Below are 57,671 nucleotides of genomic sequence, written 5' to 3' on the forward strand. Positions count from 1 at the left end.
GTATTAGACGTTGCAGGTCAATCCTTTTGAATTTCTATAAACATGGTATTAGACGTTGCAGGTCAATCCTTTTGAATTTCTATAAAACATGGTATTAGACGTTGCAGGTCAATCCTTTTGAATTTCTATAAACATGGTATTAGACGTTGCAGGTCAATCCTTTTGAATTTCTATAAAACATGGTATTAGACGTTGCAGGTCAATCCTTTTGATTTCTATAAACATGGTATTAGACGTTGCAGGTCAATCCTTTTGAATTTCTATAAACATGGTATTAGACGTTGCAGGCAACGTCTCTACATAAGACCTGCTTCGTTTTCTACTAAAAATTTTGCTAAAACAGAATCTTGCAAAGGTACATGCACTTCACAAAGTCCAAATAGATACGAACTGTCTTGTTTATTCATAATTACCGCATCAATATTGTGTTCATCAACCAAAAAGGCTTTTGCTAATTGTGCTTTAATTGGACTTGTCGATTCATATATTTTTTTCCAGTCATTCATAAATTCAGAAGTTTAAACTTTATCTACGTCCGACACTCTATTCATCCAAAACCATCGTAATAATAAAATGGTCACGACTAATGAACCCAACGCCATACTCAAAGGTACGGATTTTGTGTCTTCAATATCCATATCAACCATTTTCATATCGCTCAGATAAGCCATGATAAGCGTAAAACCATTATTTACGATGTGGGCAAACATCGGAATCCAAAGGCTTTTTGTCCAGAAATATAAATAGCCAAATAAAGCACCCAGCAACATTCTTGGTACAAATCCAAAAAATTGAAAGTGAATAAAGCTAAAAGTAAACGCTGAAAACCAAATGGCAACATGAGGATTTTTTGTGGCTTTCAACACAATATTTTGTAACACACCTCTAAATAAAAGTTCTTCACTCACACCCGCTAAAACAGCTACCACCACCAAAGCAACAATCAATTGTGATATTGAATGGAAATTTGTCAGAAATTTTGTTAATTCAGCGGTTGCATTTTCACTGTCTTTCATCGCTTTCTCAACATTCTTCCATGTATCAGGTAGTTTCATATTCTGATTCATCTCAATAATCAGTGCATCAAAACCCATAAAACCAATCACTAAAAGTGCTACCAAGACAAAATCAAGCGGTTTTGCTTCCTGGAAACTTAAAGTATGAATGGTTTGTTTTTCGATATAATACCAATAAAACAATGACGCAGCAATGAACGGAATAGGCGTTGAAAACGTCTGAAGTGCCATTACCCCATCGTACATATTTTGATATTCATTGAGATGTTTTGAGAATTCTGCCACTTGTTCAAAAGGCATTCCCGTCATCGACGAAAATAAAAAAATAGCGATTAATGAGCCAATGGTCATGAAAACAAGCGTAAAACCTACCAAAATAAGGATTTTAGCAAGAAGTGGTTGTTCTCTTTGTGGTTTTAAATTATCGGATTGTGTCATAATGGTTGTAAATTTACATAACAGTTAGCAGTTATCAGTAAACAGTTACCATTTATGGAAGCTAATTATTGACAAAACCTTTAATTATTAGTCAATTATAATCAAGATTTTACTGATAACTGTTTATTGATAACTGAAAAGCAATGGTTAAAATAAAAGATATAGAATTAGGCGAATTTCCTTTGTTGTTAGCACCAATGGAGGATGTTTCTGACCCGCCTTTCCGTGCTGTTTGTAAAGCAAACGGAGCAGATTTAATGTACACCGAATTTATTTCTTCGGAAGGACTAATTCGTGATGCCGCAAAATCGGTTCAGAAATTAGATATTTTTGAATATGAACGCCCTATCGGAATTCAATTATTTGGTTCAGACGTTGAAACGATGCGTGTTTGTGGTGAAATTGCCACCAAAGCAGGGCCAGATTTGATTGATATAAATTATGGTTGTCCCGTAAAACAAGTGGCTTGTCGTGGAGCAGGAGCGGCATTATTGCAAGATATTCCCAAAATGGTGGACATGACAAAAGCCGTTGTTCAATCAACGCACTTGCCTGTTACGGTAAAAACCCGTTTGGGCTGGGACGATACCACCAAAAATATTGAAGAAGTAGCTGAACGTTTGCAAGATATTGGCATCGAGGCACTTACCATTCATGGACGTACAAGAGCTCAATTATATAAAGGCGATGCCGATTGGCGTTTGATTGCTAAAGTAAGGGAAAATCCAAGAATTAGAATTCCGATTTTTGGCAATGGAGACATTGATTCGCCTGAAAAAGCGTTGGAATATCGCAATCGTTATGGCGTTGATGGCATCATGATTGGGCGTGCTTCCATTGGTTATCCTTGGATTTTTAATGAAATAAAGCACTTTTTCAAAACGGGGGAGAAATTAGCCCCACCAACTATCGACGACCGCATTGATGTTTGTCGAAAACACTTAGATTTTAGCATTCGTTGGAAAGGAAACCATGTTGGAATTGTAGAAATGCGTCGTCATTATTCTAATTACTTCAAAGGTATTTCTCATTTTAAAGACTTTAGAATGAGATTGGTTACTTCTATGAGTTATGAAGAAATCATTGGTATTTTAGACGAAGTGTCTGTTTTCTATCAAAATGAAGAAATATCTGTTATCAATTAATCGTTAATTTCTCATTATTACTTACCGTTTCATTACATCAAACCACCGATATTTATTGTGAATATTGGTGGTTTTTTCTATATTCGGTGATGTTTCGATTAAAATTTACCCTCATAATTCACCTGCTTGGTTGGCTACTATTTTGGGCTTTACCATTCTTTTATATGTCGCAAGGGACAAGTACCGATTTCGACATTTTAGTTTCTCGTAATTATTTGCTTTTTATTGGAGTTTATCTAACAGTTTTTTATCTGAATACGCTTTTCTTAATTCCCAAACTATATTTTCAAAAACACTATCTGCTTTATTTTGGCATATTTGCCATAATGCTTATAGTGGTTTCATGGCTAAAGCCTTATGATAATTTAATTTTTCAGAAGTTTAATCATTTTTCAGAACAGCGTATTTTATCACCTTCAGAATTTCATGGTCAATATCGCCCCGAACCTCCGCATGAAGTTCAACGCCGTCCACCATTTGTGGATATTGTTAGTATTTTCCTATTCTTTACTATTTGGATGTTGGGCATGGCAATTACGGTAGCTCTGAAATGGCAACTGACCGAGAAGAAAGCAGTCCAAGCTGAAGCCGATAAAGTGACAGCAGAATTATCATTTCTGAAAGCTCAAATTAACCCACATTTTCTATTTAATACGCTGAATAATATTTACACTTTGGCAACGATGAATCATGAGAATACTGCTCCAAGTATTATGAAATTATCACACATAATGCGTTATGTTACCGATGAAATAACAGAAGATTTTGTGCCACTATCCAGTGAAATAGCGTGTATTAGTGATTATATCGACTTACAAAAACTACGACTTACGCCAAAGACGAGCGTGTGTTTTGAAGTAAATGGGGAGGTTGGATATAGAGAAATTGCTCCGCTAATCTTAATGACTTTTGTGGAAAATGCCTTTAAACACGCTGTGAGCAATCGGGAAGAATCTGCAATTATGATTAAAATTTTAGGAGAAAATAATACGATAAAATTTAGTTGCCAGAATACTCTTTTTACGCAAGCCAGAAAAGTTGAACGTACAGGTATTGGGATTCAGAATACAAAAAAGAGATTAGAATATTCGTATCCTGAGAGACATTCTTTGACTATTTCTCAAGAAAATGGACTTTATATGGTTGAATTATTTCTGCAAAACTAAACTATGAAACTACGGTGTGTTGCCATTGATGACGAGCCATTGGCGTTGTCTTTGATTACCCAATATGTGGCTCAATTCTCGAAATTAGAGCTTCTACAAACTTTCAATGATGCCATTGAAGGAGCTGAGTTTTTGGCTAATAATTCTGTTGATTTACTGTTTATCGACATCAATATGCCTGATATTACGGGGCTTGAATTAGTAGAAAATTTGTCAATAAAACCCATGATAATTTTCACGACGGCTCATAAAAAATTTGCCTTAGATGGTTTTGAATTAGAGGCAATGGATTATCTTTTGAAACCTATTCCTTTCGACCGTTTTAGTCGTGCAGTCATTAAAGCAATTGACTATTTTGATTTGAAAAATAATGTCAAAACAGAATCTCCTCAATATCTTTTTGTTCGGTCGGAATACAAAATGGTTAAAATAGCCGTAGCAGATATTGATTATATTGAGGGTTTGGTAGATTATGTCAAAATACATTTATTAAACTCAACCAGACCAATTCTTTCTTTGATGACGATGAAGGCAGTTTTAGAAAAATTACCTTCGGAGCAATTCAGTCGTATTCATCGTAGTTTTATCGTTCCGAATATGAATGTAAAAGCTATCCTCAATAAAAAAGCTGAACTTATTTCAGGCAAATCCATTCCAATCAGCAGTAGTAATCAAGACTTTATTGATGAATGGATGAAACAATCATTCACTAACCGATAAAAGGCTGATTTTCACCGACAAACGAATACTCGGAAGCAATGAATAACGTTTACCCTCTGTATTCATTATTGAGTATTGGGAAGTATGTACTTGTTCATCACAAATACTTAAACAGCTTCTAAAATCCTAAAACTTACTCAATCAAGAAGCATATTCTTTAAGCTAACCGATAGAAATACACATTTTACCGATAAATAACCTTGCACAGGCATTGTTGTTTTCAAAATGACGTATTCTTCAAAAACGATTATTATTAAAAACATGAAAAGAGAAGAATTTTTGAAAAAAGGTTTTAATAGCCTTATCGGATTTGCCGCAGTATTACCCATTTTGGATGCTTGCAAATCATCAAGTGTAGAGCCAACAACCACTACTGGTACCACTACTGGAACAGGGTCAACGAATGGGAGTTCGGCAAGTAATTGTACCGTTACCAATAGCGAAACGGCAGGGCCTTTTCCTACAAAAGTCCCTGAAAGTTTAGTATTAAAAGATATACGTTCTGATAGAACTGGTGTTCCTTTTGCTTTTACAATTACCATTAAAAATGCCAATTCGAGTTGTGCTGTTTTGGCTGGAGCATTAGTTGATGTTTGGCATTGCGACAAAGACGGTTATTATTCTGAGTATGGTGGAACTTCTATGCAACAACAAAATTTTACAAGTGTACACTTTTTGAGAGGTCGTCAGGTAACTGATACAAACGGACAAGTTTCATTTCAATCAATTTTCCCAGGTTGGTATCAAGGACGTGCTACTCATATCCACGTACATATTTATAACTCAGCAGGTAAATCATTATTGGTAACACAAATTGGATTTCCAGAAGCAAGTGATAGTGCAGTTGTAGCTGTAAATGCCTCATCTGCCAATGGTTACACCAAAGGAATGTCGGGTTATACTTACAATGCTTCGGATAATGTATTTGCTGATTCTATTGCTACCGAAATAGGTACAATTACTGGAAGTGTAGCCGCAGGATATAATCTTACTCATACAATCGTCGTAAGTGCATAAAATAATAATGGATTTAGAAACTCAAGCTCAAATATATTTAGCCGACCAGCGGGGAATCTCGCAGGTTGGCTTTTTTCGTAGTTTTCATACCTTCAATTTCGGGCATTATTTTCATGAAAGCAGAACGCCCTTTGTCAATTTGCAGGTTTTCAATGATGATACTTTGAAGGCAGGACATCGCTTGAAATTGAAATTGGAAAAAAACTCAGAAGTGATAATTATACCGATTGTGGGCGGACTTGAATTTCATAATTCATTAGAAACAGGTTTTTTAGAGGTGGGACAAGTCCAGATTTTTTCGGCTTTGGCAGCCACTGAATATGAAATTATTAATCCTTATGAAACTGAAGAAATTAATTTTTTGCAAATTTGGCTGAATAATGATTCAGTAGATTTTACCTCGAAAATAGAAGTAAATGCTTTTGATTTTGAAGATAAAAATACAATGTTGCCCATTTTTTCAAAAAATAGTCAAAGAGGATTTATTGGTAAATACGACGGGAGAAAGAAAGAAGAATTTACCTTTGAAAAATCTGAAAATGATATTTTCTTTTTTGTACTTAGTGGAGCTTTTGAAGTCCAAGACCGACTTCTTCACACCAGAGATGGCTTATCCCTTTCAAATTTCAAAATGATTGATTTTGAAGCACTCTCAAACGATGCCATTATTTTAATGTTTGAATTGGTACTTCAGCCTCAATAAATACCCAAACCTAAAGATTCCAATACACCGATTGTTGCATTTTGATGTTTAATTTGGACAATGAAAATTTCCAATTCGTTCAATTTGAAGCGTTTAGCTTGAACGTTAGCTGAAAAATACTAAATTGTTATATTTTGGAAATAAAATGAAAATACTTGACAACCATTTCTAATCTTCCTATATTTGTTCAGTATTTTAAGTATTAAGGATTGACCCGCCAGTTTAGAGAAATTCAGTTCCAATCATGGAATATCCGCTCACGAATTTTCTTTAATTATCCATTAAATACTTATTTTACCCTGAACTATTCAAAAATAAATGCCTTAAATTTTCCTTGCGTTTAAGAATTGTTTTGAATCTTTCAATCACAAAATCCTTACTTGTACACAAAAGACTATTTTTCCTTTCGTAAAATCATAGTATTTTATCTGTACGGGTGCATTATTCCGTATTTATCAACACTCCATTTAATCTTATTTTCCGCCAGAAAAGCACTAAGTCAGTTGTAGAAAACTATCTATTCTATTCTTGTTTTTGAGCAGGATGGAATAAAAAACGATATTTTTAACCAAAACAGTTTCTTTGGCAATCAATTTGTAGTAGTAGCTAAATAACAAAGATAGTCTTATCAAAAATAGGGCTGTCTGAACGCTTGTATATTACCCATAAAAGTTTCTTAAAGCAATATCCTTACTCATCATGAAAAAATTATTCAAATTAAGCTTCCTAATCATTCCAATTTTCTTGAGTGTCACGGCATTCGGTCAAGGTATCAAAGGAAAAGTTATTGATGCCGACATTAAAGAAGGTATCGTAGGTGCGACAGTTACCATCGAAAATACACCTTATACCACTTCTACCGATTTACAAGGTAATTTCTCAATCAAACTTCCTAAAGGCGATTATAAAATGAGTGTCAGCTTTTCAGGTTATGAAAAGAAGATAATCTCAGTCATTGTGCCTGCTACCACTATCATAACCTTGCCAGATGTTTCTTTAGAAGAAGCCATTGCTACTGCACAAGACGAAGTTTTGGTGGTTGTGGGTAGCCGTGCCACAGAAGGGCGTGGCAAAAATGAGACAACTGCCCCAATTGATGTTGTTACTTCGGAACAATTACAGGCTTTTGGACAAATGGATTTGAACCAAATTCTTCACTTTTTAGTACCAGCATTTAATTCAAATCGTCAGTCAGGTTCAGATATTTCAGACCATGTTGACCCAACTTCATTGAGAGGTTTAGGCCCAGACCAAACATTGGTGCTTATCAATGGAAAACGTTTTCACCAGAGTGCATTGATTGGTACATTTGGTTCTCGTGGAAAAGGAAATACAGGTACTGATTTGAATACAATTCCAGTGGCAGCCATTGACCATATCGAGATTTTGCGTGATGGGGCGGCTGCACAGTATGGTTCTGATGCCATTGCAGGTGTTATTAACTTGGTTTTGAAATCAACGACGAAAGAACTTACGGGTAGTCTGAACGCTGGAGTTTATGCAGCAGGTGATGGTATTATTTTTAATCCAAATTTGAATTATGGTTTGAAAATCGGAGAAAATGGATTCTTGAATATCACCGCAGAAGTATTATCAAAAGAGAAAACATTTCGTAAGGCTGATGCTCAATATCTTGACTACAAAGGTCAGAATGGTAGAACCTTATTTGGAGATGCTTCTTATATTAACAGTAGTTTTTATCTTAATTCAGTAGTTGCTCTTTCTGAAAAAACCAAGTTTTATTCGTCGGGAGGAATTAATTTTCGTTCAACCGATGCTCAAGGATTTACTGTTGATACTCTAAATCCAAGAAATGTAAAATCTGTTTTCCCGAATGGTTATGAACCAAGAATTGGGTCGGATATTTTTGACGGAAGTTTGACGATTGGTTTAAAAACAAAAACTAATAATGGTTGGGAAATAGATTTATACAATACTTACGGAAAAAATAGCTTAAAATTATCTACGCTTAATACCGTAAACCCTTCGCAAGTATTAAGTACAAATATTAAGAATCAAATCAATTTCGATGCAGGAGGATATAATTTATCACAAAATACAACGGGATTAACTTTCACGAAGAGTTTAGAAAATGTGTTGTCAGGTGTAAATATTTCATTAGGTTCTGAATTTAGAACTGACGCTTATGGAGTAGTAGCGGGCGAAGAAGCTTCTTGGAAACGTTACGGGAATGATATTGAGGTTGCTGGTGGGGCTCAAAATTTCCCAGGTATTCGTCCAGATAATGCTTTGACTGCTTCACGAACCAACTTTGGCGTTTATGGTGATGCTGAGGTAAATGTTACCAATTCATGGTTGATTGCAACGGCACTCCGTTACGAAAATTACAGTGATTTCGGCGGAACACTTAATGGTAAAATTGCTTCTCGTATTAAAGTGGCAGATGCACTTTCATTTAGAGGGTCATTTAGTTCAGGTTTTAGAGCTCCATCTTTAGCTCAGGTTTATTTTGGAACAGTTATCAATGACGTTGTTGTTGACGAAATCACCAAAAAACCTACTTATGTTGAACGCTTAATTGCCAATAATCAAAGCTCAATTACAAAGGCTTTGGGGGTACCATCGTTGAAACAAGAAACTTCATTAAATGCCAGTTTAGGATTTGTTATTCAGCCAAGTAAAGATTTTTCAGTATCGGTTGATGGTTATGCCGTTAATGTGAAAAACCGTATCGTTTTGACAGGAGAATTTTCTGCTTCTGACCAAGGTTTAGAGGGAATTTTCAATAATTTGGGTGTAGTTGCTGCACAATTTTTTGCCAATGCTATTGATACTAAAACCTATGGCGTTGATGTTGTGACTAATTATACCACAACAATCGGATTAGGTACTTTGACTTCTTCATTGGCATTTAACTACAATCATCTTGATATTGATAAAGTTGTCACCACTGGTGCATTGGCTGGTAGAGAAGAGCAATTCTTGGATAGACGTGAACGTTCATTAATTACTTATGCTGCTCCTAAATATAAATTCCATGCTTTATTAGACTATAAATTAAATCGTTTTTCATCATCGGTTAGAGTTTCAGGTTTTTCTTCGATGGAATTAGTTGATTATAACTCTGCCAATGTTTTACCCAATATGTATGGGGCAAAAATGACGACTGATTTGTCTGCTGGTTATAGTTTGACAGAGAATATCAAATTTGTGTTGAACGGTTCAAATATTTTTAATGTATATCCAGACAAACAAAATCCAGGAAATACCGAAACTGGTGGTATGTATGAAGCTATACAGATGGGTTTTGGAGGAAGTTTTTACTCTGCTCGTTTGAAATTCAAATTCTAAGAAGCTATTTAGGTTAATTTTTTGAAGACCAATAAATTAACCTAAACAACTCCTAAAACAATACCTAAAAATCATTAAACAGGTTGTATAAGTTTTATGCAACCTGAATTATCCTTACTCAATCATAATAGATAAGTAAACTACGCATAACTATGAAGAATTTATTTATTGTAATATCCTTTTTATTTGTAGAAAATATAGCCTCTGCCCAACAGCGGTGGAGTTCTGCTTTTGTTGGTAAACCAGAATCAAGAGCGTTATATGCTTCGAATGTTGCCAAAGCCATTCAGAATGCTTGGGAAAATGAACTCGCTTCAAAAGAAAAAAGTGAACTTTTATTAGACGAGATTATTTTTGGTCAAGAATATGATAGAAAAGTAAATCAAGAAAATGAAATATCTAAAACTTTATCCAATAATATTGACGAAATTGAGGAGGTTTTAGGAATTAAGGAAAACGCTGAAGACCCTGTTAAAAAATTAACTGTTACTCAAAACAACAGTGTAAGTCCCAATGTGAAAGTTGAGAAAATTAAGATAAATGAGATAGAAGAACCTACTCAGAAAAGACTCAGTAATTCAAACAAAACAGTTACAAAAAGTAACGTGTCAATTATTGATGAGGATATTGTGATGGACACTGTTTATGCCATTCCGCAGGTGACAGCGATGTTTCCAGGAGGAGCAAATGCAATGAAACAGTTTTTTGCTAAAAATATAGAAACGCCTGAAAATGTAGGGCAAAGTATTAAAGGCAAAGTATTTGTAAGATTTATCGTTGACAAATACGGAAAAATTTCAAGAGTTTATTTAGTAAAAGGACTTAATGATGCTTGTAATCATGAAGCGATGAGAGTAATCAAGAAAATGCCATCTTGGATTCCTGCGAAAGAAGGTGAGCTGAATGTAAATTCGTGGCACACACTTCCAATTTATTTTGAAATTGAATAAGATTCATAACGACGTTGAACTGAACCAATTTAACCGCTGATTTTTTAAAACTTTACTTTTAGAAACTTTGTTGATTTTTACAGCCCTCTTGATTTTCAAGAGGGCTTTGTTTTAGGAATAACGAAGTCAATACACAAATTCGTGAATTTATAGTCGAAGAAAATCGTTATATCAAAGTGTGATAATTGTGCAAGTTAAAATTTCCTATTTTCGTATAATTTCCTATTCTATCTATTTTTCGTTAATAATTATTAAATGCTTAACAAATGTCAATAAACGACCTTTGAAGCAACCGTATAATAAAAAGGCAATAATATTTATTTGAATTATGGAGTTAAATTTTTATGTTTGTCAGAATACTGGGTATAACTAAATATTCTCTAAAATTGTAATTGATTAGAGGTTTTATAATTACTATTACTTGACTTTTAGGTACAGCTTTGTTGTACATAACAATAATATTTAAAATATAAAATATGTTGTGAGGAATTGAATTTTATTTGAACTCATAACTATATTTTGGTGTGTTAGTGATATATTTTGGCGAATCCCTTTGGGGTTCGCCAAATTTTTTTGTGTCAACTTTACACCTTATTTTCATTTGATGAATTCTTTTTGTAAAAAAAATCCTGCAATAAAATCTATTGCAGGACTGAAACTCAGTTTGATTGATGTATTAGTGTACTTTAAAATTATCTTGGACGACCTCCGCCACCTGTTGGTGCTGATTGTGCAGGAGCTTGCTGACCACCGTCTCCGCCACCGTCTTTCAAATCGTCGTTATTAACTGATTTCTTTTTCTTCTTCGTTTCCGTAAATGTCATTTTTCCAATTCTGTAACTGAAATTGATTTTGAAGTTCATGTTACGCAAAGTAGTTGTACTGTTTTGCATAATTGTTGGCGAGTCAACATTGCTTTTGATAACAAAACCATTTGGTGTAAAGAAGTTTTCAGCACCAAAACCGATACTTCCTTTTTTGTTCAAGAAGTCTTTCTTCACACTTAAACTATACATCGCAAATCCACCTTGATTTCCTTGCAATTGCACCTGATTTCCTCTGTAAAATGCGAAGGTTTGTAAGCCCCAACCTTTAGCAAGGTTATAACTACCAAATAATCTGAAACTGGCTACCCAACCTTGGTTACTGGCATTATAAAGTGGGTTTGGATTGTTGTTTTTCAAAACGGTATAGTAAACATCTGTACCACCACCCAATTGAAGTTTATTAGAAATATTTACGTTTCCAAAAAGGTTCATACCGTAAGCATCTTCATTACCAATGTTGAAAAAGTTTGTCAAAATAATTGGTCTTCCTTGTGCATCAGTGGTACTTGTACGTACACTTTGGATACCTCCAGTGGTATTACGCATGAAAAGTGCGGTTGTCAAGAATGTATTTTTGAAGAATGTATTTATCGTAAATTCGTAGTTGTTGGTAAATTCTGGAGCCAAATTCGGATTACCTTCTGTAACGTTCGATGGATTAGAAGCATTACGGTTTGGATTCAAGAATTGTAACGAAGGTCTTTGAATACGACGGTTATAAGCAATTTTTAAAGTTGTTCCGCCTTTTAAACTTTTAGAAAGGTTGATACTTGGTACAAATGTTCCGTAATCAGCAATATCAATGTTTTGAGCCACGCCACCTTCTGAAGTTTGTGTTGCATCAATATTGGTGTATTCATAACGACCACCTACTTTTAAGCTATACTTTTTCTTTGTGGTAAGGGTGTATGAAAAATACGATGCTGCGATATTTTGGTCATAATCTAATGAACCATTGTTGCCAAGTTGTCTAAAAACAGAATTTACTTTTCTGAAAATTCCTTTTCCACCAAATTCAATCATTTGTGTTTTACCGATTGGTGTTTGGTAGTCAGCTTGAACGGTTGATTCTTGGTTATAACTTGGGTTTGTATTTGAAATAATATTCTGTCCTAAGTTTACTAATGAATCTGGAAGGTTTAAGATTGTGTTCGTGAAATTGTTATTACGATTGTTTCTACTAAATTGACCCGATAAAGTAAATTCTTGTTGAGGTTTCTTGAAAGTGTGCGTATAGTCAAAGTTTGCATCAACGTTATTTGAGTTATCCAATGATTCTACATTACGAGTTGTTGAGCTTGACAAAAGATTATTTCTGTAAATTTGAGATAATAATCCATCTTGGAAACTTGATTGATTTCTTGCTCCTAAACGTACAGAAGCCGTAATTGAGTTGGTTTTGTTAATATCCCAATCCCAACCTAATTGGTAGTTTCCAAATAAACCACTGTTACGAGTTTCAGCACTTTGGTTGTTGGTTGTTTTAACGCCGTCAGTACCAGTTGTAATTTGATTGTTCTCAAAACGACCATTCACATTATAGTTTGCTCTACCGAAACCTCCTAAAGAGAAACCCATATTCCCTCTACGGTAATTTCCATTTAGTGATAAGTTTCCACCTCTAATACCGACACTTGTATCCAAGTTCAAAGTAAGACCTTGTAAGGTATTTTTCTTAGTGATGATGTTAATGATACCTGAAGAACCTTCAGCGTCATATTTAGCTGATGGAGAAGTGATTACCTCAACTGACTTAATCATGTCCGCAGGAATTTGTTTTAAGGCATCCGCAACGCTACTTGCAATGATGGTTGAAGGCTTATTGTTTATCAAAACTCTTACATTTTGGCTACCTCTCAATGAAACGTTACCGTCTAAATCTACTGTCAAAGAAGGTACTTTTCTTAGAACGTCCGCACCGTCTCCTCCTTTATTGCTGGCATCTTTTTCAGCATTATAAACCATTCTATCCACTTTGTCTTCCATCAATGAACGTTGACCTTCAACGGTAACTTCTTGAAGAACTTGTGTACTTGGATTCAATTTGATAACGCCCAAATCAATTTCATCGTTTTTATTCACGATTTTCACTTCAACCTTTTTAGACTGAAAACCCATGAATGAAATTGATAAAATGTATTCGCCAGTTGCGATTTTTGTCAACGAAAATTTCCCTTTATCGTCGCAAATTGCTCCATCAACAGGTTTTTTGTCTGCCTTGTTCATCAAGGCAACACTTGCGTACTCAACCGCTTGTGAGGCAGCAGAGTCAATTACATACCCCGTAATTTTGGCAGAACCTTTTGGCGTTGCTTGTGCAGTACCAGGAATGGCTGTTTGCTCTGTTCTTCTACCTCCGCCCATTCCTCCCATGCCACCCATTGGAAATTGAGCAGAAATGCTATTGGCATAAAAACTTAAAAATGTTAATAATAGTAATACCTTTTTCATGAATTCTGATAATGTTATTTACGTGTTGTTTTTACGTAATTTTTGCAAAGTTGAAGCGTTTTCTTGATTGATAAAATTAAAATAGTACAAATGGGCTGTTTTTTTGATAAGCGGAAAAACTCAATTTTTAGTCATTTAAGACATATTTATAACACAAAATTGCACTTGTTAGCCTTAGTTTTTGACAATTTTCGACCAACATAGAAAGTGTGTCGATAAGAGGGGGTTTTTAGGGTATCAAGGGAATTGCTTTTGGGAGGAGGAGGGATGAAATTTATGGGTAGTTATTGCGGAGAATATCAATTTTCAATGGTACAAAGAATCAGGTAATTCCGATTTCAACGCTGACGGATTTACGTCCTGTCAGCGTTAGATATATTTCTTAAATTGTTAATGTTAGTAGGGATTTAGGATTTAGTTTTTTCATAAGCTTGATTACCAAAGATTTATGGTATTTTAAAACGGATTTATATACTTATTGTCGCAAAACCTCACCCCCAACCCCTCTCCGATGGAGAGGGGTTGGGGGTGAGGTTTTGTGACTCAAATTTAACTTGCGTCAATAAGTACATATTTCCGTTTTAAATGCCGTCTAAATTGGAATCCCCTGATTAATAGCGAGTTCCAACACTAATGCCCAACAACTAAATCCTAACGCCTATTAATCTATATCTCAAAAAGCTCTTTGATGGCATCACCAAATGTACCTCCCGAAATCATTTTAGATTGAGCTTTGTCTTTCATCGTAATTTGGTATTTACCGTTGAAATGTTTTTCTATCTCCTTGATTTTTTGAGTGTTAATAATGTTTGCTCGACTGATTTGTAAGAATTGAGCATCAGGAAGTTTTTCTGATAAAATAGAAATGGTATAACTGGTGAGATATTTATTGCCGTCGAGTGTTACTAAAAATACGTATTTGTCTTCGGCTTCAAAATGGCTAATATCTTGTAAATCAATTAATAATATTTTATTTCCAGTTTTTACTGAAATTGAACTGATAGCTTTTTTAGGACGCATCGCTTCTATCATTTTCAAAATATTATCATCAAAAGGACTTTTGGTTTGATGCTCATTTCCTGCTTTCCAAAGATTAAGTTTTTGAACAGTCTTCTCTAAACGTTCGCTTTCGATAGGTTTTAGCAAATAATCAATTGAGTTTTCTTCAAATGCTTTAATGGCGTATTCGTCATAAGCGGTTGCGAAAACCACCAATGGCAAGTGTTTTAGATGAGAAAGCATCTCGAAACCTGTCATAACTGGCATTTCAATGTCTAAAAAAATTAAGTCAGGTCTGAGTGATTCTACCATTGCCAAACCCTCTGCTCCATTATTAGCCCGTCCGATAATTTCAAAAGTATCGGTATATTTGCTCAATAATCGTTCAAGGCGGCTAATGGCTAATTTTTCATCGTCAATTAAAATGGTTTTGAACATGGTTATTATGGGCTAAAATCCCATCTTTAATTAAAAATTATGCTTTAAAATAATTAATTTATATTCAATGATAGAAATTTATTCAGAACGTTTGAGATTAATACCGCTTGATAATCTGCTACTTAATATTTGGAATACACAAGGCCGTACCGATATGACGGCTAAGCTGGGGTTTAATGCCTGTGATTGGAATATTGATGAATTTTATCTTGCTGAAACTCAAGATGCTCTTCAAAATTTTTGGTTGCCCATGACCGAACAAAATCCCGCTGATTTCTTTTGGTACACCAATTGGGAAATCGTTTTGGTTTCAGAAAATACTTCTGTTGGGGGGATTGGTTTTGCAGGTTTCCCAGACCAAGATGGCGTTACGATGGTTGGTTATTTTATTGATGGAAATCATCGTGAGCAAGGTTACGCCACTGAAGCACTGACTTGTTTGATAGATTGGGCAAAGTTAGAGCCAAGTCTCAAAACTATCATTGCTGATACACCTTTTTTTAATTTTCCATCTCAAAATGTACTTAAAAAAGCAGGCTTTAGAGAATTTTCAATTAGTGAAACAGAACATATTAATCAGAAAATTCAATTGAAAAACTGGAAATTATCGCTTCGGTAATGACAATATGACGGCTTTTTCGGGTTCATTAACAATACTCATCATGGCTTTTTCGCCCGATAAAAGCCGAAGTTTGTCTTGGATAGATTTCAGTCCGTATCCCGAAAAAATATTATCAGGAAAAGGAACGCCATTGTCATGAATTTTGATAATTAAGTTGCCTTTTTCTTCCGAAATATGAATCTTAACGATGCCGTTTCCCGCTAATTTTGAAATCCCGTGCTTAATTGAGTTTTCTACGATGGGTTGAATTAAAAATCTTGGAATCTGACAATTTTGTAAATTTTCATTTTCAAAGGTTAACGCATAAACTAAACGTTCATCAAAACGCACCTTTTCTACTTCCAAATAGGTTTTTACAATTTCTAATTCGTTTCTTAAAGTGTCATAATGTTCATTATTTCTACCCGTTGAAAAGCGATAAAACTTTGAAAGATTCATCACCATGTGTTCGGCTTTATCGGGGTCTTCATGTACCAATGAGGCAATTGAGTTCAAGGAATTGTACAAAAAGTGAGGATTTATTTTTGCCTCCAAAGCCGCTAATTCTGCCTTTGTTTTGAGGTCATTTATCTGCAATATTTGATATTCTTGTTCCGTCATTTTGATAATTTGTTTACGTTCACGGGTGAACCAATAGTAAATGAGGTTTATGCCCAAAATTGGCCCTAAAGTAAACAAAGCATCATACCAATCTCGTACTGTATTGTCTATATTCTGGTATTTTTTTTCATCAAATAATTGATAGAGAAGTGAGAATGTGTAGAATTTGAATAGTGCAACACTAATGGCAAAAATCGTCAGCGTAAAATGGCGAAATATGATAGATTTTAATTTTACACCAAATTTTAGCATCAGCCAACAGCCCAAAAGCATAGAGGAGGCATCAAAAATATTACTGTAAATAATATTGATGATGAACTCACGATAATGAGTTTTTCCTCTGAGCATTCCAACGATAAAATAAATATGACCGTTGAATGCCATAACCGTGAAGAAGCCCAATATCCAAAAACGCCCCCAAAAACTTGATTTCATGTTTTTATTATTTTGAAGAAAATGCTTTGACGTGAAGAAATAATAAGCTTATTTCTTCACGTCATGAATGCTATTTACAAGCCTTTGCTAAACCATTTACTTGTTCTAAACCCCATTTTGGTGCAAAAGGGTTTGTTGGTTTGAAGTTAGCGAATTTTTGGATAGCGGTTTGTATTTCGGGACAAGCTTTTTCTGCTCCGCCACCAAATTGTTGAGGTGTGTAAAAAACCATTTGTGCTTTCAAAGTATAAGCACGTGGATTTTCTGGGTTTATTTGTTTGGCTTTGGCAATTGCTCCTTCAAATGCTGAACCAAATTTCATCCAACGAGCAGCACCATCAACTGAAATTCTCATCATGGCAACTTGTGCTTTTAATACCTCAATTTCGTCGGGAGTGCTTACATTTTGTTGTGCTAATTTTGTGATAAATCCCTCCGTTTTATCCAAATATTTGTCAATTTCAGCACCCTCTTTTTGTTTTTGGGCGATTAAGTTATAAGACAAAGCTGCATAATAATTGGGAAGCCATTCGTTGGTTTCGGAGTTGGCAATTCGTTCAAATTTATTAGCAACTTCTTGTAAACTTGCCACATCTTGAGCTTGTCCTAATTCCATTAATGTTGCACCCATTGCTTTCATAAAACGTTCATTGTCAGTTGCTTTTGTGATAAATGATGCAATAAAAAGGGCGATAGTAAATATTAACTTTTTCATGATTTGATATTTTTTAAAATTTAGATATTATTTGCTTATTTGATGATTCAAAAGTAGCTGACCACGAAGATGAAATATATAGGAATCCGATAAACTGGGGATTTTGCGGAGTGAATTGCGTGTTTTTAAGTGTGGATTTTTATTTAGATAGGTAGGGCAACCGATCGATTCGGTTAATATAATTAAGTAAAGAGATTTGTGACATTTTATTTGGTAATACGTTCCCGAAAGTTTTAAACTTTCGGGAACGTATTTATCCAATCTTTTAACTTATGATATCTATCATTCGTCTTAGGGAGAAGTACCGTTTAATAAATACGAACAATCTAAACTGTGATAAATGTACTATTTTTGTTTTATTAAGCTTTAATCTGGGCTTCTTAAAGATAGCTTTTCTTTATCTTAAAGAAGCTATCATTTTCCATCAGATATTTTAAATAACATAAATATATTTTAATATGAAAAAAATACTATTTAGTCTTTTAGTTGTTAGTTCAAGTTTATTCTTTGGTTGTAAAGGAGAAAAAGGTGATGTTGGACCACAAGGTTCAACAGGTGCTACTGGAGCAACAGGTGCTACTGGAGCAACAGGTGCTGCTGGAGCTGCTGGAGCAAATGCTTCAACAGCAAGATATTATGATTTTACACTTGATTTTACAGGTAGTACATCTTCACCAGTAAAGGATTATATCATTCCAAATTTTAAAGTCGATTCTGAAATTCCGATTACTTATGTAATAAGTTCATCATTATTTGATTTACTCCCGATAAATCAAAATGCAGTTTTTGAAGCTGATGGTAAAACTATTAACATTGTTGATATGTCTGTAACTCATGGCTCTTCTGGACTAATGTTTATCAGGGAATATAATTATGCTAAAAATGGAGTTTCTTCATACAAGTTCAGAACTGTTATCATCCCAATATTCAAAGGTGGAAGAATACCTTCAATGACTTATGAAGAATTAGCAAAAATGTATAATTTACCTCGCTGACCTTGATTTGAATAAGTATCTGTGAATCAATTTTTTGTGTTAAAAAACCAATACTATTATCACTCCGATTAAAAAATTGATGTGGGCTTAGTTAAAATACTTGGAAAGGTTTATTCCATTTTCGATAAAAAAAGAGTGAGGTAAATAATGATTTGTTTTATGATCATTATTTACCTCACTCTTTTCAAATATCAATTCCGATTGATTACCCCTCAAAAGCCGCCTCCATCTTCTCTCTATCAAATTCGCCTTCATTATTGGCTAACCAAACCGTAGCCACTCCGTTTCCGATAAAATTGGTGATGGCACGAGCTTCCGACATAAATCTGTCAACACCCAAAAGTAAAGCCAAACCTTCTACGGGAATTACTTTTATAGCCGTTAGCGTTGATGCCAACACGATAAAACCACTTCCTGTTACGCCTGCTGCCCCTTTTGAAGTTACCATCAAAATACCGATAATGGTCAAAATTTGTTGTAAATCTAAATGAACATTGAATACTTGTGCCAAGAAAATAATGGCCATTGAAAGGTAAATCGTTGTGCCGTCCAAATTGAAAGAATATCCCGCAGGCACTACCAATCCAACCACCGATTTTGAACAACCCATTTTCTCTAATTTTTCCATTAAAGAAGGCAAAGCGGCTTCTGAAGACGATGTTCCCAACACAATTAATAATTCTTCTCTGATGTATTTTAAGAATTTCAGAAGGTCAATTTTATACGTTCTCAAAATCAGATAAAGTACCACAAAAATAAAGCAAGCCATTGTGCAGTAAACCGTTACCATCAATTTAGCCAAAGGTAAAAGTGTCTGGATTCCGTATTTGCTAATGGTAAAAGCCATTCCTCCAAATGCCCCAACGGGTGCAAGCAACATGACTTTATGCAATGCCCAAAAGATTTTCTTTGAAATGGGAGCAAGCATATTGACAATTTTATCTCGACCTGAATAGTTACTTAATGCCACTCCTAAAATAATGGCTAAAAGCAAAACTTGGAGTGTGGCATTATCCCAAAAGAATTTCATCCAACTAAAACCAACTTCGGCTGATTTTGTGTATTTGGAAATATCACCACCTTTAATTTCTGAGGTAACCACGCCATCGCCAGGACGAAGCACGTTTGCAATCACTACGCCAATGAAAAGAGCTACCGTTGTGACAATTTCAAAATATAGTAAAGCTTTTGCCCCTACTTTGCCGACTTTCTTTAAATCTCCCATTGAGATAATTCCCAAAGTGATGGTCAAGAAAATAATTGGGCAAATAAATAGTTTTACGATACTGATAAAAAGACTGCTTAGGAGTTCACTAAAAGTAGTTTTTATCTCGAATTCTGAAAAATATAGACTGAATTTTATGGGCTTTTCTAAAATGGGCTGAAGGGCAATTTCGGGATGAAAATGTCCCAATAATACACCCGATACAATAGCGGTGAGTACCCAAAAGGTTAAGTTTTTAAAAATGTGTTTCATGTATTTTAGTTATGAATTATGAATGATGAGTTATGAATTACGAACTATGAATATATCAAGCTAATTTATGGGAAGTCATGTCTTAAAATTCATAACTCATCACTATTAAATACCAAATGCCAACGTTTAATAGTGACAATGGAATACTGATACTGACCATTTGAGTGGCTAATTTGGGATTTAATCCGTAATTGATAGCGATAATTGTGGCGGTATTCATTGAACCCAAAGCCGCCCCAACGACTGAAATTTTTCCAATAAATGAATGTTCGCCAATGATTAAAATGTATAAAATGAAAATCAACAGCGGGGCAATGAGTAATTTATAAAAAAGTCCGTATAAAAGAGGTTTCACTTGTAAATCTTCTCGTTTGAAACTTATTTGTAATCCTACCGAAATTAAGGCTAAAATGCCAAAAGGACTACCAATTTTCTGTAAAACTTCGACACTCCAAGCAGGGAAATGGAAATTTGATAAATTCAAGACTAAGGCTACACAGAATGATAAAAAGGGTGGGAATTTGAAAATATCGCTGATAATTTTTTGGGCTGAGACTTCTTTTGCTGAATAATACGAAGCCGTAAATATTCCTAAAGTTCCACAAACAACAAATGAACCCGCTTGGCTCATGAGTACGCCTATTTGTAAACCTTCCTTGTCAAAGAGTAATTCAAAAATGGGAAAACCCACAAATGATATACTACTGATGCCCGCCGTGAGGGTCAACGCTCCCGTAGTGCTACGGTCAAGTTGTAAAATCGGAGCTAATATTTTGAAGAAAATAAAAGAGCAGATATACAAAATGTAAGGCATTAAAATGGGCAATGCTTTATTTTCTTCAAAATGAATTTCGGTGGTATAAAGCAAAGTCAGGGCGGGCAAACAGACGTATATAATAAAAGAATTCAAGACCAAATGGGCATCTTTCGGAAAGCCTCTTAACCGCTGGAGAATTATTCCCAACAGTAAACAGACGAAAAGTAGTAACAAATTGGTCAAGAGAAATTGTTTATATGTTTAGTTGTACTTAGTAATGCTATTGATAGTACATGGCACGCAGATTACGCAAATTGTCAAATGCAGATGTGTGTACAGGCTTTAAAAACTTCTTTTGTGATAGTTGTTTAAAATATCTGCAAAAATCTACGTCATCTGCGTGCCATCATTAATCTTAAAACTTAAATGTCAAGTTTCCGTAATAATATGAACCGTTAAATCCGAATTGGTTAGCATTACGAGTGTAAGGTACTTGACCATTGGCATACGAAGCATAATTACTATAAACTTTATCAGGATATACGTCTGTGATGTTATTGCCACCAATGGTGATAGTTAAGAATTTATTCAGACTATATACCACCGAGGCATCAAATAGATTTTTACCTCCAAATGTTTGGCTTTGGTGCAAGTTACTCGTTCCTGCTACTGGTTTACTCAATTTTTCCCAACCAGTTACTGCTCCAAAATATGAGCTACGTAAATTGAAGGCAAATTTACCAACTTGATAACCTACTGAAACCAAAACTTTTGAGTGTGGTTGACTGGTTTCAATTAATGCTCTACTAACTGTATCAATTAATAAAATTGGATTTTTTGTGTCTAATTGTAAAGCTGTTGGTGTTGCTTTCACTCCAGTAATTTCGGTTTTATTTACGGTCAATGCAAGGCTTGCTGTTAACTTACTTTTTGCACCTATTGACTGTTTGTAAGAAGCTACAACGTCGATACCCTTTGTGCCTGTATTGATAGCATTGGTAAAGAAGGTAATTTCTTGAAATCCTGCAAAATTAGCTTTTAGAGCAGCGATATTATTAACGTTTAAATTTTCAGTAACGATAATTCTGTCAGTAATGTCAATTTTGTAAGCATCAACGGTAAGGAGGAAATTTGCTCCTAATTTTGCAGTAACCCCTAAATTATAGTTCCAAGATGTTTCTGGTTTTGGGTCTTCAATTCCGATTTTTGCTAAACGTGCATCGTCTGATGGTAATTGTTTGGTGCTACGAATCACGCCACTTTGAACCGTTGAAGTAGTGGCAGCATTGGCAATTTGTTGAAGCAAAGGAGCTCTAAAACCTTTATTGATTGAACCTCTAATTGAGAAGTCATCTGTTAGTTTTAAACGTGTTGCCAATTTTCCAGAAACATTACTACCGAAATCACTATAATTTTCATAACGTAAAGCTCCTGCTACTAACAAACGGTTGGTGATGTCACTTTCTAAGTCTAAATACATACCAATATTTGAACGATTTTTATTGGTTAAATCAGCTTTGTCGATACCTACACGTCCTTGCGAACCTGGCGTTTTGTTTTTTGTAGCTGATAAAGGGCCAACTAAAGAAGCGGCATCGTCTCCAGGAGTTAGCGTGAAATTATCCACTCTGTATTGAGCTCCCAAAGCTACGTTTACCGATTTTGTTCCCCACAAACCAAGCGTAGTTTTAGAAAGGTTTACTTCCGTCAAACTTTGTCCAAAACCAATTCTACCAATATAAAAATCTTTTGGAGAATTAGCTCCCATTGAAGCATTTGAGGTATTATTGGCGTTTTGGTCAAGGTAGTTTTTACCATAACCTGTACTAATATCCCAATTCCAACCTGTTGAAGTTTTACGTTTTACACCTACAAAACCTGATAAATCAACCGATGTTCCTGGTAATTGAGGTACATATCCGTCAGGAAATAAATCTGGGTTTGAAGTAGCACTTGTTGCCAAAGCCGTTCTTAAAAATGCTTGAGCAAATACGTCTTTTTGAGAAAATCCACCGAATGAATATAATGTCCATTCTTTCGTTAAAGGCACATCAAGATTATAAAAAACTTGTGTTGATTTCATGGCATTACTTCCGTAAGATGTTGGATGAAATGAGCCATAAGTTCCATTACCCCATACACCTCTTGATTTTAATAAAGCTTGGTCAGTTGCTGCTACATTGGTATAAATTCCTGTATAAGTTCCGCCCGTTACTGGTTGTGGATTGTATGGGTCTGAACGGTCAGTTCCTTTTACATCTTGATAACTTCCTGTAATGTTTAATGACGCTTTTTTACCCAAATCAAAACCATAATTTAAACCAATAGTATAGCCTCCGCCGTCTCCTTTTGAGGTTACACCATATTGAATTTGTGCCGTTCCGTTATTAACTGATTTCTTCAAAACTAAGTTGGCAATACCCGCAATGGCATCTGAACCATATTGTGCTGCCGCTCCATCACGTAAAATTTCCATTCTCTCCAATGCCAATGATGGTACAGAGTTTAAGTCGGTTACAACAGTTCCTTTTCCAACGGTTACGTTACTATTCAAAGCGGCAAATTGATGACGACGTTTTCCGTCCACCAAAACCAACATTTGGTCTGGCGAAAGTCCTTTTAATGAAGCTGGGTCTGCATAATTTGCCACGCCGTTGATACCGTTTTTGGCAGAATTAAACGAAGGTGACATAAATTGAACCTGTTGTCCTAACTCAGTTTGTCCAGTGGTTTGTAATTCTTTTGCACTGATAACGTCCACAGGCACAGGGCGTTCTACGTTAGTACGTGCCACTGTTGAGCGTGAACCAATTACCACAACTTCGCCTAATTGAGAAATATCTTCTTTCATCACCACCGTCATGTTTAGGTTAGATGCCGAGATTTTTACTTCTTGTTTCTCAAAACCTACGAACGTTAATACTAAAACGTCACCTTCTTTGGCGGCAATATTAAATTCACCATCGTTGTTGGTTACTGTTCCTCTCGGCGACCCTTTTACCAAAACACTTACACCTGGTAAAACTTCCCCTTTTTCGGTAGTTACTTTTCCTGAAACTCTATCTTCGATGATAACGGATAAACTTTCTTTTTCTTCGGTAATAATGGCGGATTGCTCTTTGTTTTTCTTCAAGACAATTTGCTCTTCTACCACTTCATAACGAAGTTTATTTGGGTACAATAATTTAGGCAAAACGGAGGTTAAAGGTTCGTTATTTGCCAATAAACTTACATTTTTGTTAGCTTCTACGGTATTATTGCTATACACAAAACGGACATTTGTTTGCTTTTCAATTTCTTGCAAAACTGTTTTTAAACTTACATTGGCAAGTTTGATGGACACTTCCCGACTTAAAATTTGTTGAGCCTTTGTGGGACGAGCAAACGCCATTACGGTACAAAGTGTAATGAGAATACATGGATAAATGGCGATTTTCATAAGGGTAAGCAGTGGCTGCTTTAAGAATAAAGATTGTTTCATAAGATTGTTTTTGGATTTTAATTTTTTTCGGTTCTCTCCTTTTTACCAGAGAGAACCTTCTTATATGAATTTTAGAAAAGATTCCTTACAGTTATCAGTGAACAGTTATCAGTAAACAGTTATCAGTGAACAGTAAACAGTTATCAGTGATAATTGGAAAAAAAAGTGGTTAGATATTTTAATTTAAAATGAGTAGTAAAGTTTCACAGAATTGTTTTTTGCTAACTGCTAACTGCTAACTGCTAACTGCTAACTGCTAACTGCTAACTGCTAACTGCTAACTGCTAACTGCTAACTGCTAACTGCTAACTGCTAACTGCTAACTGCTAACTGCTAACTGTTTGATTACTGTTCACAGCCATTTCCTTTCAAATAAACTTCATCGCCTTTGATTTCATATTCTGCATCAATAGAGCGACAAATTATTTCGAGAATGGTAGAAAGGTGTTCTTTGTCAAAATTGCCCGACAAACGACAATTTTTTAAAGCAGGATTGAGATGAATATTTACATTGAAATTTTGTTCAATATTATCCACCACATGCTGCATGGAAGTATTATCGAAATTTAAAGAGGCGAGTTCCCAATAAAATGTTTTGTTTTGTGGTAATTCGTTGATAGTCAGTATGTCAGACTTGTTTTCTAAGATGACTTGTTGTTTAGGCGTTACAAAAACCTCTTTTTCAGATTCATTCGTTACCGAAACTTTTCCTGTTACCACCGAAACTTCAAATTTTTCTGTTTCTGGATATGCTTTCACATTGAAACTTGTTCCTAAAACTTTGGTAGTCATTTTTCCAGAATAAATCAAAAATGGACGGTTTTCATCTCGCTTCACATCAAAAAAAGCTTCTCCTTTCAAATTTACTTGACGATACACTCTATCTGATTGGTTATAAGATAGTTGCGTTTTGGGATGAAGCCAAACATTACTGCCATCTGGAAGTGAAACTTTCAATATTTTGGCAGACGAATTTTCATATTTAGCCCAATCTGAAAGCGGAATATCTGATTTTATTTTGGCTAAATTATTAACTGTATCTGAATTCCAATAAAAGGATAATCCAAAGACAATCAACAAGATAGCTGCCATACTGGCGGCATACCAAACCCAACGTGGCGGCGTATAGAGTTTGATGGGATTAATTTGGTGGTTAATATTTTTGCGTACTCGATAATACAATTCTGAATATTCATCTTCCGATAATTCACTGATACCATCAGGATTGTTCTCAAATGATTTATACCATGCTTCTACCAACATTTGCTCCCCCTCAGAACATTCGTTGTTTAGATATTTTACAATTATTTCTTGATTTAGTCTCATTTTATCGGCTTTCATAGACTAAGTGAGTCGAGCGGATGTTTTCCCCTACGTCGTTTTGAAAAAAAAATAAAAAAACTTCTTTTGAAGCTCAAAAGAAGTTTTAAAAATTCTAACAAAATAAAAGATATGCTACTTAATACAGTGTTTAATACGTTTTTTGGGGAACTTCTCGAAACAATATCCATTGCGGGTAAATAACTTTCGGGAAGTAAGGTGGCGTTTGGCACTTCTCGAAAGTTCCTTCAACTTTCGAGAAGTTTTCCAGAGGATTGAATTACTACCAAAAAATTAATTAAACAGTGTACTCAATACAGTGTTTAATAAGTTTTCTGAATAATTTTCACCCTAAAATGTTTGATTGGGGGACTTCCCGAAAGTTTTTTCCACTTTCGGGAAGTTTAAATAATTTATGAAACAGTGTACTCAATACAGTGTTTAATACGTTTTTCGGGAAGTTTAAATAACTTATTAAACACTTTACTCCGTTTCGGTTTCCAAAGGTTTTGAAGCATCAATCTTGAACCATAATAAACCGCCCACAATGACCAAACACCCAATAATTCTAACGGGAATTTCATAACTGCCCGTACTGGTAAGAATAAAGCCAAAAGCTGATGCCATAATTGCCGAACCCAATTGTCCTGCCAAGCCCATTGTTCCTGCTACTGTTCCTGCGTTTTTTCCGCCAATATCGGTGGCTACTGCCCATGCTACTGGCAAAGTAAAGTCTTTGAAGGCAAGCCCAAGAGCAAGAAAAATAATTGCCCAACTGGTATCAACAATTAATGAACCCGTAATCATACAAATCCCTGCCATCACCAATCCGAACATTCCGACATAGCGTCTGCCAAATTTTAAACCCTTCTTTTTCGATAAATAATCTGAGGCAAAACCACCTGCCAAACAACCTGCCATTCCCAAAATAAATGGAAGAGAAACCATCCAGCTTAAATCTGATTTGTCGATACCACGTCCTTTTTCTAAATATTTGGGCATCCATGACATATAAAAATAAGCACCGTACAATAAGCAATGGTACATTCCCATTAATGCCCACAGATTGGCACTTTTCAAAAAGGTTTTCCAAGGTAATAAGTTATGAGAAATGGTTTTTAGGCTTCGTCCTTCTTCAATTTCTTTCACTTCTTCGGCGGTAATTCCTTTCATATCTCTTGGCTCATCTTTAAACCAAAACCACCAATAAATAGCCCAGATTGCTCCTAATGACCCAAAAATATAAAAGACGGTTCGCCAGCCATAGGCGTTTGCTAACATAACTGACAAGAATGGGGCTAATGCTCCACCAAGACGGCTACCCATCCAAACAACCGACTGAATACTACCTCTTTGGATGGCTGGAAACCACCGTGCAATAGCAACTGATGCCGTCGGAAATGCTCCTGCTTCGCCCGCTCCGAAAAGAAAACGAACAATTAAAAGCATATAAAATCCTTGTACAAAACCTGTAAGAATGGTGAAAATTGACCACCAAATTACAATTCTAAAAAGTGTAACTCTGGGACCATATTTGTCCACCAAAATCCCCGTAGGAATTTCAAAAGCTCCATAAGCCAATGAAAATGCTCCTAAAACCAAACCCCATTGTTTGTCGCTTAACTCTAATTCGTCCGTAATTTTCGTCCCAATCACAGAAATTGAATTTCTATCCAAGTACGTGATAATGGCAAAAATGACAAATACTAATAATAATTGATACCGTTTTTTCATGATAAGAAAGATATTTTAGTGGACATTCCTTAGTCGATAGGAACATTTTTTGTTCTAAATTTTAGTGATAATAACAAACCCGTAAAGATTAAAAATAACCCCATGAAACTCTGTAAATTATAGGTTTCATTGAATACGAAATAACCGATAATAAAGGCGTAAGCTGCTTCTAAATATCTAAGATTGGAGAGAATACTTGCTTTTTCTGAACTCTGAACCGCTTTTGTAAAATAATTTTGAGCAAAAAAACCAACTAAACCAATAGATAATAGCCCTAAACTTTCGGTTGGTGTGGGCAACTGCCAAACTTTATCCCCTTTCTGAAAAAGACATATTATACCGCTAACCGTTGCTGAGATAAACATGAAGTAATGAAGGATAACTAATTGGTGGTCGTCGTCGCCAATTTTTTTGATAACGATAAAAAGTAAACCGCCAAAAACTGCCGAAAGAATACCGATACTCAAATCAAAAAAACTAATGCGAGTATCAAAACCTTTCATGACCAAAATGCCAATAAACGACATCAAAAAGAATAACCATTGAATTGGTTTTATTTTCTCTTTTAGAAATATAATAGCCGCAATGGTTGTAAAAATTGGCGATAAATATTTTAAGGCAACCGATGAGGCAAATGGGATTTTGGTAAGAATATAAAAAAATGAAAACATTGAAACCGAACCCACTAAGGCTCTCAGAATTAATAATTTACTGTTTTTGCCAATTAATGGAATATTGTAAAGTTTCAGATAAGAGACACTTAAAATCCAACCAATAATTGACCTAAAAAAGATATGTTGAAAACTATTGAATTGAGGCATCATTTTGATAAATGCTTGCATCATAGAAAAACAAAAAGTGCTAATGAGCATAAATGTCATGCCCTGACTCCATGAGAATGTTTTATTCTCGCTCGTTTTGTTAGTAGAATACATATCCTTCCATTATTTTTCTGACTGTTCTCAACGTTCCTGCTTTGTCCAAAACCAATCCTTTTGGGCTTTCTTTCATTTCAATATTTACCTCAATGATGCCCGCAGGATGTTCAATGATGATAAATTCTCGGTTTTGCCCATTCTCTTTCCCTACCTCCGAAGCCACCGTTCCTTTTAGTTTCAAGGCAGTTCCAACACAAATTGCCCCCGTTACGGCATGGCTTGGATGGAGTGTTTTGGGCGTAAAATATAGCGAACGAATATGATGTTTTGCATCGGTCGGGCTGGATAAAATACCAATTTTGGGCAAGACACTGTCTTTGACATGGCCCATGCCTGCCCGCAAACCTGCTTCTAAACGGATGGCTTCTAACTTTGCCATTAATTCCTTGTTGTTTTCAAAAAATTCCTTGTTTTCATTGCCTACCAAACCAAGGTCTTTGGCTTTCATCAATACCATCAAACTACCTGCATCGAGTATCGAAACCTCAATACCATTGATAATTTCTTTTAAATTGCCCGTAGGTAATTGTTTACCTGTTTTACCGCCCACTTGGTCAGATAAATTCATGATGATTGGGGCGGCAGTTCCTGGAACACCATCAATCTGAGCATTGCCATTATACTCAACAACGCCATTGGGTGTTTGCACGATTTCTTCAATGACAGAATTGGTATTGATGTTGAAAATGCGGACTCTCGTTTCTGGTTTGGTAGCTTTTACCCAACCTTTTTCGATGGCAAAAGGACCCACACCCGCCATCATATTGCCACAGGGTGGGAGGGTGTCCACAATTGGATTATCAATATCAACTTGGGCAAAAAGATAATCTACGTCGATATTAGGTCTTTTGGAAGGCTCAGCCATGACAACTTTACTCGTAACCGTTACGGCAGCCCCCAAACCATCAATTTGGTTATGGTCGGGCGACCCCATTACTTTTAGTATAATAGCATCTCTTTCTTTTTTATTAGAGGGTAATTCTCTTTTATCAAAAAATGGACCTTTGGACGTACCACCACGCATATATGTGCAAGGGATTTGTCTTTTTTGAAGGTTGATAGCTCTTTGATTATCAGCGAATTGTTGAGTTGTTTTACAAGCCAACAGATTTACCGATAAAAGGAAAAGAAGTATGTAATTTTTGAAGTTGTTATTCATCTTATCATTATGGTATCTGGAATGGATAAAATTCGTAATTTTGTAACAAAAAAACAGATATGAGAAACTTTGAAAATTGGGAAACCCAAGACTTAGAAATAACTTTTGGTTTAAATCAGGTTTGGGATAATAAACTGATTACTGATTGGCTTTCTGCTACTGCTACTTTTTCTGAATTTGAAATTGAATTAATAGAACGCATTAGAATTAGAATTTTAAGAAATGTTGAATTTTGGAATGAAGATGAATTAAAACTTCAAGCCATTGCCAGCATTATTGAAATGGCTAATTTTACTTCTGATGCCTTCAAATCATTTTCGCAACGTCCACTTTCTGCTACTATTAATGGGATTGAAATTGGAGGTAGAGTTGATTTTATGCTTGCCAAAGGAAGACAAAAACCTATTGAACCCTATTTTTTTATCCACGAATACAAGCAAGAAACTAAAAGAGGCTCTAATGACCCCAAAGGGCAATTATTGGCAGAACTTTTAGTGGCTCAAACACGCAACGAAAACAAATTTCCGCTTTATGGTTGTTATGTACTTGGTCGAAATTGGTTTTTTGTGATACTTGATGGTACCGAATATGTTGTAAGTAATGCTTTTAACTCATCTGATGAGGATGTTTATAAAATTATTGCTATTCTAAAACAAGTTTGTATCAACATTGAAAACCTACATTTGTCTTAAATACTCAGCCGCTGAATATCCTGCACTTCGTCCAAAAACTGCTCCAGAAGTTAGTCCAGAACCACCAGGATAGCCATAGAAAAATACACCTCCAACCATTTCACCACAAGCAAAAAGCCCTGCAATATGATTGCCTTTTTCGTCCAAAACCTCCGCCGAAGTATTCACTTTTACACCGCCATACGTGAAGGTAATTCCGCCCGTAACGGGGTAGGCTTTGAAAGGCGGTGTATCCAAAACATTCGCCCAATTGGTTTTATTGAGGCTCAATCCTTTGGTGGCTTTTCCATCTTTTATGGTTGGGTCAAAAGGCGTTTCTGAGTCCACCGAAGCATTATAATCTTGCAAGGTTGCTAATGCCTGTTGAGGATTTACACCATGAAGTTTGGTGACTAATTCTTCCAAAGTATCAGCTTCCACAAAACTGGCATCGTGGGTTTTATATTCGCTATAAAGCAATTTGTCCACTTTTGCATCAAAAATTTGCCATGCTAAATTGTCTGGTTGTTTGAGTACAGCCGCCCCAAATTGAGCATACGTATAATTTCTAAAATCTAAGCCTTCATCTACAAAGCGTTCCCCTCTTGCATTGAGCATTACCCCAAACAAATACGATATTTTACGATAATGCTTTCTTTCAATAAATGGAATGTCGAGGTTTCCATATTCGGGCATATTGAAGTCCATCGGTGTGGCGTGGCATCCTTCAAAATTGCCATTTAATGCTGCTCCAACGGCAGTTGCCATTTCCAAACCTTTGCCCATATTGTGGCGTGTTCCTCTTACTCTGGCTTTTGCCCAAACTTCGCCTAAGTGTTTTATTCTTAATTCTTTATTAGCTTCAAAACCACCACAGGCTACTATTACGGCATCACTATTTATGGTTTTCCCTATTCCATTTTCTAAGAAATTTACGCCTGTGATTTTTCCATTTTCGGTTAATAATTCTTGAACATCACAATTGTACTTTATTTCTCCACCTATTCTTAAAAATTCTGTTAATTCAGCTTGTACCAAACCATCGCCTTCACCTTCTGCTTCGAGCGACAAACCGCCCCAGAAGATGTATTTCCCATCTTTTATGAAAGTTTGACGTGAATAAATGGGAGCAAATTTGATATTATGCGACCCCAACCATTGTAACGTAGGCAGACTTTTATCAACTAAATACTGTTGCAAATCGGTGATTTCTACTTCCTGATTAAAGTATTTGAGGTCAGCTAAAAACTTCTCTTTGGTATAACTTCCAAAGTCAGAAATAGCTAATCGTTCATCGTCTGGATTGAGGAGTAAAGGTTTTAAATCGTCAAAGGAATTATAGGCAAATCGCATTGCTCCTGCGGTATAGCGACTATTACCTCCAAATTCTTGTTTATCTGCTTTTTCAAGCATAATTACCGAAGCTCCTTTTTCTAAACTGGCAATTCCTGCACACAAAGCGGCAGAACCGCTTCCGATAATGATGATATTTTTTGAGTCCATGATGAGTGTTTAGTAGGAAGAGAGTTATAAATCGGGAGTTATATGTGGTTATTAATGAAGAACCGCTGATGGTTAATTTTTAAATTGATGTTTATTTAACGTTGGCGAGGTTTTGAATCTCGCCAACGTTCTAAACTAAAATTTATAATTAACAGCAAGATTCAAAAAACGCCCCTGTGTTCCGAATTGGTTAGTTCTACGAGAGAAAATTACTTCATTAGTAGTTTGCGGAACTTGTAATAAATCTGGATAAATATCAAATAAATTATTAGCTCCCAAAGTAATTCCTACCGATTTGGATGCTTTGTAGGTGAAGGCAAGGTCAATTAATGTTTTCTCACTAAATACCTGATAAAGAACTGCCGTTGGGTCAGTTGGTTTTACCGCTAAAGTAGAGGTTGGGTCAGATACTTTTCCGAAACGAGATGTTCTAAGCAATACGCCGAATTTCTTGATTTCGTAATTAGCCGAAATAATTAATTTATCTTTTGGAAGCCCATCAGTAATGAATAAAGTAGCTATGGCATCAGCCACTTCTACGCCTGTATCAGTTTTACGGTTTGCTCTTAGGGTAGTAATCATTGACGAAAATGCTGCATTTAAGTTGATTTTACCTTCCCCTAATTTGTTGTTATAATTGGCTACAAATTCAAAACCATTGGTACGGGTGTCTATTGCATTAACAAAAACGGTGGCATTTTGTGGAAAACCCGCTGCTACGAAGGCAGGAATTTTAGAAACATCAATTTGTCCTGAAAGCATGATTCTGTTATCTACATCAATTTGGTAAATATCAGCCGTTAATGTAAAATGGTCGCCAATTTTTGAGGTAATTCCTGCTGAATAATCCAATGAAGTTTCCTTCTTTAAACCATTCACTCCGATTAATTTCGCTAAATCTGAGGTGGCAGGAATCACTGGATTGATGATGGAATTACCAGCATTATCGAATGAAATATTTACATAATTACTGTAATGACTTTGTACCATTGATGGAGCTCTAAAACCTCTACTAATTGAAGCACGAATGGCAAAAGGCTCGGCAATTCTCAATCTTGAATTTAATTTATAAGAAAAATCAGACCCAAAATCACTATAATTTTCGCCACGAATAGCCGCACCAACCAAGAAACTTTTAGTAATATCACTTTCTGCTTCTACATACAAACCAACATTTGTTCTGTTCCAATTTCCTGCTGTGGCAGGACTAAAACCTTCTCTTCCACTTGAACCAACGTCTTTGGTTTTGAATAATGGCCCTGCTTTCCAAGCGGCTTCATCACCTGCAACTTGTGCAAAAGTTTCATAACGAAATTCTGTACCAGCTCCAATGCTTAAATTAGGATAAGCGTTTTTATTGAAAGTCTTCGCAATATCTGCATTAACTAATGTTTGAGAAACAGAGGTTTGTCCTATATAAAAAGATGTTGGAGAAGCATCTCCCAAACTTGGATTTACAGTGTTTTCTGCATAGAAATCTACCTTGTTTGCTCCTTGTCCAATACTAAAATCAAGATTCCAATCAGCACCAAGTTTGCCTTTTAAGCCTGCCGTGATAGAATAATCGTTTAAATCAGCAGGTGCAATTGGGTTATAACCGTTCGGAAATTGTTTGAGTGCATTTCTTTTAGTGTTTGATGGAGGTCTTGTAAATACACCTGTTACAACGTGTTTATTGGTAAAACCTCCAAAAGAATATAAATCCCAATTAACATTCAAAGGCAAACCTGCATTGATAAATATGCCATAAGTTGTGTTTTCAGCAGAACCCAACACCGCACGGTCTAAGTCAATTCCATTTTTAGCAACTAAAGCAGCATCAGCTACGGCATCTCTGACGTAAAAACCTGCGGCGGCTTTGTAAGGCCCAGAACGGTCGTAACCATCTGTATGATTGTAAGTTAAGGTAGTATTGATGAAACCTTTTTTTCCTAATTTCAAACCAAAATTGGCTGCCAAATTGTACGTTTTTCCATCAGTAGTAAGTTTTGGAGGAATAATACCTTTAATATCTAAGTCTGGTTTTGAGTAACCCATACCTGTATAAACCGTTACTGCCCCACCCGACGAAGCATTATTTAATTCCATGTTGATAACCCCACCGATGGCATCAGAACCATATTGTGCCGCAGCCCCATCACGCAATACTTCAATTCTTTTCAAGGATAATGAAGGTACAACATTGATGTCTGTTCCTACTTGTCCTTTTCCTACACCATCATTGATGCTTAAAAATGATACTTTATGACGACGCTTATTATTCACCAAAACCAACACTTGGTCTGGGCCTAAACCTCTTAATGTAGCAGGGTCAACGAAAGGAGCGGAGTCATTAATTCCAAATTTTACGGCATTAAAAGAAGGAGCAGTGTAGGTAATGGACTGTCCTAAATCTACTTGTCCAGAAGTTTGAATATCTTTTGCCGAAATAACATCAACAGCCACAGGACGGTCAACATCGGTACGTGCTTTGGCAAAACGAGAACCCACTACTACAACCTCATTTAATTGTGAGTTTTCTTCAGCCAATACAAGGCTGATTGTATTAGTTTCGCCAATGATTACTTCGGTAGTTTTAAAACCAATAAATGAAAAAACTAAGGTTTCTCCTTTATCCGCACTAATTTTAAAGTCTCCGTTTGTGTCAGAAGTGGTGCCACGTTTTGTCCCTTTTACAGCAATGCTAACTCCTGGCAGTGCCTGACCTTTGGCATCATTCACCTTACCATTGATAGGCTCTGCCACTGGAGGACTTGGGGGCGTAGGTATAATTGTGATACCCACTTTTTCATTTGTACTCAATATTATTTGATTCCCAAAGTTTTTGAAGTTAATCGAAAGTGGACTAAAAAGTCTTGATAAAACCTCAGATAATTTTTGACTTTGAACTTTTAAACTAATTTTTCGCTCGGCATTTATCATGCTTGGGCTGTAAATGAATTTTACTTCTGCCAATTTTTCAATTTGGCTTAGTGCTGTTTGAATTTCGGTATTCTGTAAAGAAAATGAAATCGTTTTGTCTAAATAATTCTGGCTTTTGCCATCGTGGGCGAATGCGTTGCTAATAAAAATAGCCAGCCAAAGGCATTGTACCACTGAAAATCTCATGATTTTAAAGAGAATCGTTTGATTAGTGAGTTGTTTTTTCATACTTTTACTAATGATTTTGTTGTTTGAATGTGACAAAATTTACCCTTCAATGACTTTTCCAAGAGATGATTGAAGGATACTTTCGACCGATAATGCTGGTAACATTGTCGGTCTTTTTATGAATACGAAATGGTAATAAATCTCCCAAAATAAGACGCTGGTAACATCTTAATTGGTGATGGTTTTGCTAAAAACAGCCTCTGCCCGAAACAATAATGTCAGTCCCTTTTATTTGATAATTGGCATTGAGTGACTGGCACAGAAAATCTAATTGATTGTAAATTGGCATGGTGTTTAGGTCGCCTGTAAAGGTACAGTTGGCAATTTTTTCATCCTCCAAGAAAATTTCAATCCCATAAGCATCTCTAAATTTTTGTAGAACTTCTGCTAATTTTGCATTTCTGAAATCAAAATTGATTTTATCCTTTACCGTTACCAAAACTTCTGGTGTGGCTACTAATCCTGTTACAAAATGATTGTCTTCATCAAAATAAACCACTTTTTCGTTTGGCGTTAATACCACTCCATTCTCTTTCGGATTGGCTGCTCCTTTTTCATAAACAGACACTTTTCCTGTTTTTACTTCTACTTGAATTTTTGAACTCAAATCAGATTTTATCAAAAAACTTGTTCCCAAAACTTTTGTGATAGTTTCCCCACAAAGCACCATAAAAGGTTTATTGGGATTTCGTTTTATATCAAAAAACGCATTTCCTTTCAATGTCACTTCTCGTTTATCAACCAAAAAATGTTTTGGATAAGATAACGTCGCCTTCGGATGAAGTTTGATAACACTACCGTCTTCCAACTTGAGAGCAATAATTTTATCAGTAGCATTTTCTTGCGTGATGACACCCGCATATTCACTCGTGATAAGATGATTTTGAGTATTTAAAACATAATTATAGTAGATGCCAAGCCCTAATAAAATAGTTATACTGGCTGCAATTGCCAATCTAACCTTTTGTTTATTCCAAATAGATACAGGCTTTGTTGGTGTTGCTCCTCTATGAATTTTACGCCACATTTTATCCTTTACATGATTCCACTCAGGTTCAGATGTAGGTATTTTTGAATCATTGCCAACCAATTCAAACCATTGTTCCACCACCTTTTTTTCTTCGGTGTTACATTTACCAGCCAGATATTTTTCTAATAAATACTCAAATGATTGTTTGCTCATAGATTTATTGATTTATATCTTGAAAGTCGTAGAATAAGGATTTACCCCTAAAAGAAAATAAAAAATATTCAAAAAGTACAATAAAATGCCCGTTTCAAGAGGAATATTCTTGAAAAATGACATCATGAAAATAAGAGAATATATGGAGGAATGTGAAAATGATGAGCCTATAAAGAACAATTACTTAACTGAAGGTTAGACAAAATAATAGGATGGTGAGATAATCTTTAAGATAAACTCGGAGAAATTTTAGTGCTTGAGTGATGTGATATTCTACCGATTTTTCAGATAAATCTAAGGCAAGAGCGATTTCCTTATGTGACTTCTCATCAAATCTGCTCATTTTAAAAACAGCCTGTGTTTTATCAGGTAATTGATAAATGGCTTTTTCAATAGCTACTTGAATGGCTTCAGCAGTTAAAAAATCTTCTGATTGAAAGGACACTTCGTGATATGAAATTTCCAAAGAATTTCTTTGAGCAATTACTTGGCGAAGATGACTAATGATTTGATATTTAAGAGCAGTAAATAAATAACTTTCCAAATGGGCAATTTCTAACCCTTTGCGTCTTTCCCAAAGTTTAGTGAACAACTCCTGAACAATCTCTTCGGAAGCATCTCGTGACCCCGTTTTGAAGGTCGCAAATGAAAATAATTTCTTCCAATAACGGTCATAAATTTCACGAAAAGCAACCTCATCATCTATGGCGATAAGCGTTATCAAAGTCTCGTCTGAAAACGTGGAAAAATTCATGGGAAGTTTTAAAGAAGTTATTTTGATGCTATATTACAATAAATTCTTGAAATTGTAAAAGAATACTCGCCCAATTACAAGAAGTATTTAGCAAAACCAAGAGTAGAGTATAATCTTTCAAAGCCTCACGGAGCATTTTTAGGGCTTTTGTCATCTGATTTTCAACTGTTTTTTCAGATATATCTAATTGTTCTGAGATTTCACGTTGAGATAGCCCATTGCGTTTCAATAAAAATACTTCTCGACAACGTTCTGGCAATATTAATAATGCTTTTTGATAAGCTTCATTCAATTCATCAAAGCTGACGGCTTGCTCTGTAAAGTTTTCATCTTTATTTTCCGTTTCAAGGTTTAAAGAATACTGCTCAAAAAGATTATTTTTCTTGTATTGAGCTATAACAAGGTATTTTACTGATGAAAAAAGATAAGCCTCAATGGTAGTAGAAATAGACAAAACTGCTCGTCTTTCCCACAAGGAAATAAATAATTCTTGAACAATCTCTTCTGTCAATTCTCGGTTTTGAAGGCGTTTATATACTGCTCCATAAAGTTTGGAAAAGTATTTTTGGTATAAAAAATCAAAAGCACGCACATCTCCTTTTGCAAGGTGAGTAAGAATTTTTTGGTCAGTATCAAAGATTGAATCAAACATTATTTCGCAAGATAATACAATTTTTTATGGCAAAATAACTATTAAAAAAATGAAAAAATAGTTTGTCTTAGCCATCTTTTACTATTATTTTTGATTACGCAATTTTTTTAAAGAATTCCTTTTATCCCGCCAAACAATAAAAAAGTGTTATTCTGCTGATTTTCAATACAGTAAACCTTTTTCCGTCCTTTCTTACTTAATATTTCCTTGTGTAATCTAAATAAATGTGCAATTTTTGTATTAATTTTTTTGTTAAAAAAATAGCTCGAATTTCAAAATTCGAATATGATAACAAACACAAATAAAGTACAAAACTTAGAATGGCAGAGCATACCAAATGCCTAATTATAGGCTCAGGACCGGCAGGTTATACCGCAGCAATCTACGCCTCAAGGGCAGGATTAAACCCAATAATGTATCAAGGTCCACAACCAGGTGGGCAGTTGACAATTACGAATGATGTTGAAAATTTCCCTGGTTATCCAGACGGAGTTCAAGGACCAGAAATGATGCAAGACCTTGAAAAACAGGCTCGTAGATTTGGAACAGATGTTCGTTACGGATTAGCAACAAAAGTTGATTTTTCGACAAGTCCGAAGAAAGTTTTTATTGACGATACACACGAAATCCATGCGGAGGCCGTTATAATTGCAACGGGAGCTTCGGCAAAATGGTTAGGGTTACCTTCAGAAGAGAAATTTAACGGACGTGGTGTTTCAGCTTGTGCCGTTTGTGATGGTTTCTTTTTCCGTAATCAAGAAGTAGCAATTGTAGGTGGTGGAGATACCGCTGCCGAAGAAGCAACTTATTTGGCAAATCTCTGCTCAAAAGTACACATGATTGTTCGTCGTGACGAGTTGCGTGCTTCGCAAATTATGCAAAAAAGAGTTACTTCAAATCCTAAAATTGAAGTGCATTGGAATTCTGAGACACAAGAAATTTTGGGTGATGACGCAGGCGTAACTTCTGCAAAAATTAAGAATGTTAAAACAGGTGAAGAAAAAACGATTGCAGTAACTGGTTTCTTCGTTGCCATTGGTCATAAACCTAATACAGATATATTTAAAGGATTTTTAGATATGGACGAAGCAGGTTATTTAATTACAGAAAAAGGTTCAAGTCGTACCAATATCGAAGGCGTTTTTGCTTCAGGCGATGCCCAAGATAATATTTATCGTCAAGCTGTTACTGCTGCTGGCTCAGGTTGTATGGCAGCTTTAGATGCAGAAAGATGGTTGACTGAACAAGAAGATTAGTTATTTAGAGAATAGAGTTTAGAGAATAGATTATGGAGGAAATTGTCATATCAAATAATACCTAATATGTTCTCTCAACTCTATGCTCTAACATCTAAAATACTTATGATGAAGATTAAAAACATACTATTTTTTCTACTTTGTGTTGGCTCATTTACAGTCTCTGCACAAGAATCTGGGAATTTCAAGAAAAATCCTAAGATTAATGTCAAGAATAACACAGGTTTGTATAAAGAAAAAGAGAAAAAGCAAGATGATATTCTGGATGAGTTGCCAAAACTTCAATTCAGAAATGACTACTCGGTTGAGCCAGTTTTGGAAGCTCCATCTGCCATTACAGCATCCAACAAATACGAACCCGCAAAGCCCTTAAATTCTTCTGTAAGTGCATTTGATACAACCTCTGTGGATGAAAGAGAGCCTTTAATTATTGAAATTGAAGATGAAATGCTTCCAGAAGGTAGTGATGATTTTGTATCTGTTGCCACCTATTATTCTGTTTGGGATGCTTCTAATATTGACCCTTATGGTATTGAACCGAAAGATTTTGACGACGTTGTTGATGTAGAATTATACAACAAAGAACAAGGGCGTTTTTGGTCGGTACCTAATAACGCTCCTAAAATGACATCATCATTTGGTCCACGTTGGGGAAGAAGACACGCAGGGGTAGATTTAGATTTAGAAACTGGCGACCCTGTTTATTCTGTATTTGATGGCATCGTTCGGGTGTCGGGATATGATGGAAGAGGATATGGCAATTTTATGGTGGTTCGTCACTACAATGGTATCGAAACACTTTATGGTCACCTTTCTTCAAAGAATCATGAATCGGGTACTTATGTAAAAGCAGGTGACCAAATTGGCTTAGGTGGAAGTACAGGGAGAAGTACAGGCTCTCACCTACACTTTGAGACTCGATATGAAGGAAACCCATTTAATCCAACTTATGTTTTTAATTTTACAGGAGCAGGTTCTGAGCCAGTTTCTGACCATGTATTAATTTCAGCAAGAGTTTTTGATACTTACGGTTTGGCACTTGAAAATGAATATGGTGATGCCGATAAAAAAGTAATGACTCGTAGAACTGCTTGGACAACTGCTCATTATGGAGATACACTTTATTCAATTGCTAACCGTGCTGGTATTTCAGTGGAGAAATTAGCGAGAATGAATGGAATGAGATTGTCTTCAAATTTGAGAGCAGGAAGACGTTTGAGAATTCAATAGGATTGGGTAACTGGTTAATAGTTATTGGAAATTAGTATTGAAGTCTTGAAATATTCTATCCTATAAAAAAAGCGAGCTTTAGATGATAAAGCTCGCTTTTTGTTTATAAACAAAATAGTATTTTTGCCGCTAATTATTAACAAGAACTAATTGTTTGGAGGTAATTTCTTATAAAGAAACAACAAAATCTTCAGTTGATTTTCTTACTTTTTTAGCATTTGCTAATGGGTCATTAGCTTCGTCACGGTAGCCTAAAGGTAAAATAACAACACTTTTCAATCCTTTTTCAGATAAACCTAATAATTCATCTAATGCTGCAGGGTTAAAACCTTCCATTGGCGTTGCATCTACTTGCTCGATAGCTGCTGCTGCCAAAGCAGTTCCTAAGGCAAGATACGTTTGATGAGCCATCCAATTAAATGCACTTACTTCATCCAAACTACCTATCTTTCCTTCAACCATACTTTTGTAACCTGCTAACGCTTCAACAGGAATACCTCTTTCTGAAGCAATGAAGTTGAAAAAAGTGTCAATGCGTTCTTGTGTAGGCTTATCCCAAGCCGCAAATACTAACAAAGTGCTTGTTTCTCCAATTTGTGGCTGATTGTAGGCAATTGCTTGGATTTTTTGTAATAATTCTTTATCCTGAATTACTAACAAATTATATGGTTGTAAGCCGTATGACGAAGCGGAAAGGCGAGTCGCCTCTATTATGGCATTAACTTTTTCTTGTGGAACGGCTTTGTCTGCAACCATTCTCTTTGTGGCATAACGCCAGTTCAATTGTTCTATAAAACTCATATTTTATTGATGTTTAGACATTAAATGTATCTACATTATATCTAACAATTACTTTAAATATTAGTTCACTCAAACAATCTTTTGTTTGAAAATTATAAAAATATCAAAAGACTTATTTACTTTCGTTTTTGGATAATACTTAGAAACCGAGTCAAAAGAGAGGTAATAACACAATCAATTTTAATATAAAAGAGTTTCATTGATATTGGTTGTCAATGTTGAATTAAATATAAAATAAGCACATGAAATTAGATATACTCGTGATGGCAGCACACCCTGACGATGCAGAATTAGGTTGTTCAGGAACAATTTGTTCACACATTGCACAGGGAAAAAAAGTTGGAATTATAGATTTTACACGTGGGGAATTAGGCACAAGAGGAACGCCAGAAATACGGTTGGCGGAATCTGCCGAAGCTACCAAAATTTTGGGTGTTCACGCTCGTGAAAACTTAGGTTTTAGAGATGGCTTTTTCGTGAATGATGAAGAACATTTGATGAAATTGATACGTGTAATTAGACGTTATCAACCTGAAATTGTTTTAGCAAATGCCCCTTTCGACCGCCATCCTGACCACATAAAAGGCTGTGAATTAGCGGTAGATGCTTGTTTTAAATCGGGCTTGAGAATGATTGAAACTTTTGAAGATGACGGAACACAACAAAAGGAATGGCGACCTAAAAATGTGTATCACTATATTCAAGACCGATTTATTTCTCCTGATTTTGTGGTGGATATTTCTAATTTTTGGGATAAAAAAGAAGCATCAATCAGAGCATTCAGAAGTCAATTTTACGACCCAACTTCTGCCGACCCCGAATCATATCTTTCTTCACCTGCTTTCTTGAAATTTGTGGAAGCTCGTAATCGTGAAATGGGACACGCTATTGGTGTAGAATTTGGTGAAGGTTTTACAAGCTACAAGAAGTTGGGAGTGAAGGATTTGGGGAGTTTGATGTAAGTATTTGTCTGAACTATGATTTTTATAATCCTAAAATTTTAGGATTTAAAACTATGATTTTACGAAGAAGATTTTTGACACTTTATGAAATTACTTGATTTAACGCAGACAGGGTTCCGACCCTGTCTGCGTTGTGCTATAAATATTTTATGACCAAGTAAAATCTAAAAATCTTTCAATCCAAGCAATCATAGTTCACTACGGTGAAAGTCTATCTATTTTCCATTCGCCGTTTTCCAATAAAGTATAAGCAATACGGTCGTGGAGACGAGATGGGCGACCTTGCCAAAATTCAATATAATTTGGAATAAGTCTATAACCACCCCAATGCGGAGGGCGTGGAATAGGAGCATCACCAAATTTTTCGATTAAATGTTTTTCTCTTTCTTCTAAAACCTCACGATTTTCAATAACCATACTTTGGTTAGAAACCCAAGCACCAATCTGACTTCCTCTTGGACGGCTATGAAAATAAGCGTCTGAATTTTCATCCGAAACCTTTTCTATCACACCTTCAATTCTTACTTGACGCTCCAACTCAACCCAAAAAAAGGTGATACAAGCATTCGGATTTTCTGCTAATTCTGTTCCTTTACGGCTTAAATAATTAGTATAAAAAGTAAAGCCATTGTCCAGACCTTTCAATAAAAGTACCCGAGTTGAAGGTTTGTTTTCATTGGATACTGTTGAAAGTAAAAAAGCGTTAGGCTCAAGTAATTGGCTGGCTACGGCTTCGTCAAACCATGCTTGAAATTGTTCGATAGGAGTTGATGCAACATCTTTTACATCTAAACTACCTTTTGTATAATTTTCTCTAAGAGCGGCTAATTCTGTTTTTGTCATTTTATTTTAGGGTTTACGAAGGATGAATTTAGGTTCAGAATTTGTTCGCAATTTAGTACATTCTTTATTCTCAAAACCTAACAAATATCATCTAAATCCCTTTTAACATTTTAACAAAGTCATCTTCATATTGTTTCAGAGCCTTCAATAAATCTTGGAGTTCAGCGTATTCGGGCGTTCCCTTTTTTGCGTTGAAAATAGCATCTGCACGGTCAGAAGCTTTTTCGTAATCAGATTCGTTTTTTATTTCTTTCATGGAATATCTTGTTTGAGGTACAAAAATACAAAAGCCCACTGATTATTCGTGGGCTTTTGTGAAAATGCGTTTTATTGAAATCAGTTGGAGGCTAATTTTATTTTTTGAATAATCTCTTCTACTTTTTTATGGGAAGTTTAAGAGCATCAGCAATAAAATCTACTTCACATCCTTTTTCATGCAAACCTATAACAAATTTAACAGTTAGATTTTCTGTTATTTCTTCAAAGGCTGTCATAAAAATTAATTAGAAGTTGATTTTATTTTTTGAATAATCTCTTCTACTTTTTTGATTGACAAACCAAAGGCTTTTGAAATAAATTCTATGGTTGCTCCATTTTGAATTGCTCCTTTTACATAAGTAAAAGTTAGATTTTCTGTTATTTCTTCTACGGCTGTCATGGCGATATTATTTACTGTTGTTGAAACTTTGGTAAAGATAATGATTAACTCATTGCTTGTCAAGTTGGTGGTTGAGTTTAGATAATAGACAATTGTTGTAATAAATTCTTTCTCATGGGCGAGGTCTAAGGCTTTGAGTTTTTCTATCAGAAATGACTCTAATCGTAAGAATTCCTCTTTCTTATCCCGACTATGTTTCAATAACATGGCTGATGTACTGAGGAATATATTTTTAAAATTGGCAATTTGATAATCTTCAAAATCATTGAGAGAAAATAGTAAATAATCAAATTCAGGCAAAAATCTACGTAAATCTGCCGAAGGATTTCCAAAATAGTTTTTCATCGAAACCTTTTTCCAAGCCGTCTTTCCGTGATGAATAATGATAGGAATAACGATTTTAGATTTCTTTTTCTGCTTTTGTTCCTCCTTCCAAATATTAGTCATGTAGCGAAGTAATTGCCATTCTGGAAAATCCTCTTGATATGATTTATGCTCAAATAAAAGTGTGATAGTGGCTTGTTGACCTGCATATTCTGCTTCATAAATCAAGTCTGTCAAATGTTCTGACAAATCAGCATCTACAAAAGAACCATTGGATAATTTTAAGGAATTGAGATTGATTTTGTCTCGAATATCTAAAGGAAAAACTTCATCAATAAAACTCTGAGTAACATCTAATCTTGAAAATGTTTGTTTGAAGAACTTATCATGTGGGTTATTTATTTGGGGCATAGTTAGATATTTTTAAAAGTGTAAAGAATCATAAAAATAGAAAAGGCTTCGCATAAATACGAAGCCTTCCTCAAAAAATAAAATACATTTCTACAACAACTCAAAAACCCGCTCCATACTCACGGCATAACCAATTTTTTCACGGAGTTCTGAGATTTTCACACGCTCTTGTTCCATTGAGTCACGGTGACGGATAGTTACGGTTTCGTCTTCCATTGTTTGGTAATCTACCGCAATACAGTAAGGTGTTCCAATCAAATCTTGACGAGTATAACGTTTTCCAATTGCTCCGCCATCATCGTAAGTTACATTAAATGAGCGTTTTAAAGCATGATAAATATCTTGTGCTTTTTCTGCCAAACCATCTTTTTTCACTAAAGGCAACACGGCAGCTTTAATTGGAGCAACCGTTGGATGGAATTTCAAATAGGTTCTTTTCTTTCCTGTTTCGCCGGGGTGGCCATCCGCTTCGCCTGTTGTTTCTTCGGTATAAGCATTACACAAAATAGCCAAGAAAAGACGGTCAGCACCCACCGACGTTTCTACCACGTAAGGAATATAATTTCCGTAAGGTTTTCCGTTTTCGTCTAAATCCGCATCAAAATATTGTTGTTTCTTCTTAGACAAAGTCTGGTGAGCCGTCAAGTCAAAAGCAGTACGTGAGTGAATTCCTTCCATTTCTTTAAATCCGAAAGGAAATTTATACTCAATATCCACGGCAGCATTGGCGTAGTGAGCCAATTTTTCGTGGTCGTGGAATTTTAGATTTTCAGCAGGTAAACCAATGGCTTGGTGGAATTTCAAACGAGTTTCTTTCCATTTGTTATACCATTCCATTTCAGTGCCAGGGCGAACAAAAAATTGCATTTCCATTTGTTCAAATTCACGCATACGGAAAATGAAGTTACGAGCTACAATTTCGTTACGGAATGCTTTACCAATTTGAGCAATACCGAAAGGCACTTTCATGCGTCCAGATTTCTGAACGTTCAAGAAGTTAACAAAAATACCTTGTGCCGTTTCTGGACGAAGATAAATTAAAGAAGCATCTTCTGAAACTGCTCCAACTTGCGTTGAGAACATCAAGTTAAACTGACGAACTTCTGTCCAGTTGGCAGTATTTGAAATTGGACATTTGATGCCTTCATCCAAAATAATTTGGCGTAAACCCGACATATCATCGGCAGTCATGGCAGCCGCCATTGCTTCCAATAATGCTTTTCCTTTTTCTGGAGTTCCTTCGGCTTCGTATTGTTCAGCTTTTGCTTCCAATAATTGGTCGGCACGGTAACGTTTTTTAGAATCCTTATTGTCAATCATCGGGTCATTGAACGAATCCACGTGACCAGAGGCTTTCCATGTAAGCGGGTGCATAAAGATGGACGCATCAATACCAACCACATTGTCGTTAAGCATTGTCATGGCTTTCCACCAAAGTGCTTTTAAATTATTTTTTAGTTCAACACCATTCTGACCGTAGTCATAAACGGCTTGAAGACCATCATAAATTTCAGAAGAAGGGAACACAAAGCCATATTCTTTGGCGTGCGAAATAATGTCTTTTAACGTTGAAGCGGTATCTTGTTGTTTTTGCTCTGCCATTTTTTTGTAATCTTTATTGGTTATTAGTTATGAGTTACTGTTAATTAGTTTATTAAGTCAAATTTGCTTAATTCTCAGCGACTCGTAGCCATTAGCGACTTACAAAGTTACTAACTTGCTTTTCAAGAACACAAAAAGAAAGCCGAATCTTTCGATTCGGCTTTCTTGCGATAAATATTGCTGGTTTTTATATTTACTCTTTGCTCATAAACTTGGTATATTCATAAACGTAGAGATTTAGTTTTCTCCAAACTGCATCTTTTTTAGGGTATTTTGCCACAAACTCAGGGCTATCGGCGAACAATTTGTCGTATCCTTCATCAAAATCTGACTTTTTTAGCCAAAATATTTCATCTCCTTTCTTTACATAAAAAGATTTATCGATACCGCCCGCCATTTTTAAAGGACCAAATCCAACAGATGCTGTTTCTTTTGCCATATTGTCCCCAAAAACTTGGATAACGCTACAAAATTCTGGATTGACCAACTGCATTAAATACTCTTTCTCTTTCTTTTTATTCTTTAAAGAAACAGCTTGGTTTTTCAAAAAAACATAGCCTTGTGCTAAAATCTTATCTAAGTTTTTGTTAGTATAAGATTTCAAATCAGAAATTGCGGCACTTTTTGTTGTTAATTTGTTCAAACCCGAAGGCATCAGGTACATTTCATCAATTTGGTCGGCTTCGTATTCCTTTTTTTTCCCAGTAGTTGCATCTTTGATTTCGATAGAATAAATCTGACCTTTTTTGCGGTCTAAATCTTCATTGATACCTGTTACAGTGGTGCCATCTTTCAATTTAACCTTACATTCTTTAGAAGAATATCGGTCATAAACAGGAAGAAATTGAAAAGTTGATGCGTCTGGCTTGTCATCCTTATCATCTTGTGCAGATATACTAAATGAGGTAGCAGATAAAATAAGAGCTAATAATAGTTTTTTGTTCATGCGGAATAAAAATTTTAGGAGTGTAAATAACTTCTGCAAAGAACTACATTTCTTGATAATATTAAAACTATTCCCAAAATAAAACTACTAATTTTTCAATTATGGGGATTCAACTATAAATAGCACTGAGCCTTTTTTTATACCTTTGTAAGCTATGACTAAATTTCTAATTATCCGTTTTTCATCCATTGGTGATATTGTTTTGACTACGCCTGTAGTGCGTTGTTTAAAGCAACAATATCCAGATGCGGAGGTGCATTATGTTACCAAAAAATCATACAAAACCCTGCTCGAAAATAATCCATATATTGATAAGGTTTTTACGTTGGAAAAAAGTCTTAATGATTTGGTAAATCAACTAAAATCAGAAGAATATGATTATGTAATAGATTTGCACAATAATCTCAGAACACGGATTATTAAGTTTCGTTTGATGCTGAATTCCTCCCTCTCTTTTGGAGAGGGATTGAGGGTGAGGTTCTTCAGTTTTGATAAATTGAATTTTCAGAAGTGGATTTTGGTTAAATTAAAAAAAGACATTATGCCTAAAGTTCATATTGTGGACAGATACATGAAAACGGTGGAAGCTTTGGGTGTCAAAAATGATAATAAAGGTCTTGATTATTTTATTCCCGAAAAAGACGATTTACCGTTAGAATGGTTGCCTGAGGCTTTTCAGCATAAATATGCGGTTTATGCCATTGGTGGGCAGCACGAAACCAAAAAAATGCCATTGAATAAAATGGTTGAATTGTGTAGAACCATAAAATTGCCTTTAGTATTAATTGGTGGAAAAGAAGATACTGTTATTAGTGAGCAGTTATCGGTAATCAGTAACGGTAGTCCAATTTTTGATGCTTGTGGAAAAATGAACTTAAATCAGTCGGCTTCCATTATTCAAAAAGCGGAGGTTGTTTATACCCACGACACAGGGATGATGCACGTAGCGGCGGCCTTGAAGAAAAAGGTGATTTCTATTTGGGGAAATACCGTTCCTGAGTTTGGAATGTATCCGTATCAGACGAGTTTTGAGATTATTGAAAATAAAAATTTACAGTGCCGACCATGTTCCAAAATTGGTTACGACAAATGTCCAGCAGGGCATTTTAAGTGTATGAATGAGTTGAAATTTTAGTAATAAATAATGAATAAAAAAATAAACATAGGCTTAGTCCAAATGTCGTGTACTGCTGACGTACAGGCAAATATGCAGAAAGCAATCACTGGAATCCGTGAGGCAGCTCAAAAAGGAGCAAATATCGTTTGTCTTCAAGAATTATTTACATCGCTTTATTTTTGTGATGTTGAAGACCACGAGAATTTTAAATTAGCGGAATCTATTCCTGGTTCTTCGACTGATACACTTTCGGAAGTTGCCAAAGAATTGGGCGTTGTGATTATCGCTTCACTTTTTGAAAAACGTGCGGCTGGTTTATACCACAATACCACAGCAGTTTTGGATGCCGACGGAACGTATTTGGGAAAATACCGCAAAATGCACATTCCTGATGACCCAGGATATTATGAGAAATTTTATTTTACACCAGGTGATGCTTCTCCAGAAGATTCGGGTTATAAAGTTTTTCAAACCAAATTTGCCAAAATTGGTGTGCTAATTTGTTGGGATCAATGGTATCCAGAAGCATCAAGAATTACGGCTTTGATGGGTGCGGAGGTGCTTTTTTATCCAACGGCTATTGGTTGGGATACTACCGAAACCGATTCAAATATCAGCAGAGAACAATATTCTGCTTGGCAAACAATTCAACGCTCACACGCAGTTGCAAATGGCGTACACGTAGTTTCTGTCAATCGGGTTGGACGTGAAGCTGACCAACAGTTTTGGGGCGGAAGTTTTGTGGCAAACCCTTTTGGAACACTTTTATACTTAGGTTCGCACGACCAAGAGGAGGTTCACGTTCAAGAAATTGATTTAGATAAAACCGAATATTATCGTTCAACTTGGCCTTATTTGCGTGATAGACGAGTAGATAGCTATCATCCAATTACAAAGCGATATATTGATTAGATTTTTTAGGTATGGGGTAGTAGTTATGAGTTAAAAATATGAATTAATGGGAACTATCAGTGTAAAATTGCACTTCTCTTTACCTCATACCTCATACCTCATACCTCATACCTCATACCTCATACCTCATACCTCATACCTCATACCTCATACCTCATACCTCAAAATCAGCTTTTCTTCACGCCAATCAAAGCTAACATTCTCCCCGTTTTTCCTTTTTCTTTTCGATGAGAAAAATAATCTTGATTATCTAAAACCGTAGAGTATGGCGAAACTTCAATTTGATTTTCTGGTACACCACATTTTATTAATTGAGCAACATTGGCTTTCTTTAAATCAACGTAAAATTTGGGTTTTCGACTATTTTTGTCTAATCGTTTAAATTCAATAGCAAATTGTTCTGCTACTTCTTCGCCTACTTCAAAAGAGGTTTCATCAATACACGTTCCGACATATACGTAGCAATCTTCAGGATTTGTCTTAAATTCCTTTTGCATATTCTGTACAGTTTTAGCCGTAATATCAAGAACTGTACCTTTCCAACCTGCGTGAATTGCCGCTACAACACGATTTTTTGCATCATAAATTAAAATTGGTGTACAATCTGCTACAGTAACCGTTAAAAACGTATTAACATTTTCTGAAATCAGAGCATCATAGCCCTCATACGCCTTACAACGGGTTACTTTTAAAATATTATCTTTATGAATTTGATAACTTTGGGCAACTCTACTTTTTTTAATACCGATTTCTTTAAAGAGTATTTCTCGGTTTTGTTGCACATTTTCAGGGTTATCGTCAGTAAAAAGTCCTAAATTTAGGGATAGATATGGACTTTTACTCACACCACCATGACGAGTGCTTTCAATGGCAATTATCTCAGGAAACTGCTGAAATATTTTGGGCTTTATATACATTTTATCTATTTTGGCTGTTAGTGTTAATTATAATGAAATGTAAAATTAATAAAAACGATTGCTTCAAACAGCTTTGAGGAGGTACAAAAATTAAAAGACAAGAAATTATGGTACGCTAAATTGATAGTCTCGATAACTTTTGATATGTATAAATTTTTATGTTATTACTCTTTTATATTGCTTTTGGTATGTTGTCAATCGCAAAAAACTGCTCATTTAGGAGGTATTGCCCTCTCGTTTGATGATAGATTTGTAAAAGAATGGATTCAACTCAAACCGCTTCTAAATAAATATAACGCAAAAGTCACTTTTTATATTACCCAGCCAGATAGTCTTTCTGAGGAAGAGGTACAAATCTTACATGAGTTAAGAAAAGATGGTCATGAAATTGGATGTCACGGAGCAATGCACGTGCGGTCTATGTATTATATCTGGGATAATTCCTTAGAAAAATATATGGAAAATGAAATTTTTCATGCCCTTCGTACCATGAAAAAACAAGGATTTTTACCCAAAACATTTGCTCATCCTGGAGGCTCTCAAACTTGGTATTCTGACCGTGAGTTGTTAAAACACTTTAGTCTTCTTCGTGATGTTTCAATGAAGTATCGAAATATTTTAGGCTTTGATTATATACACAACGTGGAAAACATGGAGGAAATTTATCATCAAAGAAACCATCAACAAAAAGTAAATGCCTTATTGATTGATGTAAGTGCAAAATTAACCATTGAAGATATACGAAAAGGGCTACAAAGAGCATCAAAAGAAGGTTCGGTTATGATGTTATTTGGACACAAACCACTGACAAAAACTACTCAAAATACGCATGAATATGGTTTTGATGTACAATTCTTAGAACAAATCTTAGCAGAAAGTGCTAAATTGAACCTGAAAACTTACACAATGCAAGAACTGTAAACCGATGGTTCTGGATTGGAATTAATTTTATTTCATATTCGATGTATAAGTATCGAATTACAACAAACCCTTTATGAAAAAACAAACTACCTTCATCACAACAATTATTTTACTATCGGTTTCATTATCAGGCTTTTCGCAAAATAATGATTCAACGATTATTCGTAAATTCTTTACTGAAGCTCTTGGAAAAGGAAAATCTTATGAGTGGCTACGTGAATTAACAACTAAGATTGGACCAAGACTAAGTGGTTCGGAAGGGGCTAAAAAAGCGGTAAATTGGGGCGAATCTCTTTTAAAATCAGGAGGTTATGATAGAGTTTTCTTGCAAGATGTCATGGTGCCTCATTGGGTTCGTGGTAAAAAAGAAGAAGGCTATATTATGAATGGCAAACAAAAAGTTGCTGTGCCATTGGTGGCTCTGGGCGGTTCAATTGCTACACCTGCTAAAGGAATTACGGCGGAGGTCATCGAAGTAAAGACATTTCAAGAGCTTCGTGAATTAGGTAAAGAAAAATGTCAAGGTAAGATAATTTTCTTTAATCGCCCGATGGATGCCACCAAAATCAACACTTTTGAAGCTTACGGACAAGCAGGCGACCAACGTCGTAGCGGTGCCAATGAAGCTTCGAAAATGGGGGCAATTGGCGTAATTATTCGTTCATTGAGCAGTACAGAAAATGATTATCCCCACACAGGTTCAATGCAATATGCAACGGGTGTTCCTTTGATTCCTGCGGCAGCTTTGAGTACCAATGCGGCTACTTTATTGAGCAAAACGTTAAAAGAAAATCCAAATCTTAAATTTTATTTCCGTCAATCGTGCGAATCTCTACCTGATGCTCCTTCGCATAACGTAGTGGCAGAAATTAAGGGTTCTGAAAAACCAGAAGAGATTATTGTGGTGGGTGGACACTTGGATTCTTGGGATTTAGCACAAGGGGCTCACGATGATGGAACTGGAATTGCACAGTCGATGGAAGTGTTGAGATTGTTTAAAACTTTGGGAATCAGACCAAAACATACTTTGCGAGTGGTGTTATTTATGAATGAAGAAAATGGAAATCGTGGAGGAATGAAATACGCTGATTTAGCGAAGGCAAATAACGAAAAACACATTTTTGCAATGGAGTCAGACAATGGTGGATTTACCCCAAGAGGTTTTGGCATTCAAGGTGGTTCGGCAGATATTGTAGCTAAATTACAAGGATTCAAAACGCTTTTATCTCCTTATGGTTTAAACGAAATTGAGCGTGGTTCGGGCGGTGTGGATATTGGACCTCTTGCTCCACAAGGAACAGTTTTGGTAGGTTTCAAGCCTGACCCACAACGTTATTTTGAATATCACCATGCTTCAAATGACCGTTTTGAAACTGTCAATCAGCGTGAATTAGAAATGGGAGCAGCCTCAATGGCTTCCATGATTTATTTGATTGATAAGAATTTTTAATGAGTGAAGAGTTTATGGGTTTATGAGTGAAGAGTTTATGAGTACGTTATATACGTGCTATCTACTGACTCATAAACTCATGAACTCATAAACCTTCATTGGCTACTTCAACAACGTCACCGAACCTGAAAAATAATTAATCTCACCATTCTTCATTTCAGCCACAATTTTGTACGTAAAAACATCAGGATTGAGAGCTTTTCCTCTAAAATTACCATCCCAACCGTGCGAAGCGTCAGCGGCTTGGAAGTTCTCATCTCGAAAAATCAATTCTCCCCAACGGTCATAAATACTCATTTCTTGAATTTGTTTAACACATCGGCTACTCATAATATAAAGAATGTCGTTCATCGAATCATTATTGGGAGAAAAAGCCGTTGGTACTAAAACCCCACATAAAACATTTACATTGGTGGTAACATAATTTACACATCTACTCCCAACGGCAGAAACGCCAATCGTATATTTTGTTGAAACAGGAGGTTTTGCCCAAGCACTTGCACAATTACTACAAGAAAGATAATCTTTGGGAGTCCATTGATAATTGTAATTTCCTGTTGGTTGAACATCTATGGTTATCAAGGTATTATCGTCTTTTTCAATAGATACATAAGCAGGAACAGTAGCCTTAAAAGAATTTTCTACTTGAATACTGGCTGTTACGACACTATCACACAGGCTTGGTCGTTTAATGGTGGTAATATAAGTTCCTGCTTTGGTATAAGTAGAGTCGCCAATCTTGACTTTTTCTCCTGTACAGATGGAGAAGTTTTTAGACACTCGTGGTATCGGCACGATGGTTACATTTATCGTAAAAATACTATCACAAACATCTGAGGAACTTATGGTTTTGAAATATTGTCCTGTCGTATTATATAAATTACCACGAAAATTATAGGTATTTCCTTCACAAATCTTAATATTTTGGGTAATATAATTTAACGGATTTACATTCAGATTTAGCGTAATGAGACTATCACAAAAAGCAGAATTGCTAACTCGTTCTGTGTATTGTCCAGAAGTATTATAAGTTTTATTCCTAAAAACAAAACTCTCACCTATACAGATTGACTTATTGGTAATGGCAGGAATATCCGTTTTTTTGATGGTATAATTCATCTGTAAATTACAACTTTGATTTAGGCTATTGTATGGCGATAATTTTACAGAAAATTGTGTTCCCAAAGTAGCATTTACCATAATCGTACGAGTGGTTTCTCCTGTACTCCATAAATATTTTTCAAAACCTTCAGGAGCATCAAGTTGGAGTTGTCCGTTGCCATCAGCACATCCAGTTTCTGGCTGAATCTCTGATTTTGAGCAAGTTGCATTGAAATAAGCATAACCATAATGCGACCTTGCAGTGCATCCATGTACGGTTGCTTCGACGGTTAGGGTTTGTCCTACATAATTCCTTAAATCAACTGCTACGGTTGTCCAATTTCGGTATTCTAAATCTCCTTGTCTTTTAAATCCATCAACCGAGAGACTGGCTTGTAGCTGAACATCATACAAACTACACGCAATATTATTACCGTTGCTATCAAGTATTTTAACCCCAAAACCTGGTTTTTGATATGAAGCATGACCTTTAGAATCATCTTGAAGAACTACCGCAAATTTGTATTGAAAAAGTGTGTTTTCTTGATTGATAGTGAATGTTTTTGTTAGCCTATAAAAAGAACTTCCGCTTGTTGTACTTCCGAAACGGATAGAGTAATTACTTTGTGGAGCAACCATCGGAATGACCTCATTGGTAATTTTAGGGTCATTGCCATCGCTGATATTTGTGATGAGATGCCCCGTTCCTGAGGTGCCTGTTATTTCACCAGAATAAATAGTATTTACGCCACTGTTAGAGACTTTGCCGTACGACAATACCCAACCTGCGGTAGAACCATCCTCAAAACCACATTGAGCTTGTCCTATCAACAAATAATGTCCGAATAATAATACTAAAAATATCCCAAGAGTAAAGTTTCTCATTCCCTGCTTTTTTATTAGAATACACAAATTTTCCGTTACCTATTGCGTAGTAATTAAGAGTTTATGAGGGTAGAATGTCTCGAAAATATTTTGAAGATTTTTATCTAAAATACGATGAAAATGATACAGAACTATGCCCTATTTAGCGGAAATCCTCGACAAGGCTTTCAACCGCTGTCAGGGATTCGTACAGCTACTGAAAGCGGTTGAAAACCCTGTCAGCAGGTAGTTGAGGATAATTTCACCAAATTCTGTAATGATAAGATATAAAGAAAATGGAGACTTAAATTGAAACGATTTATGAACTTTAAATTAAGACAGAATAAGCAGATAAACAGTTGCAGGAATAAAAGTATTTTATCTGTTGAGATTTACTAAAAAACTCGTTAGTATTTACAAGATAATCTAAATATAGTGACATAAGTCAGGAAATAATCTGTAAAAAAATGAGTATCTTTGTAGAATTACAATGATGCAAATTTTGTTTACAAAAGCTTTTTGCAAACTGTTCACCAAACCACGACTAAGACTAATCATGGAAAAGCTAAATCAAAGAATTGAAGTAATGAACCACCTTGCCCTCGGTATGGACGGTATTGTGGATAAATACTTGATTCCGATAGAAACCAACTGGCAACCTTCAGATTTTCTGCCAGACCCATCAAAGGACTCTTTTTTTGATGAGGTGAAAGAACTTCAACAAGCTGCACGTGAACTACCTTATGATTATTGGGCTGTTTTGATTGGTGATATGATTACGGAGGAGGCTTTGCCAACTTATGAATCATCAATCATGGTAGTACAAGGTGTTGATATGATTAACGAACCACATGGTTGGGCTCGTTGGACTCGTGCATGGACGGCAGAAGAAAATCGTCATGGAGACTTATTAAACAAGTATATCTATCTTTCGGGAAGAGTAAATATGAAGGCGGTTGAAACCTCAACGCAATATTTAATTGCTGACGGTTTTGATATTAAAACGGATGACGACCCTTACAAGACTTTCGTTTATACGTCTTTTCAAGAATTAGCAACTAATATATCTCACCGTAGAACAGGGGCTTTAGCTAAAAAACATGGTAACGCTTCGTTATCGAAAATGTGTGCAATGATTGCTGCCGATGAAATGCGTCACCATAAAGCATATAAGAGTTTTATTACAAGTATTTTTGAACTTGACCCTTCTGATATGATGGTTGCTTTTGCTGATATGATGAAGCAAAAAATCGTTATGCCTGCTCACTTTTTACGTGAATTGAATGGAGAAAAAGGTGGAATTTATGGTCATTTCTCAGATGCAGCTCAACGTTTGGGTGTTTATACAGGAAAAGATTATATTGATATTTTGGAGATTTTGTTGAATGACTGGAATATCTCAACCATGACAGGATTGAATGGGGCAGCAGAAAAAGCTCAAGACTACTTGATGCGTTTACCTGACCGTTTGACTCGTTTGACAGAAAGAATTAAAGTGCCAGAATTAGAATATAAATTCTCTTGGGTTGACTAAAATTGTAGTACGGACAGCCTTGTCCATATATAGAAAAAGGGTGAAAGTTTTAAACTTTTACCCTTTTTCGTTTTTGAATTATGCTAAAATCTCCATTAAATATTAGCTAATTGTTTAGTGACCGACTCGTGATGTTCGATGGTTTTCTTGCCTAACTTATCAATCAAACTATCTGAACCTAAATATGCCATACTTCTTTGATGCACTTCAGTTGGTTCAATATCTAAAATGTCATGTTGCCCATTAGTAGCTTTACCACCTGCTTGTTCAATGACAAATGCTAAAGGATAACATTCATAAAATAAACGTAGTTTTCCGTTTTGAGCTTTTCGAGTAGGAGGGTATAAATAAATACCACCTTTCAATAAATTTCGGTGAAAATCTCCCACTAATGAACCAATATACCGAGCCATACAGCCAGATTCCTGTCGCATTTCTTGGATAAATTCTTTGATTGGATTGGCAAATTCATCAAAATAAGCCTCATTGACCGAATAAATTTTACCATCTTTAGGCATTTGCATTTCGGCATGAGATAAAAAATATTCTCCCAATGAGTTTTCGTAAGTGAAACCATTTACACCTTTGCCCGTTGTATAAACCATAATGGTTGATGAACCATAAAGAATATAACCTGCCGCAATTTGCTTGCGTCCACCCTGTAAAAAATCTTCTTTGGTGGCAGGTGTTCCAATGGCACTCACTCGACGATAAATGGAAAAAATTGTTCCAATAGAAACATTCACGTCAATGTTAGATGAACCATCGAGCGGATCCATTGCTACTACGTATTTGGCATTGAGGTTTCCTGTTTGGATAATTTCATCGTCCTCTTCTGATAAAATTCCAACCACTTGCCCGCCATTTATCAATGCTCTAATAAAACGAATATTGGCAATTACGTCCAATTTTTGTTGAGATTCACCTTGCACATTTTCACGCCCTAAAGCTCCTGTGATGTCAATAAGTCCCGCTCGATTGATTTCACGATTGATGATTTTAGAGGCAAGAGCAATATCTCTCAATAACTGAGAAAGTTCACCTGTTGCATAAGGAAAAGCTTCTTGCTGACGCATAATGAAACGGTCGAGCGTGATGCCTATTGGAAGAGCCAAATTGTTATCTTCTTGCATATTGATTGGTATGGAGAATTATTTATAGAATAGCCAACGTTTCAAACGTTGGCTATTTTCAGTCTCAAATTTTACCTATTATTCTTTAAAAGCCTCCCTGTACCATTATGTTGCTCGTGATTTACTGTTTGTTAAGCCTTAAAAAATAACAGAATCTTTCGGTACAAACATTTTGCAATATGTTGGTAAGGATAAAACAGGACAAACATTTTTAGTTTTTATCAGTTTTATTCATAAAGTCTTGCCGAATAAATAATTACTTGATAATTCTTTGATAATTTTCTTCAAACGCAAGGGCTAAATCTTTCGCTTTTTGGTCGTAAGCCTGTTTGTCGCTCCAAGTATTGCGAGGGTTTAGGATTTCCTCTGGTACATTTGGACATTTTTGAGGAATATCTAATCCAAAAATTTCATGCTTGCTGAAGGTAATTCTGTCAAAATCTCCTGTTAATGCTGCCCTAATCATGGCACGAGTAAATGATAGTTTCATTCTTGACCCTACGCCATAACCGCCACCTGACCATCCAGTATTGACCAACCAAACATTTACATTGCCAGATTTAATTTTTTCACCCAATAATTCAGCATATTTTTTAGGAGCAAGTGGTAAAAATGCTGCCCCAAAACAAGCTGAAAAAGTAGCCTGAGGTTCTTTAATCCCCATTTCTGTACCTGCCAATTTTGAGGTATAGCCCGCTACAAAATAATACATGGCTTGCTCAACGCTCAATTTTGAAATGGGAGGCAAAACTCCAAAAGCATCTGCCGTGAGGAAGAAAATATTTTGGGGTGCTTTGCCAATTGATGGCACTGCCACATTTGGAATATAATTGATTGGGTAAGCTGTTCTGGTATTTTCAGTTACAGATTGATTGGTATAATCTACGGTTGTGCTTTTTCCAATAAATCTGGTGTTTTCCAGAATTGCTCCATAACGAATTGCTCCGAAAATTTCAGGTTCTTGTTCTTGACTCAAGTTGATAACTTTGGCATAACAGCCACCTTCAAAATTGAAAACTTCGTCATCGTCCCAACCGTGTTCATCGTCGCCAATGAGTTTTCGGTAAGGGTCGGCTGAAAGCGTCGTTTTTCCAGTGCCTGACAAACCAAAGAATAAAGCGGTATCGCCATCTTGCCCAATATTGGCTGAACAGTGCATTGACAAAACCTTTTTTTCTTCTGGTAAAACGTAGTTCAATACCGTGAAAATCCCTTTTTTCATTTCACCTGCATAAGCTGTACCGCCAATTAAAATGACTTTTTTGGTGAAATCAATGATGGTAAAATTGCCTTGACGAGTTCCATCAACTGCGGGAGTTGCTTCAAATTCTGGAATATTTAAAATTGTCCATTCAGGTTCA

Annotated in this window: 47 protein-coding genes (1 of these 47 running past the window's edge); 18 read left to right on the forward strand and 29 right to left on the reverse strand. The window is 35.6% G+C overall.

Going from position 1 to position 57,671, the window contains the following annotated elements; all coding sequences use genetic code 11:
* Positions 1-296: 296 nt before the first annotated feature.
* On the reverse strand, positions 297-506 hold the full coding sequence (locus VB796_RS07225) for a putative signal transducing protein (protein WP_323345849.1): 210 nt from the start codon (positions 504-506) through the stop codon (positions 297-299).
* A gap of 12 nt (positions 507-518) precedes the next feature.
* Positions 519-1,454, reverse strand: coding sequence for a CPBP family intramembrane glutamic endopeptidase (locus VB796_RS07230; RefSeq protein ID WP_323345850.1), 936 nt, complete (start codon positions 1,452-1,454; stop codon positions 519-521).
* A gap of 143 nt (positions 1,455-1,597) precedes the next feature.
* Between VB796_RS07230 and dusB the strand changes: the two genes are divergently transcribed.
* The 3 genes from dusB (at position 1,598) to VB796_RS07245 (ending at position 4,485) form a co-directional block, all read left to right on the forward strand.
* Positions 1,598-2,599 (forward strand): tRNA dihydrouridine synthase DusB, encoded by a 1,002-nt coding sequence (gene dusB, locus VB796_RS07235; RefSeq protein WP_323345851.1) that lies wholly within the window; start codon positions 1,598-1,600, stop codon positions 2,597-2,599.
* Positions 2,600-2,688: 89 nt separating this feature from the next.
* Entirely contained in the window at positions 2,689-3,765 is a 1,077-nt protein-coding gene (locus VB796_RS07240; RefSeq protein ID WP_323345852.1) for a sensor histidine kinase, read from the forward strand.
* Positions 3,766-3,768: 3 nt separating this feature from the next.
* A complete protein-coding gene (locus VB796_RS07245) occupies positions 3,769-4,485 on the forward strand; it encodes a LytTR family DNA-binding domain-containing protein (protein WP_323345853.1) in 717 nt (238 codons plus the stop codon).
* Between the two features lie 137 nt (positions 4,486-4,622).
* Here VB796_RS07245 and VB796_RS07250 read toward each other — a convergent pair whose 3' ends face one another.
* A complete protein-coding gene (locus VB796_RS07250; protein ID WP_323345854.1) occupies positions 4,623-4,748 on the reverse strand; it encodes a hypothetical protein in 126 nt (41 codons plus the stop codon).
* On the opposite strand from VB796_RS07250, the gene VB796_RS07255 reads away from it, so the two are divergent.
* The 4 genes from VB796_RS07255 to VB796_RS07270 all read left to right on the forward strand — a co-directional run bounded on the left by VB796_RS07255 (position 4,747) and on the right by VB796_RS07270 (position 10,467).
* Positions 4,747-5,502 (forward strand): intradiol ring-cleavage dioxygenase, encoded by a 756-nt coding sequence (locus VB796_RS07255; protein ID WP_323345855.1) that lies wholly within the window; start codon positions 4,747-4,749, stop codon positions 5,500-5,502. The genes VB796_RS07250 and VB796_RS07255 overlap by 2 nt on opposite strands.
* Positions 5,503-5,509: 7 nt before the next feature.
* The gene (locus VB796_RS07260; protein ID WP_323345856.1) at positions 5,510-6,205 is read left to right on the forward strand and encodes a pirin; all 696 of its coding nucleotides are present in this window, start codon (positions 5,510-5,512) and stop codon (positions 6,203-6,205) included.
* A 699-nt stretch (positions 6,206-6,904) separates the two neighbouring features.
* Positions 6,905-9,517, forward strand: coding sequence for a TonB-dependent receptor (locus VB796_RS07265; RefSeq protein ID WP_323345857.1), 2,613 nt, complete (start codon positions 6,905-6,907; stop codon positions 9,515-9,517).
* A gap of 152 nt (positions 9,518-9,669) precedes the next feature.
* Complete coding sequence (locus VB796_RS07270) at positions 9,670-10,467, forward strand: energy transducer TonB (RefSeq protein WP_323345858.1); 798 nt, start codon at positions 9,670-9,672, stop codon at positions 10,465-10,467.
* A gap of 692 nt (positions 10,468-11,159) precedes the next feature.
* Here VB796_RS07270 and VB796_RS07275 read toward each other — a convergent pair.
* Together VB796_RS07275 and VB796_RS07280 are read right to left on the reverse strand one after the other, a co-directional pair.
* Complete coding sequence (locus tag VB796_RS07275; protein WP_323345859.1) at positions 11,160-13,745, reverse strand: TonB-dependent receptor domain-containing protein; 2,586 nt, start codon at positions 13,743-13,745, stop codon at positions 11,160-11,162.
* Between the two features lie 666 nt (positions 13,746-14,411).
* The gene (locus VB796_RS07280; RefSeq protein ID WP_323345860.1) at positions 14,412-15,182 is read right to left on the reverse strand and encodes a LytR/AlgR family response regulator transcription factor; all 771 of its coding nucleotides are present in this window, start codon (positions 15,180-15,182) and stop codon (positions 14,412-14,414) included.
* A gap of 67 nt (positions 15,183-15,249) precedes the next feature.
* Here VB796_RS07280 and VB796_RS07285 point away from each other — a divergent pair, with 67 nt between their 5' ends.
* Positions 15,250-15,801, forward strand: coding sequence for a GNAT family N-acetyltransferase (locus VB796_RS07285; RefSeq protein ID WP_323345861.1), 552 nt, complete (start codon positions 15,250-15,252; stop codon positions 15,799-15,801).
* On the opposite strand, the gene VB796_RS07290 is transcribed toward VB796_RS07285, so the two are convergent.
* Positions 15,787-16,839 carry a sensor histidine kinase gene (locus VB796_RS07290; protein ID WP_323345862.1) on the reverse strand — a complete coding sequence of 351 codons (1,053 nt, stop codon included), beginning with the start codon at positions 16,837-16,839 and terminating at the stop codon, positions 15,787-15,789. The genes VB796_RS07285 and VB796_RS07290 overlap by 15 nt on opposite strands.
* A 70-nt stretch (positions 16,840-16,909) precedes the next feature.
* The gene (locus VB796_RS07295; RefSeq protein WP_323345863.1) at positions 16,910-17,554 is read right to left on the reverse strand and encodes a hypothetical protein; all 645 of its coding nucleotides are present in this window, start codon (positions 17,552-17,554) and stop codon (positions 16,910-16,912) included.
* Between the two features lie 458 nt (positions 17,555-18,012).
* Here VB796_RS07295 and VB796_RS07300 point away from each other — a divergent pair, with 458 nt between their 5' ends.
* Positions 18,013-18,549 carry a hypothetical protein gene (locus VB796_RS07300; RefSeq protein WP_323345864.1) on the forward strand — a complete coding sequence of 179 codons (537 nt, stop codon included), beginning with the start codon at positions 18,013-18,015 and terminating at the stop codon, positions 18,547-18,549.
* 205 nt (positions 18,550-18,754) lie between these two features.
* On the opposite strand, the gene VB796_RS07305 is transcribed toward VB796_RS07300, so the two are convergent.
* The 7 genes from VB796_RS07305 to VB796_RS07335 form a co-directional block, all read right to left on the reverse strand.
* Positions 18,755-20,026, reverse strand: a complete 1,272-nt coding sequence (locus VB796_RS07305; RefSeq protein ID WP_323345865.1) for a cation:dicarboxylate symporter family transporter — start codon at positions 20,024-20,026, stop codon at positions 18,755-18,757.
* Positions 20,027-20,108: 82 nt separating this feature from the next.
* On the reverse strand, positions 20,109-21,026 hold the full coding sequence (locus tag VB796_RS07310) for an AEC family transporter (protein ID WP_323345866.1): 918 nt from the start codon (positions 21,024-21,026) through the stop codon (positions 20,109-20,111).
* A 172-nt stretch (positions 21,027-21,198) separates the two neighbouring features.
* Positions 21,199-24,264: a TonB-dependent receptor domain-containing protein gene (locus VB796_RS07315; protein ID WP_323345867.1), complete on the reverse strand. Its 3,066-nt coding sequence runs from the start codon at positions 24,262-24,264 to the stop codon at positions 21,199-21,201.
* Positions 24,265-24,609: 345 nt separating this feature from the next.
* Entirely contained in the window at positions 24,610-25,605 is a 996-nt protein-coding gene (locus VB796_RS07320; RefSeq protein ID WP_323345868.1) for a FecR family protein, read from the reverse strand.
* 462 nt (positions 25,606-26,067) lie between these two features.
* The gene (locus VB796_RS07325) at positions 26,068-27,318 is read right to left on the reverse strand and encodes an MFS transporter (RefSeq protein WP_323345869.1); all 1,251 of its coding nucleotides are present in this window, start codon (positions 27,316-27,318) and stop codon (positions 26,068-26,070) included.
* Between the two features lie 29 nt (positions 27,319-27,347).
* Positions 27,348-28,253 carry a DMT family transporter gene (locus tag VB796_RS07330; RefSeq protein WP_323345870.1) on the reverse strand — a complete coding sequence of 302 codons (906 nt, stop codon included), beginning with the start codon at positions 28,251-28,253 and terminating at the stop codon, positions 27,348-27,350.
* Complete coding sequence (locus VB796_RS07335; protein ID WP_323345871.1) at positions 28,240-29,415, reverse strand: 2-methylaconitate cis-trans isomerase PrpF family protein; 1,176 nt, start codon at positions 29,413-29,415, stop codon at positions 28,240-28,242. Before VB796_RS07335 ends, VB796_RS07330 begins: the two co-directional genes overlap by 14 nt.
* A 59-nt stretch (positions 29,416-29,474) precedes the next feature.
* Between VB796_RS07335 and VB796_RS07340 the strand changes: the two genes are divergently transcribed.
* Complete coding sequence (locus VB796_RS07340; protein WP_323345872.1) at positions 29,475-30,107, forward strand: hypothetical protein; 633 nt, start codon at positions 29,475-29,477, stop codon at positions 30,105-30,107.
* On the opposite strand, the gene tcuA is transcribed toward VB796_RS07340, so the two are convergent.
* From tcuA to VB796_RS07365, 5 genes are all read right to left on the reverse strand, one after another.
* Entirely contained in the window at positions 30,093-31,589 is a 1,497-nt protein-coding gene (tcuA, locus tag VB796_RS07345; RefSeq protein ID WP_323345873.1) for an FAD-dependent tricarballylate dehydrogenase TcuA, read from the reverse strand. The genes VB796_RS07340 and tcuA overlap by 15 nt on opposite strands.
* Positions 31,590-31,724: 135 nt before the next feature.
* A complete protein-coding gene (locus tag VB796_RS07350) occupies positions 31,725-34,739 on the reverse strand; it encodes a TonB-dependent receptor (RefSeq protein ID WP_323345874.1) in 3,015 nt (1,004 codons plus the stop codon).
* A gap of 187 nt (positions 34,740-34,926) precedes the next feature.
* Positions 34,927-35,922 (reverse strand): FecR family protein, encoded by a 996-nt coding sequence (locus VB796_RS07355; protein ID WP_323345875.1) that lies wholly within the window; start codon positions 35,920-35,922, stop codon positions 34,927-34,929.
* A 184-nt stretch (positions 35,923-36,106) separates the two neighbouring features.
* Positions 36,107-36,676, reverse strand: a complete 570-nt coding sequence (locus tag VB796_RS07360; RefSeq protein ID WP_323345876.1) for an RNA polymerase sigma-70 factor — start codon at positions 36,674-36,676, stop codon at positions 36,107-36,109.
* Positions 36,677-36,704: 28 nt separating this feature from the next.
* On the reverse strand, positions 36,705-37,328 hold the full coding sequence (locus VB796_RS07365) for an RNA polymerase sigma-70 factor (protein WP_323345877.1): 624 nt from the start codon (positions 37,326-37,328) through the stop codon (positions 36,705-36,707).
* 320 nt (positions 37,329-37,648) lie between these two features.
* Between VB796_RS07365 and trxB the strand changes: the two genes are divergently transcribed.
* Together trxB and VB796_RS07375 are read left to right on the forward strand one after the other, a co-directional pair.
* A complete protein-coding gene (gene trxB, locus VB796_RS07370) occupies positions 37,649-38,584 on the forward strand; it encodes a thioredoxin-disulfide reductase (RefSeq protein WP_323345878.1) in 936 nt (311 codons plus the stop codon).
* A gap of 105 nt (positions 38,585-38,689) precedes the next feature.
* Positions 38,690-39,814: a peptidoglycan DD-metalloendopeptidase family protein gene (locus VB796_RS07375; RefSeq protein ID WP_323345879.1), complete on the forward strand. Its 1,125-nt coding sequence runs from the start codon at positions 38,690-38,692 to the stop codon at positions 39,812-39,814.
* Positions 39,815-39,982: 168 nt separating this feature from the next.
* Here the strand turns inward: VB796_RS07375 and VB796_RS07380 are convergent, their stop codons facing one another.
* Complete coding sequence (locus tag VB796_RS07380; RefSeq protein ID WP_323345880.1) at positions 39,983-40,615, reverse strand: nitroreductase family protein; 633 nt, start codon at positions 40,613-40,615, stop codon at positions 39,983-39,985.
* A 242-nt stretch (positions 40,616-40,857) separates the two neighbouring features.
* Between VB796_RS07380 and bshB1 the strand changes: the two genes are divergently transcribed.
* Positions 40,858-41,577 (forward strand): bacillithiol biosynthesis deacetylase BshB1, encoded by a 720-nt coding sequence (gene bshB1, locus VB796_RS07385; protein ID WP_323345881.1) that lies wholly within the window; start codon positions 40,858-40,860, stop codon positions 41,575-41,577.
* A 198-nt stretch (positions 41,578-41,775) separates the two neighbouring features.
* Here bshB1 and pdxH read toward each other — a convergent pair whose 3' ends face one another.
* The 5 genes from pdxH to VB796_RS07410 all read right to left on the reverse strand — a co-directional run bounded on the left by pdxH (position 41,776) and on the right by VB796_RS07410 (position 46,361).
* On the reverse strand, positions 41,776-42,420 hold the full coding sequence (gene pdxH / locus VB796_RS07390; RefSeq protein ID WP_323345882.1) for a pyridoxamine 5'-phosphate oxidase: 645 nt from the start codon (positions 42,418-42,420) through the stop codon (positions 41,776-41,778).
* 91 nt (positions 42,421-42,511) lie between these two features.
* The gene (locus VB796_RS07395) at positions 42,512-42,676 is read right to left on the reverse strand and encodes a hypothetical protein (RefSeq protein ID WP_323345883.1); all 165 of its coding nucleotides are present in this window, start codon (positions 42,674-42,676) and stop codon (positions 42,512-42,514) included.
* Between the two features lie 243 nt (positions 42,677-42,919).
* Positions 42,920-43,813: an Rpn family recombination-promoting nuclease/putative transposase gene (locus VB796_RS07400; RefSeq protein ID WP_323345884.1), complete on the reverse strand. Its 894-nt coding sequence runs from the start codon at positions 43,811-43,813 to the stop codon at positions 42,920-42,922.
* A gap of 90 nt (positions 43,814-43,903) precedes the next feature.
* A complete protein-coding gene (locus tag VB796_RS07405) occupies positions 43,904-45,415 on the reverse strand; it encodes a glycine--tRNA ligase (RefSeq protein WP_323345885.1) in 1,512 nt (503 codons plus the stop codon).
* A 193-nt stretch (positions 45,416-45,608) separates the two neighbouring features.
* A complete protein-coding gene (locus VB796_RS07410) occupies positions 45,609-46,361 on the reverse strand; it encodes a hypothetical protein (RefSeq protein WP_323345886.1) in 753 nt (250 codons plus the stop codon).
* Positions 46,362-46,515: 154 nt separating this feature from the next.
* Here VB796_RS07410 and VB796_RS07415 point away from each other — a divergent pair, with 154 nt between their 5' ends.
* Positions 46,516-47,496, forward strand: a complete 981-nt coding sequence (locus VB796_RS07415) for a glycosyltransferase family 9 protein (protein ID WP_323345887.1) — start codon at positions 46,516-46,518, stop codon at positions 47,494-47,496.
* 9 nt (positions 47,497-47,505) lie between these two features.
* Positions 47,506-48,390, forward strand: coding sequence for a carbon-nitrogen hydrolase (locus VB796_RS07420; protein WP_323345888.1), 885 nt, complete (start codon positions 47,506-47,508; stop codon positions 48,388-48,390).
* 167 nt (positions 48,391-48,557) lie between these two features.
* On the opposite strand, the gene pgeF is transcribed toward VB796_RS07420, so the two are convergent.
* Entirely contained in the window at positions 48,558-49,307 is a 750-nt protein-coding gene (gene pgeF, locus VB796_RS07425) for a peptidoglycan editing factor PgeF (protein WP_323345889.1), read from the reverse strand.
* 144 nt (positions 49,308-49,451) lie between these two features.
* On the opposite strand from pgeF, the gene VB796_RS07430 reads away from it, so the two are divergent.
* Both VB796_RS07430 and VB796_RS07435 read left to right on the forward strand, forming a co-directional pair.
* Positions 49,452-50,228 (forward strand): polysaccharide deacetylase family protein, encoded by a 777-nt coding sequence (locus VB796_RS07430; RefSeq protein WP_323345890.1) that lies wholly within the window; start codon positions 49,452-49,454, stop codon positions 50,226-50,228.
* 73 nt (positions 50,229-50,301) lie between these two features.
* Positions 50,302-51,678: a M20/M25/M40 family metallo-hydrolase gene (locus VB796_RS07435; protein WP_323345891.1), complete on the forward strand. Its 1,377-nt coding sequence runs from the start codon at positions 50,302-50,304 to the stop codon at positions 51,676-51,678.
* Between the two features lie 102 nt (positions 51,679-51,780).
* Here the strand turns inward: VB796_RS07435 and VB796_RS07440 are convergent, their stop codons facing one another.
* Positions 51,781-53,664, reverse strand: a complete 1,884-nt coding sequence (locus VB796_RS07440) for a T9SS type B sorting domain-containing protein (protein WP_323345892.1) — start codon at positions 53,662-53,664, stop codon at positions 51,781-51,783.
* Positions 53,665-54,199: 535 nt separating this feature from the next.
* Here VB796_RS07440 and VB796_RS07445 point away from each other — a divergent pair.
* The gene (locus VB796_RS07445; RefSeq protein ID WP_323345893.1) at positions 54,200-55,177 is read left to right on the forward strand and encodes an acyl-ACP desaturase; all 978 of its coding nucleotides are present in this window, start codon (positions 54,200-54,202) and stop codon (positions 55,175-55,177) included.
* Positions 55,178-55,272: 95 nt separating this feature from the next.
* Here the strand turns inward: VB796_RS07445 and fbp are convergent, their stop codons facing one another.
* The gene (gene fbp, locus VB796_RS07450) at positions 55,273-56,310 is read right to left on the reverse strand and encodes a class 1 fructose-bisphosphatase (protein ID WP_323345894.1); all 1,038 of its coding nucleotides are present in this window, start codon (positions 56,308-56,310) and stop codon (positions 55,273-55,275) included.
* A 256-nt stretch (positions 56,311-56,566) separates the two neighbouring features.
* Positions 56,567-57,671, reverse strand: the 3' portion of a protein-coding gene (pckA, locus tag VB796_RS07455) for a phosphoenolpyruvate carboxykinase (ATP) (RefSeq protein ID WP_323345895.1). Its footprint extends 473 nt past the window's final position; the window shows 1,105 of its 1,578 coding nt (coding positions 474-1,578); the start codon falls outside the window, past its right edge — the gene reads right to left on this strand; its stop codon occupies positions 56,567-56,569.

The sequence above is a fragment of the Arcicella sp. LKC2W genome (assembly GCF_034931005.1).
Lineage (GTDB): Bacteria > Bacteroidota > Bacteroidia > Cytophagales > Spirosomataceae > Arcicella.

Bases quoted from the DNA above. Each gene is read 5' to 3' on its own strand.
- VB796_RS07225 (WP_323345849.1), bottom strand. From the start codon at position 506: ATGAATGACTGGAAAAAAATATATGAATCGACAAGTCCAATTAAAGCA.
- VB796_RS07230 (WP_323345850.1), bottom strand. From the start codon at position 1,454: ATGACACAATCCGATAATTTAAAACCACAAAGAGAACAACCACTTCTT.
- dusB (WP_323345851.1), top strand. From the start codon at position 1,598: ATGGTTAAAATAAAAGATATAGAATTAGGCGAATTTCCTTTGTTGTTA.
- VB796_RS07240 (WP_323345852.1), top strand. From the start codon at position 2,689: ATGTTTCGATTAAAATTTACCCTCATAATTCACCTGCTTGGTTGGCTA.
- VB796_RS07245 (WP_323345853.1), top strand. From the start codon at position 3,769: ATGAAACTACGGTGTGTTGCCATTGATGACGAGCCATTGGCGTTGTCT.
- VB796_RS07255 (WP_323345855.1), top strand. From the start codon at position 4,747: ATGAAAAGAGAAGAATTTTTGAAAAAAGGTTTTAATAGCCTTATCGGA.
- VB796_RS07250 (WP_323345854.1), bottom strand. From the start codon at position 4,748: ATGTTTTTAATAATAATCGTTTTTGAAGAATACGTCATTTTGAAAACA.
- VB796_RS07260 (WP_323345856.1), top strand. From the start codon at position 5,510: ATGGATTTAGAAACTCAAGCTCAAATATATTTAGCCGACCAGCGGGGA.
- VB796_RS07265 (WP_323345857.1), top strand. From the start codon at position 6,905: ATGAAAAAATTATTCAAATTAAGCTTCCTAATCATTCCAATTTTCTTG.
- VB796_RS07270 (WP_323345858.1), top strand. From the start codon at position 9,670: ATGAAGAATTTATTTATTGTAATATCCTTTTTATTTGTAGAAAATATA.
- VB796_RS07275 (WP_323345859.1), bottom strand. From the start codon at position 13,745: ATGAAAAAGGTATTACTATTATTAACATTTTTAAGTTTTTATGCCAAT.
- VB796_RS07280 (WP_323345860.1), bottom strand. From the start codon at position 15,182: ATGTTCAAAACCATTTTAATTGACGATGAAAAATTAGCCATTAGCCGC.
- VB796_RS07285 (WP_323345861.1), top strand. From the start codon at position 15,250: ATGATAGAAATTTATTCAGAACGTTTGAGATTAATACCGCTTGATAAT.
- VB796_RS07290 (WP_323345862.1), bottom strand. From the start codon at position 16,839: ATGAAATCAAGTTTTTGGGGGCGTTTTTGGATATTGGGCTTCTTCACG.
- VB796_RS07295 (WP_323345863.1), bottom strand. From the start codon at position 17,554: ATGAAAAAGTTAATATTTACTATCGCCCTTTTTATTGCATCATTTATC.
- VB796_RS07300 (WP_323345864.1), top strand. From the start codon at position 18,013: ATGAAAAAAATACTATTTAGTCTTTTAGTTGTTAGTTCAAGTTTATTC.
- VB796_RS07305 (WP_323345865.1), bottom strand. From the start codon at position 20,026: ATGAAACACATTTTTAAAAACTTAACCTTTTGGGTACTCACCGCTATT.
- VB796_RS07315 (WP_323345867.1), bottom strand. From the start codon at position 24,264: ATGAAACAATCTTTATTCTTAAAGCAGCCACTGCTTACCCTTATGAAA.
- VB796_RS07320 (WP_323345868.1), bottom strand. From the start codon at position 25,605: ATGAAAGCCGATAAAATGAGACTAAATCAAGAAATAATTGTAAAATAT.
- VB796_RS07325 (WP_323345869.1), bottom strand. From the start codon at position 27,318: ATGAAAAAACGGTATCAATTATTATTAGTATTTGTCATTTTTGCCATT.
- VB796_RS07330 (WP_323345870.1), bottom strand. From the start codon at position 28,253: ATGTATTCTACTAACAAAACGAGCGAGAATAAAACATTCTCATGGAGT.
- VB796_RS07335 (WP_323345871.1), bottom strand. From the start codon at position 29,415: ATGAATAACAACTTCAAAAATTACATACTTCTTTTCCTTTTATCGGTA.
- VB796_RS07340 (WP_323345872.1), top strand. From the start codon at position 29,475: ATGAGAAACTTTGAAAATTGGGAAACCCAAGACTTAGAAATAACTTTT.
- tcuA (WP_323345873.1), bottom strand. From the start codon at position 31,589: ATGGACTCAAAAAATATCATCATTATCGGAAGCGGTTCTGCCGCTTTG.
- VB796_RS07350 (WP_323345874.1), bottom strand. From the start codon at position 34,739: ATGAAAAAACAACTCACTAATCAAACGATTCTCTTTAAAATCATGAGA.
- VB796_RS07355 (WP_323345875.1), bottom strand. From the start codon at position 35,922: ATGAGCAAACAATCATTTGAGTATTTATTAGAAAAATATCTGGCTGGT.
- VB796_RS07360 (WP_323345876.1), bottom strand. From the start codon at position 36,676: ATGAATTTTTCCACGTTTTCAGACGAGACTTTGATAACGCTTATCGCC.
- VB796_RS07365 (WP_323345877.1), bottom strand. From the start codon at position 37,328: ATGTTTGATTCAATCTTTGATACTGACCAAAAAATTCTTACTCACCTT.
- trxB (WP_323345878.1), top strand. From the start codon at position 37,649: ATGGCAGAGCATACCAAATGCCTAATTATAGGCTCAGGACCGGCAGGT.
- VB796_RS07375 (WP_323345879.1), top strand. From the start codon at position 38,690: ATGATGAAGATTAAAAACATACTATTTTTTCTACTTTGTGTTGGCTCA.
- VB796_RS07380 (WP_323345880.1), bottom strand. From the start codon at position 40,615: ATGAGTTTTATAGAACAATTGAACTGGCGTTATGCCACAAAGAGAATG.
- bshB1 (WP_323345881.1), top strand. From the start codon at position 40,858: ATGAAATTAGATATACTCGTGATGGCAGCACACCCTGACGATGCAGAA.
- pdxH (WP_323345882.1), bottom strand. From the start codon at position 42,420: ATGACAAAAACAGAATTAGCCGCTCTTAGAGAAAATTATACAAAAGGT.
- VB796_RS07395 (WP_323345883.1), bottom strand. From the start codon at position 42,676: ATGAAAGAAATAAAAAACGAATCTGATTACGAAAAAGCTTCTGACCGT.
- VB796_RS07400 (WP_323345884.1), bottom strand. From the start codon at position 43,813: ATGCCCCAAATAAATAACCCACATGATAAGTTCTTCAAACAAACATTT.
- VB796_RS07405 (WP_323345885.1), bottom strand. From the start codon at position 45,415: ATGGCAGAGCAAAAACAACAAGATACCGCTTCAACGTTAAAAGACATT.
- VB796_RS07410 (WP_323345886.1), bottom strand. From the start codon at position 46,361: ATGAACAAAAAACTATTATTAGCTCTTATTTTATCTGCTACCTCATTT.
- VB796_RS07415 (WP_323345887.1), top strand. From the start codon at position 46,516: ATGACTAAATTTCTAATTATCCGTTTTTCATCCATTGGTGATATTGTT.
- VB796_RS07420 (WP_323345888.1), top strand. From the start codon at position 47,506: ATGAATAAAAAAATAAACATAGGCTTAGTCCAAATGTCGTGTACTGCT.
- pgeF (WP_323345889.1), bottom strand. From the start codon at position 49,307: ATGTATATAAAGCCCAAAATATTTCAGCAGTTTCCTGAGATAATTGCC.
- VB796_RS07430 (WP_323345890.1), top strand. From the start codon at position 49,452: ATGTATAAATTTTTATGTTATTACTCTTTTATATTGCTTTTGGTATGT.
- VB796_RS07435 (WP_323345891.1), top strand. From the start codon at position 50,302: ATGAAAAAACAAACTACCTTCATCACAACAATTATTTTACTATCGGTT.
- VB796_RS07440 (WP_323345892.1), bottom strand. From the start codon at position 53,664: ATGAGAAACTTTACTCTTGGGATATTTTTAGTATTATTATTCGGACAT.
- VB796_RS07445 (WP_323345893.1), top strand. From the start codon at position 54,200: ATGGAAAAGCTAAATCAAAGAATTGAAGTAATGAACCACCTTGCCCTC.
- fbp (WP_323345894.1), bottom strand. From the start codon at position 56,310: ATGCAAGAAGATAACAATTTGGCTCTTCCAATAGGCATCACGCTCGAC.